The sequence below is a fragment of the Achromobacter dolens genome (genome assembly GCF_902859745.1).
GTDB classification, from domain to species: domain Bacteria; phylum Pseudomonadota; class Gammaproteobacteria; order Burkholderiales; family Burkholderiaceae_B; genus Achromobacter; species Achromobacter dolens.
This window is the reverse complement of sequence record NZ_CADIJW010000044.1, coordinates 1-49,142: the sequence shown is the minus strand read 5'-3', so window position 1 is coordinate 49,142 and position 49,142 is coordinate 1. Positions and strand designations below refer to the sequence as shown.

At 69.2% G+C, this 49,142-nt stretch carries 54 protein-coding genes; 28 read left to right on the top strand and 26 right to left on the bottom strand.

The window, feature by feature from the left end:
- Positions 1 to 122: 122 nt before the first annotated feature.
- From HV783_RS23255 to HV783_RS23220, 8 genes are all read right to left on the bottom strand, one after another.
- Positions 123 to 971: a mechanosensitive ion channel family protein gene (locus HV783_RS23255; RefSeq protein WP_054503106.1), complete on the bottom strand. Its 849-nt coding sequence runs from the start codon at positions 969 to 971 to the stop codon at positions 123 to 125.
- Between the two features lie 169 nt (positions 972 to 1,140).
- A complete protein-coding gene (locus tag HV783_RS23250) occupies positions 1,141 to 2,316 on the bottom strand; it encodes a DUF1513 domain-containing protein (RefSeq protein WP_175189942.1) in 1,176 nt (391 codons plus the stop codon).
- A gap of 10 nt (positions 2,317 to 2,326) precedes the next feature.
- The gene (locus HV783_RS23245) at positions 2,327 to 3,415 is read right to left on the bottom strand and encodes an imelysin family protein (RefSeq protein ID WP_175189941.1); all 1,089 of its coding nucleotides are present in this window, start codon (positions 3,413 to 3,415) and stop codon (positions 2,327 to 2,329) included.
- On the bottom strand, positions 3,415 to 4,926 hold the full coding sequence (locus HV783_RS23240; RefSeq protein WP_175189940.1) for a di-heme oxidoreductase family protein: 1,512 nt from the start codon (positions 4,924 to 4,926) through the stop codon (positions 3,415 to 3,417). Before HV783_RS23240 ends, HV783_RS23245 begins: the two co-directional genes overlap by 1 nt.
- Positions 4,923 to 6,221: an imelysin family protein gene (locus tag HV783_RS23235; RefSeq protein ID WP_116791918.1), complete on the bottom strand. Its 1,299-nt coding sequence runs from the start codon at positions 6,219 to 6,221 to the stop codon at positions 4,923 to 4,925. Before HV783_RS23235 ends, HV783_RS23240 begins: the two co-directional genes overlap by 4 nt.
- A gap of 278 nt (positions 6,222 to 6,499) precedes the next feature.
- A complete protein-coding gene (locus tag HV783_RS23230; RefSeq protein ID WP_175189939.1) occupies positions 6,500 to 7,819 on the bottom strand; it encodes an MFS transporter in 1,320 nt (439 codons plus the stop codon).
- 44 nt (positions 7,820 to 7,863) lie between these two features.
- Complete coding sequence (locus tag HV783_RS23225) at positions 7,864 to 8,532, bottom strand: DUF4286 family protein (protein WP_054503110.1); 669 nt, start codon at positions 8,530 to 8,532, stop codon at positions 7,864 to 7,866.
- Between the two features lie 121 nt (positions 8,533 to 8,653).
- The gene (locus HV783_RS23220; protein ID WP_049072905.1) at positions 8,654 to 9,565 is read right to left on the bottom strand and encodes a LysR family transcriptional regulator; all 912 of its coding nucleotides are present in this window, start codon (positions 9,563 to 9,565) and stop codon (positions 8,654 to 8,656) included.
- Between the two features lie 279 nt (positions 9,566 to 9,844).
- Here HV783_RS23220 and HV783_RS23215 point away from each other — a divergent pair, with 279 nt between their 5' ends.
- The 6 genes from HV783_RS23215 to HV783_RS23190 are packed head-to-tail and all read left to right on the top strand — an operon-like array spanning position 9,845 to position 14,902.
- Positions 9,845 to 10,852 carry an ABC transporter substrate-binding protein gene (locus tag HV783_RS23215; protein ID WP_175189938.1) on the top strand — a complete coding sequence of 336 codons (1,008 nt, stop codon included), beginning with the start codon at positions 9,845 to 9,847 and terminating at the stop codon, positions 10,850 to 10,852.
- Between the two features lie 3 nt (positions 10,853 to 10,855).
- On the top strand, positions 10,856 to 11,746 hold the full coding sequence (locus tag HV783_RS23210; RefSeq protein ID WP_235432759.1) for an ABC transporter permease: 891 nt from the start codon (positions 10,856 to 10,858) through the stop codon (positions 11,744 to 11,746).
- A 2-nt stretch (positions 11,747 to 11,748) separates the two neighbouring features.
- Positions 11,749 to 12,570, top strand: a complete 822-nt coding sequence (locus tag HV783_RS23205; RefSeq protein ID WP_054503111.1) for an ABC transporter ATP-binding protein — start codon at positions 11,749 to 11,751, stop codon at positions 12,568 to 12,570.
- Positions 12,571 to 12,604: 34 nt separating this feature from the next.
- Entirely contained in the window at positions 12,605 to 12,787 is a 183-nt protein-coding gene (locus HV783_RS23200; protein ID WP_049072902.1) for a DUF4089 domain-containing protein, read from the top strand.
- A complete protein-coding gene (locus HV783_RS23195) occupies positions 12,784 to 14,172 on the top strand; it encodes an AtzE family amidohydrolase (protein ID WP_175189937.1) in 1,389 nt (462 codons plus the stop codon). Before HV783_RS23200 ends, HV783_RS23195 begins: the two co-directional genes overlap by 4 nt.
- A gap of 22 nt (positions 14,173 to 14,194) precedes the next feature.
- Positions 14,195 to 14,902, top strand: a complete 708-nt coding sequence (locus tag HV783_RS23190) for a GntR family transcriptional regulator (RefSeq protein WP_116791920.1) — start codon at positions 14,195 to 14,197, stop codon at positions 14,900 to 14,902.
- Between the two features lie 38 nt (positions 14,903 to 14,940).
- Here the strand turns inward: HV783_RS23190 and HV783_RS23185 are convergent, their stop codons facing one another.
- Positions 14,941 to 15,486: an antibiotic biosynthesis monooxygenase gene (locus HV783_RS23185; RefSeq protein WP_175143264.1), complete on the bottom strand. Its 546-nt coding sequence runs from the start codon at positions 15,484 to 15,486 to the stop codon at positions 14,941 to 14,943.
- Positions 15,487 to 15,694: 208 nt separating this feature from the next.
- Here HV783_RS23185 and hpxZ point away from each other — a divergent pair, with 208 nt between their 5' ends.
- Both hpxZ and HV783_RS23175 read left to right on the top strand, forming a co-directional pair.
- Positions 15,695 to 16,072 carry an oxalurate catabolism protein HpxZ gene (hpxZ, locus tag HV783_RS23180; protein ID WP_054503302.1) on the top strand — a complete coding sequence of 126 codons (378 nt, stop codon included), beginning with the start codon at positions 15,695 to 15,697 and terminating at the stop codon, positions 16,070 to 16,072.
- Positions 16,073 to 16,151: 79 nt separating this feature from the next.
- The gene (locus tag HV783_RS23175; protein ID WP_049072898.1) at positions 16,152 to 16,706 is read left to right on the top strand and encodes an NADPH-dependent FMN reductase; all 555 of its coding nucleotides are present in this window, start codon (positions 16,152 to 16,154) and stop codon (positions 16,704 to 16,706) included.
- Positions 16,707 to 17,540: 834 nt separating this feature from the next.
- Here HV783_RS23175 and HV783_RS23170 read toward each other — a convergent pair.
- Positions 17,541 to 17,759: a dodecin gene (locus HV783_RS23170; protein WP_006386517.1), complete on the bottom strand. Its 219-nt coding sequence runs from the start codon at positions 17,757 to 17,759 to the stop codon at positions 17,541 to 17,543.
- A 188-nt stretch (positions 17,760 to 17,947) separates the two neighbouring features.
- On the opposite strand from HV783_RS23170, the gene HV783_RS23165 reads away from it, so the two are divergent.
- Positions 17,948 to 18,451 (top strand): DUF6496 domain-containing protein, encoded by a 504-nt coding sequence (locus HV783_RS23165; protein WP_049072897.1) that lies wholly within the window; start codon positions 17,948 to 17,950, stop codon positions 18,449 to 18,451.
- Positions 18,452 to 18,463: 12 nt separating this feature from the next.
- Here the strand turns inward: HV783_RS23165 and HV783_RS23160 are convergent, their stop codons facing one another.
- On the bottom strand, positions 18,464 to 19,375 hold the full coding sequence (locus HV783_RS23160; protein WP_144654696.1) for a LysR family transcriptional regulator: 912 nt from the start codon (positions 19,373 to 19,375) through the stop codon (positions 18,464 to 18,466).
- A 109-nt stretch (positions 19,376 to 19,484) separates the two neighbouring features.
- On the opposite strand from HV783_RS23160, the gene HV783_RS23155 reads away from it, so the two are divergent.
- From HV783_RS23155 to HV783_RS23145, 3 genes are all read left to right on the top strand, one after another.
- On the top strand, positions 19,485 to 20,279 hold the full coding sequence (locus HV783_RS23155; RefSeq protein WP_054486626.1) for an SDR family NAD(P)-dependent oxidoreductase: 795 nt from the start codon (positions 19,485 to 19,487) through the stop codon (positions 20,277 to 20,279).
- 27 nt (positions 20,280 to 20,306) lie between these two features.
- Complete coding sequence (locus HV783_RS23150) at positions 20,307 to 21,320, top strand: zinc-binding alcohol dehydrogenase family protein (protein WP_175189936.1); 1,014 nt, start codon at positions 20,307 to 20,309, stop codon at positions 21,318 to 21,320.
- A gap of 119 nt (positions 21,321 to 21,439) precedes the next feature.
- Entirely contained in the window at positions 21,440 to 21,739 is a 300-nt protein-coding gene (locus HV783_RS23145) for a hypothetical protein (protein ID WP_254604005.1), read from the top strand.
- 17 nt (positions 21,740 to 21,756) lie between these two features.
- Here HV783_RS23145 and HV783_RS23140 read toward each other — a convergent pair whose 3' ends face one another.
- The 4 genes from HV783_RS23140 to HV783_RS23125 form a co-directional block, all read right to left on the bottom strand.
- Positions 21,757 to 22,110 carry an antibiotic biosynthesis monooxygenase gene (locus HV783_RS23140; protein ID WP_054503118.1) on the bottom strand — a complete coding sequence of 118 codons (354 nt, stop codon included), beginning with the start codon at positions 22,108 to 22,110 and terminating at the stop codon, positions 21,757 to 21,759.
- Positions 22,111 to 22,244: 134 nt separating this feature from the next.
- Positions 22,245 to 22,601, bottom strand: a complete 357-nt coding sequence (locus HV783_RS23135; RefSeq protein WP_175166604.1) for a hypothetical protein — start codon at positions 22,599 to 22,601, stop codon at positions 22,245 to 22,247.
- A gap of 76 nt (positions 22,602 to 22,677) precedes the next feature.
- Complete coding sequence (locus HV783_RS23130) at positions 22,678 to 23,583, bottom strand: aldose epimerase family protein (protein WP_054503303.1); 906 nt, start codon at positions 23,581 to 23,583, stop codon at positions 22,678 to 22,680.
- A gap of 91 nt (positions 23,584 to 23,674) precedes the next feature.
- Complete coding sequence (locus tag HV783_RS23125) at positions 23,675 to 24,682, bottom strand: NAD-dependent epimerase/dehydratase family protein (protein WP_437341327.1); 1,008 nt, start codon at positions 24,680 to 24,682, stop codon at positions 23,675 to 23,677.
- 92 nt (positions 24,683 to 24,774) lie between these two features.
- Between HV783_RS23125 and HV783_RS23120 the strand changes: the two genes are divergently transcribed.
- The 6 genes from HV783_RS23120 to HV783_RS23095 all read left to right on the top strand — a co-directional run bounded on the left by HV783_RS23120 (position 24,775) and on the right by HV783_RS23095 (position 31,430).
- Complete coding sequence (locus HV783_RS23120) at positions 24,775 to 25,674, top strand: LysR family transcriptional regulator (RefSeq protein ID WP_064524201.1); 900 nt, start codon at positions 24,775 to 24,777, stop codon at positions 25,672 to 25,674.
- A gap of 113 nt (positions 25,675 to 25,787) precedes the next feature.
- The gene (locus HV783_RS23115; RefSeq protein WP_054503121.1) at positions 25,788 to 26,051 is read left to right on the top strand and encodes a hypothetical protein; all 264 of its coding nucleotides are present in this window, start codon (positions 25,788 to 25,790) and stop codon (positions 26,049 to 26,051) included.
- 299 nt (positions 26,052 to 26,350) lie between these two features.
- Positions 26,351 to 26,977, top strand: coding sequence for a pyridoxamine 5'-phosphate oxidase family protein (locus HV783_RS23110; RefSeq protein ID WP_116791927.1), 627 nt, complete (start codon positions 26,351 to 26,353; stop codon positions 26,975 to 26,977).
- A 163-nt stretch (positions 26,978 to 27,140) separates the two neighbouring features.
- The gene (mutS, locus tag HV783_RS23105; RefSeq protein WP_254604003.1) at positions 27,141 to 29,795 is read left to right on the top strand and encodes a DNA mismatch repair protein MutS; all 2,655 of its coding nucleotides are present in this window, start codon (positions 27,141 to 27,143) and stop codon (positions 29,793 to 29,795) included.
- Positions 29,792 to 30,985 (top strand): ribosomal protein uL16 3-hydroxylase, encoded by a 1,194-nt coding sequence (locus HV783_RS23100; RefSeq protein ID WP_175189934.1) that lies wholly within the window; start codon positions 29,792 to 29,794, stop codon positions 30,983 to 30,985. Before mutS ends, HV783_RS23100 begins: the two co-directional genes overlap by 4 nt.
- Before the next feature lie 217 nt (positions 30,986 to 31,202).
- Entirely contained in the window at positions 31,203 to 31,430 is a 228-nt protein-coding gene (locus HV783_RS23095; RefSeq protein ID WP_081273424.1) for an endopeptidase, read from the top strand.
- Positions 31,431 to 31,632: 202 nt separating this feature from the next.
- On the opposite strand, the gene bamC is transcribed toward HV783_RS23095, so the two are convergent.
- The 4 genes from bamC to HV783_RS23075 form a co-directional block, all read right to left on the bottom strand.
- Positions 31,633 to 32,757: an NlpB/DapX family lipoprotein gene (gene bamC / locus HV783_RS23090; RefSeq protein WP_054503125.1), complete on the bottom strand. Its 1,125-nt coding sequence runs from the start codon at positions 32,755 to 32,757 to the stop codon at positions 31,633 to 31,635.
- Positions 32,758 to 32,774: 17 nt separating this feature from the next.
- Positions 32,775 to 33,680 carry a 4-hydroxy-tetrahydrodipicolinate synthase gene (gene dapA / locus HV783_RS23085; protein WP_116792007.1) on the bottom strand — a complete coding sequence of 302 codons (906 nt, stop codon included), beginning with the start codon at positions 33,678 to 33,680 and terminating at the stop codon, positions 32,775 to 32,777.
- A gap of 87 nt (positions 33,681 to 33,767) precedes the next feature.
- The gene (locus tag HV783_RS23080; RefSeq protein WP_054503127.1) at positions 33,768 to 34,415 is read right to left on the bottom strand and encodes a site-2 protease family protein; all 648 of its coding nucleotides are present in this window, start codon (positions 34,413 to 34,415) and stop codon (positions 33,768 to 33,770) included.
- A 126-nt stretch (positions 34,416 to 34,541) separates the two neighbouring features.
- The gene (locus tag HV783_RS23075) at positions 34,542 to 35,168 is read right to left on the bottom strand and encodes an L-threonylcarbamoyladenylate synthase (protein ID WP_054503128.1); all 627 of its coding nucleotides are present in this window, start codon (positions 35,166 to 35,168) and stop codon (positions 34,542 to 34,544) included.
- Between the two features lie 85 nt (positions 35,169 to 35,253).
- On the opposite strand from HV783_RS23075, the gene ypfJ reads away from it, so the two are divergent.
- The 3 genes from ypfJ (at position 35,254) to HV783_RS23060 (ending at position 37,639) form a co-directional block, all read left to right on the top strand.
- On the top strand, positions 35,254 to 36,108 hold the full coding sequence (ypfJ, locus tag HV783_RS23070; protein WP_054486621.1) for a KPN_02809 family neutral zinc metallopeptidase: 855 nt from the start codon (positions 35,254 to 35,256) through the stop codon (positions 36,106 to 36,108).
- 230 nt (positions 36,109 to 36,338) lie between these two features.
- A complete protein-coding gene (locus HV783_RS23065) occupies positions 36,339 to 36,875 on the top strand; it encodes a hypothetical protein (RefSeq protein WP_064524197.1) in 537 nt (178 codons plus the stop codon).
- Entirely contained in the window at positions 36,872 to 37,639 is a 768-nt protein-coding gene (locus HV783_RS23060) for a hypothetical protein (RefSeq protein ID WP_054486619.1), read from the top strand. Before HV783_RS23065 ends, HV783_RS23060 begins: the two co-directional genes overlap by 4 nt.
- Positions 37,640 to 37,658: 19 nt before the next feature.
- On the opposite strand, the gene HV783_RS23055 is transcribed toward HV783_RS23060, so the two are convergent.
- The 3 genes from HV783_RS23055 to HV783_RS23045 all read right to left on the bottom strand — a co-directional run bounded on the left by HV783_RS23055 (position 37,659) and on the right by HV783_RS23045 (position 39,741).
- The gene (locus HV783_RS23055) at positions 37,659 to 37,931 is read right to left on the bottom strand and encodes a hypothetical protein (protein WP_081273436.1); all 273 of its coding nucleotides are present in this window, start codon (positions 37,929 to 37,931) and stop codon (positions 37,659 to 37,661) included.
- A gap of 226 nt (positions 37,932 to 38,157) precedes the next feature.
- Positions 38,158 to 38,808, bottom strand: a complete 651-nt coding sequence (locus HV783_RS23050) for a hypothetical protein (protein WP_054503132.1) — start codon at positions 38,806 to 38,808, stop codon at positions 38,158 to 38,160.
- Between the two features lie 189 nt (positions 38,809 to 38,997).
- On the bottom strand, positions 38,998 to 39,741 hold the full coding sequence (locus HV783_RS23045) for an ArsR/SmtB family transcription factor (protein ID WP_175189933.1): 744 nt from the start codon (positions 39,739 to 39,741) through the stop codon (positions 38,998 to 39,000).
- A gap of 90 nt (positions 39,742 to 39,831) precedes the next feature.
- Here HV783_RS23045 and HV783_RS23040 point away from each other — a divergent pair, with 90 nt between their 5' ends.
- Positions 39,832 to 41,190: an MFS transporter gene (locus HV783_RS23040; RefSeq protein ID WP_175189932.1), complete on the top strand. Its 1,359-nt coding sequence runs from the start codon at positions 39,832 to 39,834 to the stop codon at positions 41,188 to 41,190.
- Here the strand turns inward: HV783_RS23040 and HV783_RS23035 are convergent.
- The 3 genes from HV783_RS23035 to HV783_RS29375 form a co-directional block, all read right to left on the bottom strand.
- Positions 41,078 to 41,710 carry an FMN-binding negative transcriptional regulator gene (locus HV783_RS23035; protein WP_144654890.1) on the bottom strand — a complete coding sequence of 211 codons (633 nt, stop codon included), beginning with the start codon at positions 41,708 to 41,710 and terminating at the stop codon, positions 41,078 to 41,080. The two genes, HV783_RS23040 and HV783_RS23035, sit on opposite strands and share 113 nt — an antisense overlap.
- Positions 41,711 to 41,909: 199 nt before the next feature.
- The gene (locus HV783_RS23030) at positions 41,910 to 42,395 is read right to left on the bottom strand and encodes a GNAT family N-acetyltransferase (RefSeq protein WP_116792004.1); all 486 of its coding nucleotides are present in this window, start codon (positions 42,393 to 42,395) and stop codon (positions 41,910 to 41,912) included.
- Between the two features lie 29 nt (positions 42,396 to 42,424).
- A complete protein-coding gene (locus HV783_RS29375) occupies positions 42,425 to 42,619 on the bottom strand; it encodes a hypothetical protein (protein WP_054503136.1) in 195 nt (64 codons plus the stop codon).
- Between the two features lie 456 nt (positions 42,620 to 43,075).
- On the opposite strand from HV783_RS29375, the gene HV783_RS23025 reads away from it, so the two are divergent.
- From HV783_RS23025 to HV783_RS23000, 6 genes are all read left to right on the top strand, one after another.
- Positions 43,076 to 43,321, top strand: coding sequence for a hypothetical protein (locus HV783_RS23025; protein WP_139122249.1), 246 nt, complete (start codon positions 43,076 to 43,078; stop codon positions 43,319 to 43,321).
- A 131-nt stretch (positions 43,322 to 43,452) separates the two neighbouring features.
- Positions 43,453 to 45,066, top strand: coding sequence for a PQQ-binding-like beta-propeller repeat protein (locus HV783_RS23020; protein WP_175189931.1), 1,614 nt, complete (start codon positions 43,453 to 43,455; stop codon positions 45,064 to 45,066).
- A 54-nt stretch (positions 45,067 to 45,120) separates the two neighbouring features.
- The gene (locus HV783_RS23015; protein ID WP_054431565.1) at positions 45,121 to 45,492 is read left to right on the top strand and encodes a tRNA-binding protein; all 372 of its coding nucleotides are present in this window, start codon (positions 45,121 to 45,123) and stop codon (positions 45,490 to 45,492) included.
- Positions 45,493 to 45,760: 268 nt separating this feature from the next.
- On the top strand, positions 45,761 to 46,984 hold the full coding sequence (locus tag HV783_RS23010; RefSeq protein ID WP_175189930.1) for a DUF3440 domain-containing protein: 1,224 nt from the start codon (positions 45,761 to 45,763) through the stop codon (positions 46,982 to 46,984).
- Positions 46,981 to 47,529, top strand: a complete 549-nt coding sequence (locus HV783_RS23005; RefSeq protein WP_175189929.1) for an N-acetyltransferase — start codon at positions 46,981 to 46,983, stop codon at positions 47,527 to 47,529. The genes HV783_RS23010 and HV783_RS23005 overlap by 4 nt, the downstream gene beginning before the upstream one ends.
- Positions 47,414 to 48,049 (top strand): IbrB-like domain-containing protein, encoded by a 636-nt coding sequence (locus tag HV783_RS23000; RefSeq protein WP_054503139.1) that lies wholly within the window; start codon positions 47,414 to 47,416, stop codon positions 48,047 to 48,049. Before HV783_RS23005 ends, HV783_RS23000 begins: the two co-directional genes overlap by 116 nt.
- Here HV783_RS23000 and HV783_RS22995 read toward each other — a convergent pair.
- On the bottom strand, positions 47,985 to 49,142 hold a 1,158-nt coding region (locus HV783_RS22995; protein WP_175189928.1), incomplete at its 5' end, for a sensor histidine kinase. The two genes, HV783_RS23000 and HV783_RS22995, sit on opposite strands and share 65 nt — an antisense overlap.

Below are 49,142 nucleotides of genomic sequence, written 5' to 3'. Positions count from 1 at the left end.
GCCCACATCTGTCCCTACAATGCAAAACACCCGATGAAGTTCATCGGGTGCTCAGTCCGTAATCGCTACGGATACCGTCCCGTAGGTGTCAACCTAGGGCAGGACGGGTCACGGCCATACGCTCAGACAGCGGCGCCTGCCTTGGGCTCGCTGGCCTTGGGATTCTGGATCTCGCGCAGCGGGATCGGCGCCTGGAAGCCCGCGGCCTCCAGCGACAGGCGGATGTCCTGGTACAGGCCCCAGCGCAGGTCCCAGTACTTGGCCGCCTCGGCCCACACGCGCACGTTCACCACCACGCCGCTTTCCTTGTAGTCCACCACCTTCACCAGCGGCTGCGGATCCTTCAGCGCGTTGGGATTGGACGCGACGATGTCCTGCAGCTTGGCCAGCACCGCGTTCAGGTCATCGCCATAGCGCACCGGCACCGGGATATCCAGGCGGCGCGTCTTGTTGCGGCTGTAGTTGGTGATGGTGGCGTTCCACACCGTGCTGTTGGGCAGCGTCAGGTGGATGCCGTCGACCTGGACCAGCCGCGTCAGGAACAGGCCGACCTCTTCGACCGTGCCTTCCGCGCCCGTGCTCAGGCCGACGTATTCGCCGGCGCGCACCGGCCGCAGGATCAGCAGCATGATGCCGGCCGCGATGTTCTGCAGCGTGCCCTGCAGCGCCAGGCCCACGGCCAGGCCGGCGGCGCCCAGCACCGCGATCAGGCTGGCGGTCTGCACCCCGAAACGCGCCAGCACCGCGATCAACGTGAAGATGCGCACCGTCCAGACCACCGTGCTGTAGAACATCGGCACGATGGTCGGATCGATCTTGCTCGAACGCGTGGCGATGCGCCGCACCCAGCGGCCCAGCAAGGCCGAGACCCACCAGCCGATGACCAGGATCAGCAAGGCCACGAGCAGATTGATGCCCAGGTCCACCAGCCTGGGGGCCCAGGCATTGAATTCCTTCAACGCGTCTTCCATCGTTGTCGCTCCTTCTTGCAAAAAAAGACAGCCGAAAACTTTATCAGATGCGTCTTGCGGAAAGGGCCGCGACGGGGGGCCGGTATGTCAAGCTTTGTAAGGCATCCTGCGCGCCGTGGCAGGCCATCGCATGCGCCGCATCGCCCCGGGGGGCGCGGCGCGGGCCGCCTCAAGCGGCCGCGACCTTGCGGAAATGATTGTCCCAGGAGCGTTCGCGCGACGGCGCCAGCACCGGCCGCTCGCCGCCCGCCGCGTCGGTGCGCACCATGGCGCCCAGGCCGCTGCTGACCAGAAAGCCCGCGTCCGTCGCCGGCGCCACGCCGCAGCCATCGGCCAGGCGGGTCTCGCCCAGGCAGCGGCCGCTGGCCGCATCCCAGTACAGCACCCACCCGCCCACCGGGCTGGACGTGGCGATCACCGCGCCGGCCGCGTCCGCCGCCACCGAGCCGATGTAGTTGCGCATCGCGCGCAACGTATCCGCCGGCCCGCTGAACAGCACCGGCTGCGCGCCGCGCCGGTGGCGCCCCACCAGCGCCGGACGGTCGCCGGCCGGTCCCATGTATTGGCAGCCGAACCAGACGCTGCCATCGCCCGCCAGCGCGAGATGGCGAATCGACAGACGATGCAGGTCAGGCGCCAGTTCGACCCGCTCCAGCAGCGCGCCGCTGGCCGCGTCCAGGTAAGCCAGCGACGGCCGCATGGTGTCCAGGTTCAGTTCGAGCTTGCCGTAGTCCGGATGGGTCAGGATGCCGCCGTTGGCCACGCACAGCGTCTTGCCGTCGGGCATCAACAGCACTTCGTGCGGCCCGATGCCGCCGCTGTCGTATTCGCCGATGCGGCGGTAGCCGCCGCCCGGCGTGGCATTGTAGATGCCGAGCACGCCACGGCCGCCGTCGAAATCGTTCTCGGTCGCGGCCAACAGCCGGCCGCCGTCGAAATAGGCGCCGTGGCCGAAGAAATGGCGGTCTTCCGGCAAGGGCAGTTCGAGCGGCGGGCGGGCGCCGCGCAGGTCGAACGCCAGCGCGAAGAAGCCCGGCTGGCGGCCGAACACCACGGCGCGTTCGGCGGGCGCGTCGATCGCGAAACTGTGGCCGCGCGCGGGCATCGGCACCACGTGCCGGTCCTGTCCGGCGCCATCGAGCACCACCGTCTCGTCGCGACCGCCGCGCTGCCGCGCCGCCAGATAGCGCGTCTGGGCATCCTCGCCGGGGGCGGCCGGCGCTGGGCGCGGCCACCCGAGAGCCGCGCCCAGCGCGCCGCCCGCGCCCCAGGCCAGGAAATCGCGCCGCGCGGGGCGCGCCGGCGCGTTGCCGGCCCGCACATCGCGCGCAATGTCGGTCAGCATGCGGTCGCGCTCAGTCGCCATCGAGCGCATTGAAGCCGATGGTCACGCCCAGCGCCGGCGCCAGGTCCTGGTCGACGATGGCCTTGGCGTTCTTCAGGGTCAACGCCGCCAGGCCCAGCAGGCGGCGCCCTTCGGCATCCCCCAGCGCCCGCTCCAGCGGCGCCGGCACCTCGCGCAGCGCGCGCGCCGCGTTGCCCACTTCGGCCAGTACCGCGCCCGCCATCCAGTCCTCGCCCTCGGGCAAGGCATAGCCGCCCGCCTGATAGAACGCCGCCAGGCCCTCCAGGCCGGCGGCCAGCGTGCGCGTCGACAGCCCGCTGCGCCAGAACGCGGCGCGCCGGGGCCGGGCGCCGTCGGCCGAATCGCCCAGCACCGGCAGCAGCTTCACGTCGCGCGCGAACTGCAGGCCGGTGGACAGCGCCTTCATGGCTTCGGCCGCCACTTCCTGCGGATCGCGGTAGAGATCATTGCCCGCCCGCGGCTGCGCGAACTGGCGGCCGAAGTCGGCCTTGGCATCCCACGCCTGCGCCACGTCGCGCGAGATCGCGGCGACGTTGGCCGACACGGCCCGGGCGTAGCCACAAGCGTAGGCAAACGTGGGCGCGCCTTGCTGCGCCAGCAGCGCCGGCTCTCCATACAGCACGAATTCCAATGCCGGCAGCCCCTGCACCGCGACGCTGCGGCCGGCCAGCGCGCCCGGCTTGAGCAGGTCGGCATCCTGCGCGGCGATCACGGCCTGCACCTGGCGCGGCATCACGCCGCGCGTGTCGGGCCAGAACGCCAGGCGCTCGTAGCGGTTGGCCTGAACCAACGGCCCGAAGCGCAGCGGTTCGAGGCGCGCCCACGCCAGGGCCAGGTCGGCAAAAGCCGCTTCGACCCGCTTGGCGCCGGCCGCATCCGGCTTGCCGCACCACTGGCCCAGCGCGCCGTCCAGATCGGTCGCGGCGGCGACCATGCCGGCGGCGGCCGGCCGCGCATAGCCGTGCGCCAGGCGCTCGCCCAGGTCGGCGGGCAATTCGGCGCCGGCGGCCAACGGCCAGGCCAGCGCCAGTGCGGCGGCCAGGGCCGGCGCGCGCCAGCGTGCAACAAGGATAGCCATCACAGCGACTCCAGGAAACGGATCAGGTCGGCGCGTTCTTCGGGCGTCATCGCCACCACGCGGTCGCGCGCCGGCTGGCCCGCGCCGCCATGCCACAGCACCGCCTCCAGCAGCGTGCGGGCGCGGCCGTCGTGCAGCCAGGTGGCGGTGGGATTGACGGTCCTGGTCAGGCCGATGCCCCACAGCGGCGGGGTGCGCCATTCGCGGCCGTTGGCGGAACCATCGGACACGCCGTCGGCCAGGTCATCGCCCATGTCGTGCACCAGCATGTCGGTGTACGGCCAGATCAGTTGGAAGCGATGCTCGGCCTGCTTCGCGTTGCGGCTGGTGACGTACTTGGGCACGTGGCACGCCACGCAGTTGGCCTCGTAGAACAGTTTCTTGCCGGCCAGCACGCGGGCGTCGTCGGCATCGCGCCGCTGCGGCACCGCCAGGTTGGTGGAATAGGTGGTGACGAAGTCCATCAGCTTGGCCGGCACTTCCTCGGGACCGAAACGCGGCTGCGCGCCGTGCGGCATCTTCAGGCACTGGGGCTGCGCCGGCGTACAGTCGCCGTAGTGGTTGGGGAACAGCGGCGTCGACAGCCCCATGTCGTTGGAGAACGCGGCGGCGCTCTGCTGCTCCACCGTGGGCTGGCCGGCCTTCAGGTTGAAGCGGCCCAGCGCGCGCTGGCCGGTACGCGCGTCGATGACCCAGTTGGCCTTGCCGACGATGCCGTCGCGCTTGTCGGCGCCGATGTTGGCCAGGATGTCGGCCTCGTGGATCGATTCCAGCAGGCCCAGGCCGATCATCGGCGGCGCCAGCCGCGGCGAGATCTGCGTGTCCTTGCGCATCGGGCCGTAGCCCAGGTTGTCGATGCGGTAGGCCGGCTTCATCAGCGTGGCGGTCTCGCCGCCATTGAGCTTGACGGTGACTGGGGTGTACTCGATTTCCATGCGGCCTTCGGCCGGCAGGCCGGCCACCGCGAAGTTCTGCAATTGCACGCCATAGACGGGCTCGGGCAGCAGCGCGATCTCGCCCGGCGCCAGGCGCGGATGGCCGCGGTCCGGGCCTTCCGGCACCGCCAGGCGCAACAGCAATGCCACGGCGTCGGGACGCTCTAGCGGATCGAAGCCCGGCACCGAGCCGCGCCCGTCCTTGGTATGACAGGCCTGGCAGGACCGCGCGTTGAACAGCGGGCCGAGGCCGTCGGAGGCCTGCGTGGAGGCCGGCGCGGAGACCCAGTCCTTGCGGAACAGGCCGTTGCCGACCTGGAATTCCTGGCGCCGCTCGAAGCTCATGTTGGCCGACGGCTGCGAAAAAATGTCGGCGTTGATGAGCTTGTTGGTGGTGGTGGCGCCCGCCTGCATGGTCTCGAAGGTCTCGGCCTTGGAGAAATCGCGGGTCGGCGCGGTGATGGCGAGGACCCGCTTGAGGTCCTCGGCGCTCAGGTCGTCGCGCCCGGCGGGCGCGGTCGGAGCGGCGCCGGCATGGGCCGACGCCGCCAGTACGGCGGCGAATACGAGCTTCACTTGAATACGGCGTCGGGTTTGTCCAGGCTGTCGGAACCTTCGATGGCGACCTTGCCCAGGTCCAGCAGCGCGATCACGCGCTCCAGGCTGCGGGTCTGGTCGACCAGGCGGTCGATGGCGGCCTGCACCACGGCGTTGCCCTCCTTGTTGCCGTCGGCGATCATCTGGTCATAGGTCTCGACCGTCTCGGCGCGGGTCTTCATGGCCTGCATGGCGGCCACGGTGGCGTCCAGCTTGGCGCGCACTTCGGCGTCCAGCTTGGGATCGCGCGCCTTGACCAGTTCCGACAGGCTGGCGCCCGACACCTGCTTGCCATCGACGCGGGTGTACGCGCCCAGGTAGACGTTGCGGATGCCGATCTGGTTGTAGAAGTGCGAGTTGTGGGTGTTGTCCGAGAAGCAGTCATGCTCTTCCTCGGGATCGTGCAGCATCAGGCCGAGCTTCATGCGCTCGCCGGCAAGTTCGCCGTACGACAGGCTGCCCACGCCGGTCAGCATCGCCACCAGGCCGGCCTTGGGATCTTCTTCCACGGCCTTGCGCGCGGCGCCGTCCTTCTTCCAGTTGCCGACCATCTCTTCCAGATCGGTCACCAGCAGGTCGGTCACGGCCTTCAGGTAGGCGATGCGGCGTTCGCAGTTGCCGCCGGTGCACTGCTTGACGTCGTAGTCGGTGTGCGGACGGTTGCCCGCGTGGCGTTCCTGCGGCGTGCCCTTGCGGTCGGCCGGCGCCGGGCCGGTGCCGTTCAGGTCCTGGCCCCACAGCAGGAATTCGATGGCGTGGTAGCCGGTGGCCACGTTGGCCTCGTTGCCGTCGGCCTCGTGCAGCACCTCGGACAGCAGCTTGGGCGTGATCTCGCTGACATCGACGGTCTTGCCGCCCACCGAGATCTTGGAATTGGCGATGACGTTGACCGCGTAATAGGCGTTCTCGTCGTTCTCGGTGCCGTAGGAGGCGTCGACGTAGTCGATCAGGCCTTCATCCAGCGGCCAGGCGTTCACACGCCCTTCCCAGTCGTCGACGATCGGGTTGCCGAAGCGGAAGGCCTCGGTCTGCTGGTACGGCACGCGCGCGTCCAGCCAGGCCTGGCGGGCGGCCTTGAGCGTGTCCGCGCTGGGCTTGGCGACCAGGGCGTTGACGGCCTCGCGCAGCGCCTTGGCGGAAGTGAGCGCGTCTTCATAGCCGGCCAGCGCCAGGTCCGAGTAATTCGTCACCACGGCCTTGGGCTGCGTGGCGGCGTGCGCCGCCCCCCCGAATGCCGCGACGGCCAGCGCCGCCCCCAACAACAACTTGCGCATCACTTTCTCCCGTAACTCGGACCGGATTCGCCCCGCGGCGACCCGGTCCACACTTGAATTTTGTGGATGCGAGTGTAAACAATTTTCGTTTGTTATTCAGCGCAAAGTCAGATAGCTGACATTTCTCCGAACGAAAATGCATGAAAACGCGCCCCTTCCCGTCGTTTTCCGGCCTCGCGGCCGCAACGGCCGTCAGACAGCCGCGCGCGGAATGGACGCAAAAAAGCCCGGGCAAGCCCGGGCGCAGGCAGGAGAAGCCGGCCAGACCGGCCCCGCGCTCAGCGTTGCAGCGGCGCCTTGGCGGTCTCCCTGGCGGCCAGCACCGAGATGGCGGTCACGACCAGCGCGGCGGCCACGTACAGCGACACCGCCACGGTCGAGCTCCACGACTTGAACAGGCTGGCGATGATCAGCGGCGCGAAGCCCCCGCCGACGATGCCGGCCAGCGTGTAGGCCAGCGACGACCCGGCGTAGCGCACCCGCCCCGGGAACTGCTCGGTGATGAAGGCGGCCTGCGGGCCGTACATCATCGCGTGGATCAGCAGGCCGACCACCACGGCGGCGCAGATCGCGATGGGATGCGCGGTGTCCATCAGCGTGAAGAACACGAAGGCCCAGACCATGCCCAGCACCGCGCCGGCCACGTACACGGGACGGCGCCCGATCTTGTCCGACAGATGCCCGCACAGCGGCACGGCGATGGCATTGAGCGCCGCGCCCAGCATGGTGGCGCCCAGCGCCAGCGGCCGCGACAGGTGCAGCACGGTGGTCACGTAGGTCAGCGTGAACACCACCACCAGCGCGTACAGCACGTCCGAACCGATGCGCGAGCCGCCGGCCACCAGCAATTGGCGCCAGTGTTGCACCAGCACTTCCTTGATCGGGGTGTTGGCGGTTTCGCGCTTCTGTTCCATTTCCAGGAACACCGGCGTTTCCTCGACGCCGCGGCGCAGCCACAGGCCGAACAGCACCAGCGCCACGCTCGACATGAACGGCACGCGCCAGCCCCAGGCCTGGAATTCCTCGGGCGTGAGCCAGAGCGAGATCAGCGCGATGAAGCCGGTGCCGATCAGCGTGCCGCACGACGGCCCGACCTGCGTGAAGGACGCATTGCGGCCGCGCTGGTCGGGCTTGCCGTGTTCCATCGACAGCAGCACCGCGCCGGCCCACTCGCCGCCCAGCGCCACGCCCTGGATGAAGCGCAGCGCCACCAATGCCACCGGCGCCCACACGCCCCAACTGGCATAGGTGGGCAGCATGCCCATCAGGCCCGTCGACACGCCCATGATCACCAGCGTGGCGACCAGCACGAACTTGCGCCCCAGGCGGTCGCCCAGGTGGCCAAAGACGAAGCCGCCCAGCGGCCGCGAGACGTAGCCCACGGCATAGGTCGAGAACGCCAGGATGGTGCCCGTCAGCGGGTCGAACGACGGGAAGAAGATGGCGTTGAATACCAGCGCCGCCATCAGGTTGTAGATCGTGAAGTCGTACCACTCCAGCGTGGTGCCGACCGAGCTGGCCATCGCCAGTTTCTTCATCTTGTCCGGCGCCGCGCCGCCGTGGGCGGCCGCCGGAGCGCGCAAGGTGTTTTCAGCCATTGTGTTTCCCCATGTTCGTGATGTGTGTGGACGGCGGCGCCGTGTCAGCGCAGGTCGGCGGCCGCCAGCTTCCAGCCCAGTTCGAGTTGCCAGGCATCGCTGGCGCGGATGCCGAAGGCGCCGGCGGCCTGTTCGGCCAGGGCCTGCGCGGCGCCGGCCGAGCTGGCCTCGACCACGAACAGCGGATCCAGGCGGCGGTTCTCGGTGGATTCTCGCGGCAACGGGCCGCTCAAGGCCGCATCCGGCGCCAACAAATAGGACTGAACGAAACCATCGACCTGCGCCAGCGCCGCGCCCGCCTCAGCCGCCCGCGCCACCAGCGCCCCGGCATCGCCGCCGAACACCAGCGGCAGCACCGCGATGTGGCTGCCGCTGCCGAACCCGGTCACGGCCTGCACCGCGCAGACGCGTCGCATCGGGTCGCGCATGCGGTCCAGGTTGGCCACCGACCACGGCGTCTGGCGCTCGAAGGCGGCGCGGTAGTCGGCGGTGGTGAACGCGCCCAGCGATGCCGTGCGGTACAGCCCCAGGTACTTGCGGCCGCCGGACCGCGAGAAATAGCGTGCGCCCGACAGGAAGCCGGGGATGCGCACGCGCTCTTCGACGTGCTCGCGGTCGTACCAGCGGTTGAAATCGGTTTCGAAGGCGGGATCGACGTCGCAGGCGACGAACAGCATGCCGTGGGGCGTGGACGGAGTGGAGGCTTGGCTCATGGAAAGAAAAATCCCTTCGATAACGGAAGGGATTCATCTTCGGCCGGCGGGGCCAACTCCGACAAACGAGTAATTTTTCGCGCCGGCAACAGAATTACTGAAAGCCGACCTAGGGATAACGCTATTGCGCGGACCCGAATGTTGGCGGCGTGACCGACGCGGTGTACTGATCCGAGGCGCGGCAGGCCAGCTCGGCCACCAGCCGGATCGCATCCGAACCGGCGCCCTCCAGGTAGCTCACCACCAGCAGTTGCGGCGGCACCGGCACGTCGCAGCGGATCATCTGCACCTCGCCGCGCGCCACGTATTCGTAGATCGGCGGCAGCGGCACCAGGGCGCGGCCAAAGCCGCTGCGCACCAGCCGCGCCAGCGCCGAGATCGAGCTGACGCAATGCACCTTGCCCAAGGGCAGGCCGGCTTCGCGGAACAGCCCTTTCAGGGCCTCGTGCGGCTGCGAGCCGGGACTCATGGTCAGCACCGGCTCGCTCAGCAACTGCTGCACGGACAGCGATTCCTCGTCGCCGGCCGGCCCGACCCACCCCATCTCCATCGGCAGGCACGGCGTGCTGATGACGCCGGTATCGGTCAGCAGGTCGGTCTGGAAGGCGATGTCCAGCGTGCCTTCGCGCAGGCCGCGGTGCAGCGCGCGGGTGGTCTCCGAGGTCAACTGCACCTCGATGCCCGGATAGGTGGAACGCAGGTTGGTCAAAAAGCCGATCAGCCAGGTGTGCACCACCGTCTCGATGGCGCCGATGCGCACCAGGCCGAACACCTCGTCGCCGGTGCGGCCCAGCGACAGGATCTGCTGACGCAACTGCATCAGCCGCTCGCCATAGTCCAGCAGGCGCGTGCCCACCGCCGTCAGCCGCAGCTCCTTGGCGTCGCGCTCGAACAGGCGCGCGCCGATGTCCTCCTCGAGCGAGGCGATGCGGTTGGCCACCGCGGCCTGCGTGATGTGCAGGCGGTCGCTGGCCGCGCGAAAACTGCCCAGCCGGGCGGACCACAGGAATGCTTCGACAAAACGGGTATTCATATCCACGCCACGGCGCGCCCGATGACGCGCCCTTCCGATAACGGCGGGGCGGCAGCCCCGGCCTGTGCACATCCTAACGCCTGGCGGGCCGGCCGCGCCACGACGCCAGGCGCGCCCCCTGTCGGTGCCACATGCACCAGCTTGGTTCACGCGAGGCGCCAGGATCGCCCCATCATGGCGAAAAACCGGGTCCGCGAAGGTTGGCACGGGTCTTGCTTGAAGGACTGGTATGCAAGCTTGTCTACAAGCGCCCATTCTTTTCCCGACCAGGAGTCCCGCATGACCGACCGCCCCGCGCCCTTCGCTTTCAACGCCACCCGCCGCCGGCTGATGCAGGGCGCCGCGCTGGGCGCCGCCGCGCTGGCCGCGCCCGCCCTGGTGCGCGCGCAATCGGGCCCGGTCATCCGCATCGGCTACTGGCCGGTCGCGGCCGGCCTGCCGTTCTATGCCGCCATCGAAAAGGGTTACTTCAAGGAAGCCGGCCTGAATGTCGAGGCGCTCAAGTTCGCCGGCGCGCAGCAGGTCATGGAAGCCATGCTCGCGGGCCGCGCCGACGGCAGCGCCAACGGCACCGGCTCGGCCAACCTGGCCATCGGCGAGATCGCCTCGCCCGGCCTGTTCAAGATTTTCGCCTCCAATCCCAGCAACGCCAAGAACGTGCTGGACGAGTTCATCGTCTCGAAAGACAGTCCCATCCAATCCATCGCAGACCTCAAGGGGAAAAAGGTCGGTTCTGGACCCGGCATCCAGAATGCCACGCTGGCCAAAGCAGTGCTGGAGCGCGCCGGCGCAACCGGGGCGACCGTGGTCGAGCTGGCGATCAGCCAGCACGTCGCCGCGGTCGCCGCCGGCCAGTTGGACGCGTGCTACACGCTCGAGCCCACCGGCACGGTCGGGCGCCTGAACGGCACCACCCGCGTGCTCGAGGCGGGCGTGATCGCCAAATACGTGCTGGGCGATCCGATGGCGCCGTGGTTCGGCGGCTCGGCCTCGCTGACCACCGCGTTCCTGAAGAAGCATCCCGAGGAAAGCAAGAAATTCATCGCCGCCTACGCCCGCGGCATCGAGCTGATCCGCACCAAGCCCGACGAGGCGCGCCCCTTCATGAAGGGCTACACCGCCATCGAAGGCCCCATGACCGAAGCCGTGCCGCTGGCCGCCTATACGCTCTACAACGAGTTCACCCCCAGCGACATCCAGTACTTCCAGAAATTCTTCGACCTGTTCGCCGACAAGGGCATCTTCGCGCAGAAGGTGGACGTGGCCTCGATGCTGTACAAGGGCTGAGCCATGGACGCGATCAACGCCAACCGCGCCAGCGCGGCCCCGGCCGGCGGCGCCAGCCACGCGGCGGTCGCGTCGGCGGCCGCCCTGCCTGCCGCCGGGTCGCCGGGCAAAACCGCCCCCGCCTCGCGCCCGCCGCGCACCTGGACCGCCGCGCGCCTGCTGCCGCTGATCGGCCCGCTGGCGCTGTACGTGGTGTGGGACCTGGTGGTGCGCCTGCAACTGGTCAGCCCGGTGCTGCTGCCCACGCCCGGCGCCACGCTGGTGGCCCTGGCCAAGGGCATGGCCGGCGGCCCGCTGCTGGGCGACTTCCTGGCCTCGGTCAGCCGCACGCTGCAGGCCTTTGTCATCGCGGGCGTGATCGGCGTGCCGCTGGGCGTGCTGCTGGGCAGCAATGAAAAAGCCTACCGCAGCGTCGAATTCCTGGTGGACTTCTTCCGCTCGACGCCGTCGTCGGCGCTGATCCCGCTGTTCCTGATGATCTTCGGCGTGACCGACATGAACAAGATCGCCATCGCCGCCTTCGCCGCGGTGCTGGTGATCCTGTTCAACAGCGCCTACGGCGTCATCAATGCGCGCAAGCAGCGCGTGATGGCTGCGCGGGTGATGGGCGCCTCGCGCTGGCAGATCTTCAAGGACGTGCTGATCTGGGAAAGCCTGCAGCCCACCTTCGTCGGCCTGCGCAGCGGCGTGTCGATGGCGCTGGTCATCGTGATCGTGGCCGAGATGTTCATCGGCTCGGACAGCGGGCTCGGAAACCGCATCATCAACGCCCAGCAGGTGCTGAACGTGCGCGACATGTACGCCTCGATCCTGGCCGCCGGCGCGCTCGGCTACGTCCTCAACATCCTCTTCCTGGTGCTGGAAAAGCGCGTGGTCCACTGGAGCGGCCGATAATCATGTCCACCGTCATCAACCCCGTCATCGCCCCCTCCCCCACGCCCGCGCCGTTCCAGCCGGGTCCGGCCGGCACCCACATCACCATCCGCGGCCTGACCAAGTATTTCGCCGGCTGGCCGCTGTACGAGGACTTCAACCTCGACATCCCCAAGGGCAAGATCGTCTCGGTGTTCGGCCCCAACGGCTGCGGCAAATCGACCCTGATCAACATGATCGCGGGCCTGATCCCCATCGATGCCGGCGAGATCCTGTTCGACGGCAAGTCGCTGGCCCAGACCAAGATCGGCTACGTCTTCCAGAACTACCGCGAGGCCATGTTCCCGTGGCTGCGCACCATCGACAACATCGCCTACCCGCTGCGCCTCGAAGGCCGCAGCAAAGCCGAGGTGGACGCGCGCGTGGAAGAGCTGGTGGCCTCGTTCGACGTCAAGTTCGACCTCAAGCGCTATCCCTACGAGCTGTCGGGCGGGCAGCAGCAGACGGCCTCCATCATGCGCGCGCTGGCCCCCGGACCGGAAGTGCTGTTCCTGGACGAGCCGTTCTCGGCGCTGGATTTCGAGATGACGCTGTTCATCCGCGAAAAGCTGCAGGAGGTCTTCATGCAGACCGGCACCACCATGCTGCTGGTGTCGCACGACCTGGAGGAAGCCGTGTACCTGGCCGACCAGGTGCTGCTGCTGACCAAGCGCCCCACCCGCGTGGCCGAGATCCTGGACTACGGCGACGCCCGGCCGCGCACGGTCGAGACGCTGTCCGAGCCCAGCTTCATCGGCATGAAGAAACTGAGCCTGGAGATTTTCCAGCGCGAAGTCCGCAAATAGTTCGTCTTTTCCTTCCGATCCACCGGAGTCCGCCATGACCCAGGAAACCATCGACCAATATGTACGCAGCGCGCTGGCGCTGGCCGGCTATGCCCTGCGCGAACCGGCCGCGACCGAGGTGGCGCGGCAGTTCACGCGCATCCACGACATCGCTTCGAGCTTCATCGACGAGGCCCTGCCGGTGGAGCTGGAATCGGCCTCGGTGTTCCGCCCGTGAACGGCGCCGTCCTCGACCTGGCGCGGCAGATCCGCAATGGCGAGCGCAGCGCAGGCGCCGTGCTGGAAGCCACGCTGGCGCGCATCCGCGCCGCCGATGCGCGCTACAACTGCTTCACCGCCATCACCGAAACCCGTGCGCGCCAGGAAGCCGCCGCCATCGACGCGCGGCGGGCTCGCGGCGAATCCCTGCCGCCGCTGGCCGGCGTGCCGTACGCGGTCAAGAACCTGTTCGACACCGCCGAAGAGGTGACGCTGGCCGGCGGCCGCGTCAACGCCGCCAATCCGCCCGCGCCGCGCGACGCCACCCTGGTGGCGCGGCTGCGCGATGCCGGCGCCGTGCTGGTGGGCGCGCTCAACATGGACGAGCACGCCTACGGCTTCACCACCGAGAATTCACACTACGGCGCCAGCCGCAACCCGCACGATCCCGCCCGCATCGCCGGCGGTTCCTCGGGCGGCAGCGCGGCGGCGGTGGCCGGCGGCCTGGTGCCGCTGACGCTGGGCTCGGACACCAACGGCTCGATCCGCGTGCCAGCCTCGCTGTGCGGCGTGTTCGGCCTGAAGCCGACCTTCGGCCGCCTGCCGCGCACCGGCTCGTTCCCGTTCGTCGGCAGCCTCGACCACCTGGGCCCGTTCGCGGCCGATACGGCCAGCCTGGCCGCGGTCTACGATGCGCTGCAAGGCGCTGACGATGAAGATGCCGCCTGCGCCCAACGGCCCGTCGAGCCCGTGCTCGCGGATCTGGGCTCGGACCGCCCATTGCGCGTGGCCGTGCTGGGCGGCTACTTCGCGCACTGGGCCGGCGCCGAGGCGCGCCAGGCCGTGCAACTGGCCGCGCGCGCGCTGGCGGCCACGGAGGTCGTCGAACTGGCCAGCGCCGAACAGGCGCGCGCCGCCGCGTTCGTCATCACCGCGGCCGAGGGCGGCGCGCTGCATCGCCGCCGCCTGGTCACGCACTATGACTACTACGAACCCCATTCGCGTGATCGCCTGGTCGCCGGCAGCCTGGTCCCCGCCGCCTGGGTGCAGCAGGCCCAGCGGGTACGCCACCGCGTCTACCGCGAAGCCATGGCGCTGTTCGCGCACTACGACGTGCTGATCGCCCCGGCCACGCCGGTGCCCGCCACCGCCATCGGCACCGAGACCCTGGCCCTGGCCGGCCAGTCACTGCCCGCCCGCGCCAGCATGGGCCTGCTGACGCAGCCGATCTCCTGTCTTGGCCTGCCGGTGTGCGCCGCGCCAACCTGGCCGGGCATCGGCGCCGACGCGCACCTGCCGTTGGGCGTTCAATTGATCGCCGCGCCGTGGCGCGAGGCCGATTGCCTGCTGGCCGCGCGGCGGCTGGAGCAGGCGGGCGTTGCCGCCGTTCGTCCCCTCCCCTGACCCGCCACAACCGAGGCCGTCCATGGATTCCGCATTCGCCGTCATCGACACGCCCCGCAGCCTGGCCGATTCCGCCTACGGCACGCTAAAGCGCGACATCCTCGACTTCCGCCTGGCGCCCGGCGACCGCTTCACCGAAACCGAGATCGCCGAGCGCCTGCGCGTCAGCCGCACGCCGGTGCGCGAGGCGCTTTTCCGCCTGGAACGCGAGGGCTACCTGGAAGTGCGCCAGCGCAACGGCTGGCTGGTCAAGCCGCTGGACTTCGACACGCTCGATCATTTCTACGAGCTGCGCAGCGTGCTGGAGATCTCCGCCGTGCAGGCCCTGTGCGCGCCGGGCCAGGTGCCGGATCCGCTGCGCGCGCTGCAGCCGCTGGCGGACGTGTGGCTGGTGGACGGCGCCAACCAGTCGCACGATGGCGAGTGGCTGGCAGCGCTGGACGAGCGCTTTCACACTGACCTGGTGGCCGCCGCCGGCAACCCCGAGATCGCGCGCGTGCATCGCGCCGCCACCGAGCGCATCCGCATCGTGCGGCGGCTGGACTTCACCCAGCCCGAGCGCATTGCCCGCACCTACGCCGAACACGCCGCCATCCTGCAGGCGATCCTGCGGCGTGACGCCGAACAGGCCACCGCGCTGCTGCGCGCCCACATCGGCGACAGCCAGGCCGCCGTGCGCAAGATCACGCTGCACCGGCTGTACGCCAGCCGGCGCGCACAGGCGGCCTAGGCGGCATGGCCGGGCCACGCCACCCGCTGGCGACCGCGTCAGCGCGGCTGCAGCCAGCGGCCCAACCGCCGCGTGACGAACGGAATGCAGACAAACACCATCACCGGCGTCATGGTCACGCTGGTGATCAGCGCGCGCCAGAACACCGGCAAGGCGCTCAGGTGTTCGCTCACCAGCAGCGTGAACGCCAGCAGCACCGGGAAGTACGCCAGCCAGATGCTCACGGCCTGCTTCCAGCGCGGCGGCGCGCCCGCGGTGCCCTGCGGACCGAACCAACTGTCCATGCCGCTGACGCGGCGCGCGTGGCTGGCCCGCACCAGCGCGGCGCCGCGTTCGAGCCACATGCGGCGCGGCAACGATTGCTCCCAGCGATTGAGGCTGGCCTCGTCATTGAAGCGCAGCACGATCTGATACTGGTCGCCGCCCTCGGGCGGTTGCAGCACGCCCGAACCGAGAAAACCGGGAAAGCCGGCGGCGAGGATCTCGCCCTGGCGCATCCAGGACAGGAAATCGCTGTAGCGTTCGGGCGCAATGTGCCGGGTGACCAGCATGGTGACCGGGGCGGGAACGGCGGAACTGGACATGGTGAAACTCCTGGAGCGGCGTGCAGCGTGTTATGTGGTGTAAACCCTAGCAAGCCGCGTGCCAGCCTTGCACCGCAGCATCCCCCCGCGGACAGGGAGATCCGCCTATGCCACGGCGGAATTTGCGCACCGCAACACACCCCATATTGGTGATTACCCTGAATCAAGCACCATCGTGGTGCATTCAACACGGAGCATGCCCCGCAACATGGATATCAACCTGCCCGCCGTCGTCGCCGAGGTCACCGTGGCCTTCGCGCGCTATGAGGCCGCCCTGGTCAACAACCAGGTCGACGTGCTCGACGAACTGTTCTGGAACAGCCCCCATACGCTGCGCTACGGCGCTGGCGAGAACCTCTACGGCTACGACGCCATCCGCGCCTTCCGCGCCGGCCGTTCGCCGCAAGGCCTGGCGCGCCGCGTGCTGCGCACCGCCATCACCACCTATGGCCACGACTTCGCCACCACCAACATCGAATTCCAGCGCGACGGCAGCGACCGCATCGGCCGCCAGAGCCAGACCTGGATGCGCACGCCGCAAGGCTGGCGCGTGGTGTCGGCGCATGTCAGCCTGATGAGTCCATAACCTTATGGGCTCGCCGCCATTGAGCGGTCATGACGACAGGTCTACACTGGGCTTTCCCCCGACCCAGGAGCCCCGCCTCATGAGCACCTACAAGATCGCCGTCTTCGTCGGCAGCCTGCGCGCCGCATCGATCAACCTGCGCCTGGCGCGCGCGCTGGAAAAACTGGTTCCCGCGGACTTCAAGTTCGACTACGTCAGCCTGGGCGACGTGCCGCTGTACAACCAGGACAACGAGAACAACCTGCCCGCGCCCGCGGCCAAGCTCAAGCAGCAGATCCTCGATGCCCAGGGCATCCTGTTCGTCTCGCCCGAGCACAACCGCTCGGTGCCCGCCGCCATCAAGAACGCCATCGACTGGGGCACCCGTCCGTGGGGCCAGAATTCGTGGGCCGGCAAGGCCGTGGGCATCCTGGGCACCTCGCCCAGCGCCGCCGGCACCGCCCTCATGCAGCAGCACCTGCGCAACATACTGGCCGCCGAAGGCGCCAACGCCCTGACCACGCCGGAAGTCTTCCTGCAGTACACCGATGGCCTGGTCGACGACCAGTACAACATCACCAACGAAGGCACGCGCAAGTTCCTGCAAGGCTGGATCGACCGCTACGTCGACTGGGTCAAGAAGTTCAACGCCTGATTGCCGCCGCTGCCGGGCCAAGGGCGCCTGCCCGCCCGGCAACCGATCGCCCGTCTACCTCCGGGCGATCACGCCCCCCGCCAAGCCGGGGGGCTTTTTTTTGTGGATTAAGCGCCCGGCCGCCCGAAGGCCGGGCAGCCCCCTCGGAGGGCAGCAAGCGCACGCAGTGCGCGCCGCGTGGGGGCCAACAATATCCCCGCCAACTGTGGAGAAGCTTGAGGACAGGTGTGGGGCAGGTGCGAAAAAACCTGTCATGCCAGGCACTTGCGAGTGCCGATCAAAAAATGCGCAATCGACCGTTTGGCCGATTCCCAGGACACTTATCCACCGCCCTGCGGACGCATCCCGCGCCTGCCGCCAGCATCCGCGCCGCCATGTGCATTTGTCCCAGCATTCTGTGGACAAGCATGAGGACAGGATGAGGGCAGCTCGGCTTTTCCCTTGCACATCAAGCACCTGCAAGGGCTGATCAAGAAAGGCCCAGGGCGGCCCGAAAAGGCGTCGGGTTGTCCCCGGGAAATGTGGATAAGGCTGAGGACAGCCTGCGGGCAGCCGCAAAAATCCCTTTACCGCCAAGGCCTTGCGCCTGGCGGGCAATAAACGCTCAGGCGCCGTGCGCCGGCCGCGCCAGCTACGTGATGCGCCGCGCCCGCCCGCCCCGTCTCGCATTTGTCCCCACCGGATGTGGACAAACCTCTGAACAGTCTCATGACAAGCCGAAAAAAATCTTATCCGACAAGCACTTGCAAGGACCGCTCAAAAAAGGAGCAGCGCCGCGGACGCGTCGCGCCCGCCGCGTCAATGCCGGGCGCTCGCCATCGCGCCTCGGCGGCGCTAGACGTCGCCATCCTCCAGCCGCATGCCGATCTTCAGGCCGACCTGCCAGTGCGCCACCTTGCCGTCCTTGATGTGGCCGCGCACCTCGGTGACCTCGAACCAATCCAGGTGGCGTAGCGTTTCGGACGCGCGTTCGATGGCCTTGCTGATCGCATCGTCGGTGGACTTGGTGGACGAGCCCACCAGTTCGATCTGCTTGTAGACATGATTCGACATGGCTTGTCTCCTTTGAGGGGGAAGCGTTGCGAATCGTCGGCCGCGCGCGGGGTTCCGGCGCTTACGACCGGCAATCCATTCGAACACACAGGATACCGCGTGGGGCATAGAGTGGTGTTACGAGTCCCGTCGGCGCGGCCTCGCCCACGTCGCGGTCTCGCTTCTGAAACGCAAGCCAGGAGGTTGTCATGCCTGAACGGAAAACGCTGCAACGCGCCGCGCGCGACAAGAAGCAAGGCAAGTCCCCATCCACCCAAGCAGGCGAATTCGTGCGCGAGGAAATCGACCACGTGCGCGAAGGCAAGCACGGCGTGCGCTCGACCAAGCAGGCCATCGCCATCGGCCTGTCGAAGGCGCGCCGCGCCGGCGTCGACCTGCCCTCGCCCAAGAAGGCCGGCGCGGCCACCCGCCGCAAGGCCAAGCAGGACAGCGAGGCGGCGCACGACGGCCACGCGAAATCCGCCACGCGCGCCCGCGCCACCACCCGCGCCCTCAAGCGTGAAAGCGCCAAGCCGGCGTCCAAGTCCGCCCTGTCGCGCCATGCGTCCAAGACGGCCAGCCGGCGCACGGCGGCGGATCGTTCGGCCGCCGCGAAAAAGGCCGCCGCCACCAAGGGCGCGGCGGGACGCTCGGCCGCCGCCAAGAAAGCCGCGCGCACCCGCGCCGCCAACCGCGCCGCCGCCCATCACTGAGCGGCCCGGCGGTCACGGCGTGGCGCCGGCCTCGAACTCGCGCAGGCGCGCCTGCAGGAATTCACGCAGGCGCTTGACCGCGGGCGACAGCAGCATGCGGTGCACGCACAGCAGGTACAGCGGCGACGGTTCGCCGATGTAGTCGGGCAAGGCCTGCACCAGCCGCCCGGCGCGCAGATCGGCCAGCACGTCGTAGCGCGACTTGTAGGCCACGCCGTGGCCGGCCAGCGCCCAGCGCCGCACCAGGTCGCCGTCGTCGCCGACGCGGTCGCCCTTGACCGCCACGGTCACGGCGTCGCCCTCGTGCTCGAAGGCCCAGCGATCATGCAGGGACTCGCCCAGCACGAAGCACAGGCAGTTGTGGCGGCGCAGGTCGGCGGGAGTGCGCGGCATGCCGTGGCGCGCGAAATAGGCCGGCGCGGCGCACACGACGCGGCGGTTGTGCTCGCCCAGCGGCAGCGCCACCAGGCCCGAATCGCCGGGCGTGCCGTAGCGCAGCGCGATATCGACCGGCTGCCGGTACAGGTCGGCCAGGCGGTCGCTGATGCGCACCTGGAAGTTCACGCGCGGATGGCGCTGCTGGAATTCGTCCAGCCAGGGCAGCAGCACATGGCGGCCCAGGTCCGACGGAATCGACAGCGACAGCGTGCCGGAGATCGCCGTCTTGTCGCGCGCCAGCGCGCTCTGGCCGGCCTGCAGGCTCGACAAGGCGGCGCGCGCGTATTCCAGGTAGCGCTCGCCGTCGCCGGTCAGCCGCAGGCTGCGCGTCGAGCGCACGAACAGGCGGGTTTCGAGCGACAGTTCGAGCCGCTTGAGCGCGGCGCTGGCCACCGCCGGCGTCAGGTCCAGCTCGCGCGCGGCAGCCGAAAAACTGCCGTGATCCGCCGCCGCTACAAAGATGCGCAGGTCTTCAAATCGAACCATGAAGGGCTCATTTTCAAAAATTCATTGAAACTGAGTCCGATGCTAGCCGGTTTTTCCGCGTCCGCCACTGGGTAATGATGGCGCCACCCCCACGCTTTTGGAGTCCCCCATGAAAATCGAACTCGACGGCAAGAAGGCCCTGGTCACCGGCTCATCCGGCGGCATCGGCCTGGCCATCGCCCAGGGCCTGGCCGAGGCCGGCGCCCAGGTCGTGCTGCACGGCCGCAACGCCGACAAGCTCAAGCAGGCCGCCGACGCCGTCGCGCGCCAGCATCCGGGCGCCCAGGTCCACACCGTGCAGGCCGACCTGTCCACCGCCGACGGCGCCGCCTCGATCTGCGCCGCCCATCCCGATGTCGACATCCTGGTCAACAACGCCGGCTACTTCGCGCCCAAGTCCTTCACCGAGATCACCGACGACGACTGGCGCTACATGCTCGACACCAACGTCATGAGCGGCGTGCGCCTGTCGCGCTATTACCTGCCGCGCATGCTGGCCGCCGACTGGGGCCGCATCGTCTTCATCTCCAGCGAATCGGCGCTGCACATTCCCGCCGAGATGATCCACTACGGCGTCAGCAAGACCGCGCTGCTGGGCGTCTCGCGCGGCCTGGCGGAGCTGACCGCAGGCAGCGGCGTGACCGTCAACGCCGTGCTGCCCGGCCCGACGCGCTCCGAAGGCGTGGTCGACTTCTTCGCCGAAATGGCCAGGGAACAAGGCCTGCCGCAAGAACAGATGGAACGCGACTTCATCGCCCAGCATCGTCCCAGCTCGCTGCTGCGCCGGCTGGCGACGGTGGAGGAAGTGGCCAACATGGTCGTCTACACCTGCTCGCGCCAGTCCTCGGCCACCAACGGCGCCGCCTTGCGCGTCGACGGCGGCGTGGTCCGCACCATCGCCTGATCCCTTTTTCCCGTTACGAGATCCCCCATGAAAGCCATCGCCTACTTCCAGAACCTGCCCGCCACCGATCCGCAATCGCTGCAGGACATCACCGTGCCCGAGCCCGTGCCCGGCGACCACGACCTGCTGGTCGAAGTCAAAGCCATTTCCGTCAACCCGGTGGACGTGAAGATCCGCGCCAACCGCAAGCCCAAGGACGGCCAGCCAGAAATCATCGGCTGGGACGCCGCCGGCATCGTGCGCGCCGTGGGCGCCAAGACCAGCCTGTTCGCGCCCGGCGACCGCGTCTGGTACGCCGGCGCCCTGACCCGCCCCGGCGCCAACAGCGAACTGCACGTGGTCGACGAGCGCATCGTCGGCCGCATGCCGCAGAGCCTGGATTTCGCCCAGGCCGCCGCGCTGCCGCTGACCACCATCACCGCGTGGGAACTGCTCTTCGACCGCCTGCGCGTGCTCGATAACGCCGCGCCCAGCCAGGGCTCACTGCTGGTGGTCGGCGCGGCCGGCGGCGTCGGCTCGATCCTGGTGCAACTGGCGCGCCAGTTGACCGGCCTGACCATCATCGGCACCGCCTCGCGGCCCGAGACCCAGGCCTGGGTCACCGAGCTGGGCGCCCATCACGTCATCGACCACACCCGCCCGCTGGCCGAGGAGCTCAAGCGCATCGGCCATCCGCAGGTCAGCTTCATCGCCGGCCTGACCCAGACCGACCAGCATTTCCCGCAACTGGCCGAAGCCATCGCGCCGCAGGGCAGGATCGCGCTGATCGACGACCCGTCGGCCATCGACGTGCGCCTGCTCAAGGGCAAGTCGGCCTCGCTGCACTGGGAATTCATGTTCGCCCGGCCGCTGCACAACACGCCCGACCTGATCGCCCAGCACGAGCTGTTGAACCAGGCCGCGCGGCTGATCGACAACGGCACCCTGCGCACCACGCTGGGCGAGCACTACGGCCGCATCAACGCCGAAAACCTGCGCCGCGCCCACGCCTTCATCGAGAGCGGCAAGGCGCGCGGCAAGGTGGTGCTGGAAGGCTTCTGACCCGCCGCAGCCCGTTCCGACGAAAAAAACGGGACGGGCGTCTCGCATTACAGCGGAGAAAGCGGTAAAAACTCGACTGCGCGACGCGGGCTGCCAGCCCGCCGCCGCGCTTTCGGGAGTTGGCTCTGATTTCTCACCTGTTCGACCAAGCGCTGGAACCCATGCTCTGGGGCATGGTGGCGGTCGCCTTGCTGATGCTGCGGCTGGTGCCGCTGCAGGGCTGGAAGGCCGTCATCGTCGCCGGCGTCACCGCCGGGCTGGTGTTCGACACCATCCAGTTCCGCGTCGGTCCGCCGCGCCTGTGGGACGCGCTGGTGCTGGGCTCGATCCTGGCCGCGCTGCTGGTGGCCGCGGTGCAGGAACTGCTGGTGCTGGTGGCGCGGCGTCTGCGCGCGGCGCGCTCGCGGGCCCGCGCCTGACGCCTGCCCCGACCGGCTCAGGCCGCGCGCAGCCCGGGCAGCACCAGGTCGTCGACCTGATAGGTGTGAAATTCGCTGGTCGATACCGCATCGAGCTTGCGGAATTTCTCCACGAACACCGGATCGGAAAAGAACTCATCGACCTTTCCCGCCCCCGAGATCGCCTCGATGTTCACCACGGTCTTGCCGTCCGTGCTCTTGGCCAGGTTGCTCCAGAGAAAGCCAGGCTTGGTGCGCGCGACGTAATGCACCACGTCCTGGATAGCGCGGAAGGCGTCCTCCTGCCGGCCTGGATGGGCATGGATCACATTGACGATGAATACCGTGCCATCCGGCGCGGGCTTGAAGGCGGCTGAATCGGGAAAGGCCATGTCGGCTCCTGTGGTGAAAAACAGGCAACACTATGGCCCGGCCCGGTGCCGTGAAAAAGAGGCCGGCGGGCGCGAGAGTGCGGACATAGCCGTCCGCAATCGCGCCGCCTCCTTGCCCGGCCTGCCGGCCCGGATCAGGCGTTTCCGCCGCGCTTGGCGCGAGCGTGCGGGTCGCGGATTTCCTCTTCCAGTTGCGCGATCAGCCAGTCGAACCAGCCGTTCTCGGTGCGCGCGTAGACCACCGCCGCCGGAATCTTGCCTTCGCGCCAGCCCGGCTGGTGCGCGTCCATCCAGGCCGACAGGCTCTTGTGCGGCGCCAGCAGGCCCGACAGCCACGACCAGACGTAGTCGGGCACGGCGCGGCGAAAGCCCTTGGCGCTGGCATAGATGGTCGGCTCCAGCGGCAGGCTGCCCGAACGGGCCAGCCTGGCCTGCACCCGGCGCAGCGTCTCGGCCGCCGCCTGCAATTGTTCGGTGCTGAGCTTTTTCACGTAACGACTCCTGGATTGGGTTTTGCCGGATTATCGCCGGAGCGTCCGACCGTTGCCAGCGGCATGGCCGCCGGCCTCAACGCGCGCCGCGCGGCGGCCGCAGCGCCAGCAACAGCGTCGCGCTGAAGCGCTCTCCCGGCGCCAGCACCTGCAGGCCGGCGCGAGTCTCGCCCGCCGCCGCAAGGTTGAAGGCATCGGCCACGTTGGTCACCGGCTCCACGCACAGGAAATCAGCGCCCGGCGCGGTGTAGACCACCAGGTGCGCAAAGGCCGCATCGGCGTGCAACGCCAGTTCGTGCCCGTCCGGCCAGTGCAGCGTGGCGCGTCCACCCCATTGCGACAGATAGGTATCGCAACCCTCGGCCGACTGGCCCAGCTCGCGCACATGGACCGTCTGGCTGGCGCCGGGCAGGCCGTCGGCGTCGGCCGGCCAGATGCGCCGCGCATGCAACGCCACCCGCGGCGCGGTGAAATACGGATGGATGCCGCAGCCAAACGGCATCGGCGTCTCGCCCTGGTTGATCATCAGCAGCGTCAGCGACAGCCCGCGCGAATCCAGCCGGTAGCGCTGCACGCACTCATACGGCCACGGCCAGCCCAGCACGCCGGCCGGCTGTTGCAGCACCAGGTCGACCGCGTCATCGGCCAGGTGGCGCACCTGCCAGGGCTGGTACAGGCCGCCGCCATGGATCGCCTGCGGCCGACCGGGCAGCGATTCCAGCACATGCCGCGCGCCCGCGAAGGTGAACACCCCGTCGCGCACCCGGTTCGAGTAGGGCGTCAGCGGATACGACCCGGCGCGCGGCCATTGCGCCGGCGGCCAGCCGTTCTCGACCAGCGGCACGATCCAGTCATGCTCGCCCGTCGACAGGCGGGTCAGGCGCCCGCCCCCGCCCGGCGCGAACTCGGCGCGGTGGGAACCGTGGGCGATGGTCACGCGTTCGCTGGCATCCAGCGTGGCGGGAAAGGGTAAATCAGGCATCGGGCGCTCCCGCGGCGCTGCGAACGGCCGCGTGGCGCCATTGTGCATGGCGCGGTCCGGCGCCAGCAAGTCGCGCGCGCCGGAACCCGCATCAGGCGGCGGGCGTTGGCGGCGGCGTTTGCGGCAGGCATCCCAGCCCGCGCAGCGTCGCCGCCACCGCCTCGTCCAGCGGCGTATGCGGTTCGGCGCCCAGCACGCCGACCAGGCGCGTGTTGTCCATGCGCAGCGGCTGGCGCCACAGGTACCGCATCTCCATCATCTCGCGCAGCGTCTCCGAGAACGGCGCCGCCAGCCGCAGCAGCCACCATGGAAACGCGCCCACCCGCGGCTCGGCCCCGTGGCGGCGCGCCACCCGCACGATCGCCGCGGCCATCCGCGTGCCGTCCGCATCCCAATGCCCAGCCATGTGGAACGCCGCGAACGGCGCCAGCGCTTCGCGCCGCGCCAGCAGCTCGACCAGCGCCCGGCCCACGTCCGGCAGGTAGTTCCATTGATGCCCCACGCCCGGCGCGCCCGGCACGCTGACCCGCGTCAACGGCCGGCCCGGTTTGACCAGCGCCTGCGAGAACCAGTTGTTGCCGGCGCCAGGCCCGAAGAAATCGCCGGCCCGCAGCACCACGGCGCGCGCGCCATGCGCGCTGGCGACCTGCAGGCGGCGTTCGAGCTCCACCCGGATCGCGCCCTTGCGCGTCAACGGATGCTGCGGCGAGGTCTCGCGCAGCAGTACAGAGGCGTCCGGTCCGTAGTTGTAGATCGTGCCCGGCAGCACGATGGTCGCGCCCTGGGCGGTCGCCACCGCGATGGTGTTGTCGATCATCGGCAGCACCAACTCGCCCCAGCGGCGGTAGCCGGGCGGATTGACCGCATGCACGATCACCTCGCACCCCTGCGCCGCCCGCGCCACGTCCTGGCGGTTCATGGCGTCGCCGCGCAGCCACGTCATGCCATCGCGCTGCGCCGTTTCCGTCGCCAGCCCGCGCGCCAGGGCACGGATGCCCCAACCGGCGTCACGCAACTGGCGCGCCGCCTCCCCGCCCACCCCGCCGGTGGCGCCCAATACCAGCGCGGTGCCCGGCCGGCCCGATTCGATCGTCGTCATGGTCATCTCCCGTGAATCCATGGCGACCATTCTGGCGCTGGCGCTGCACAAAATAAATTGCCGAACCTAGCCTCGCAGCTATACATTTATGCATGACCAAACCGATCGGCTGGGAACTCTACCGCAGCTTTCTCGCCGTGCTCGCCGAGGGCTCGCTGTCAGGCGCCGCGCGCGCGCTCGGCATCACCCAGCCCACGGTGGGCCGCCACATCGCGGCGCTCGAGCGCGCGCTCGGGCAGGTTCTGTTCACCCGCTCGCAGACCGGCCTGCTGGCCACCGACGCCGCGCAGTCGCTGCGCGGCTATGCCGAGGCCATGCACAGCCACGCCGCCGCCCTGGAACGCGCGGCCGCCGCGCAAGGCCCCGGCGTCGCCGGCACCGTGCGGGTCTCGGCCAGCGAAGTCATCGGCATCGAAGTGCTGCCCCCGGCGCTCGCGCGCCTGCGCCAGGAACACCCGCGCCTGACCGTCGAACTGGCGCCCACCAACCGCGTGCAGAACCTGCTGCTGCGCGAAGCCGACATCGCCGTGCGCATGGCCCCGCCCAGGCAGGAACAACTGATCGCGCGCCCGGTCGGCCACGTCGAGATCGGTCTGTACGCCCGCAAGGATTATCTGCGCCGCTGCGGCACGCCCACCGCGCCGGCCGACCTGGCCGGCCACGCCCTGATCGGCTACGACACCGAGACGCCGTTCCTGCGCGGCGCCAGCAAGCGCTTTCCGATCCCCTGGGTCCGCGACCGCTTCGCCCTGCGCGCCGACAGCGACCTGGCGCAACTGGCGCTGATCCGGGCCGGCGCCGGCATCGGCGTGTGCCAGGTGGCGCTCGCGCGCCGCGACAAACAGTTGGTGCGCTTGCTGCCGGAGCAGGCCGCTTTCAAGCTGGAAACCTGGATCACCATGCACGAAGACCTGCGCGCCAGCCCCCGCTGCAAGGCGGTCTTCGACGCGCTGGTGGCATGTCTGCTGGCCCACACCGGCGCGGCCGGCTAGCGCCCCCCGCGCGGCATGCCGGCAGCGGTGCGACATACCCAGCGGGACTCGGTCCGACGTTCAGATATACTGTTCATCCATACAGTCATCCGACCGCAAGGGAACCCCGCCCCATGACCAGTCTGATCAACTCCCCGCCCAGCCGCAGCATCTGGCTCAGCGCCTTTCCGCGACTGTCCGGCGTCAAGAACGGCGACTACCTGCCGCTGGACCGCCTGTGCGAAGCCACCGGCCTCGAAGGCGGCCAGAAGCTGCGCGAGGTCCTGGCCGCCGCCGAACGCGACGGCCTGCTGCTGATCGACCGCGGCGCCACGCCCGCCAGCTACCGCGCCACCTACGCGCTCGAGCGCCAGGTCACGCTGTTCGCGGCCGACTAGGAGCCGTTCCATGGCAGCGCTTCGCCCCGGCGCCGCCCCCAAGCGAGTGCTAACCATCCCTTGCAATGCTGTTACATCTGGGGAAATAGAATTTTCCCCAATGCAACCTACGGAGAAAAACATGCAAGAAGACACCGCCAAGCCCGAACCCACCCGCCGCCGCTGGCCTTTCGGCTACGGCCAGGAAGGCTGAACGGCGCTTCGCCTTCCCCGGGGGACGTGTCCGCGGCGCGCCGCGCGCAGGTTGTCACAGGCAGCGGGAATCGCTAGTATCCGCGCAGACCCACCGAGCCTTCGCCATGCCCCTGGACACCACCCACCTCATCACCGACCCCGCCGCCCTGCAGGCCCTGTATGGCGAACCGGGCGAAGCCTCCCTGAAGAAGGAAGTGGACCACGTCCACCCGCACTATCGCGCCTTCATCGAGGCCGCGCCGTTCGCGGCGCTGGCCACCTCGGGCCCGGACGGTCTGGATGTGTCGCCGCGCGGCGATCCCGCCGGTTTCGTCGTGGTCGAAGATGAAAAAACCCTGCTGCTGCCGGACCGGCGCGGCAACAACCGCATCGACAGCCTGCGCAACATCCTGGCCGAGCCGCGCGTTGCGCTGCTGTTCCTGATTCCCGGCGTCAACGAAACGCTGCGCGTGAACGGCACCGCGCGCATCAGCGTCGACCCGGCGCTGCTGCAACGGTTCGAGATGGACGGCAAGCAGCCGCGCTCGGTCCTGATCGTCGACGTGCAGAAAGTGTTCTTCCAATGCTCGCGCGCCCTGCTGCGCTCGCGGCTGTGGGACCCCGCCACCCAGATCCCGCGCGCGGCGCTGCCCAGCGTCGGCCGCATGCTGTCCGACCTGACCGCTGGCACCTTCGATGGCGCGGCCTACGACCGCGACCTGCCGGCGCGCGTGGCCAGCACGTTGTACTGATACGCGCGGTTCCATGAGCCTCGTCGGCATTTTCGTGCTGGTCCACGGCATCGTCCTGCTGCCCTTCCTGGCCTGAAAGTTCCCGCGCCGGGCAACCCGGCCGGGCGACGCCGCGCCACCCTCCGCCTCCGCTCCCCCGCGCCGGCCCGATACAATCACGGGCATGAATTCCGCAACACAGACCACCGCCGCCGAGGCCCACGCGGGCCACACTCCCATGATGCAGCAATACCTCCGCCTGAAAGCGGAGGCCGGCCCCTTGCTGCTGTTCTATCGCATGGGCGACTTCTATGAAATGTTCTATGAAGACGCGGAACGCGGCGCGCGGCTGCTCAACCTGACGTTGACCAAGCGCGGCTCGTCCAACGGCACGCCCATCCCCATGGCCGGGTTGCCGGTGCACGCGATGGAACAGTACCTGGCGCGGCTGGTGGCGATGGGCGAGTCCGTCGCCATCTGCGAACAGATCGGCGATCCCGCGGCCTCCAAGGGCCCGGTCGAGCGCCGCATCGTGCGCATCGTCACCCCCGGCACGTTGACCGACGACGCGCTGCTGCCGGCCAAGGCCGACCGCGCGCTGGCCGCGGTGTTCGTCACCGGCAACGCCCGCGCGCCGCGCGCCGGGCTGGCCTGGCTGAACCTGGCCAGCGGCGACTTCCGCGTCACCGAATGCGCGCCGGCGCAGCTCGAATCCGAACTGCACCGCATCGCGCCGGCCGAAATCGTCTGCGCCGACAGCGCCGAATTCGACTTCCCGTTCGAAGGCGCGCGTTCGCGCGTGCCCGACTGGCACTTCGAAAGCGACGGCGCCCGCGCGCACCTGCTGGCGCACTTCAAAACCGACACGCTGGCGGGCTTCGACATCGAAGACATGCCGGCCGGCATCTGCGCCGCCGGCGCGCTGCTGCGCTACGCCGCCCGCACCCAGTCGCAGGCGCTGGCGCACGTGCAGAGCCTGTCGGCCGAGCGCCCCGGCCAGTTCGTGCTGCTCGATCCGGTCACGCGCCGCAACCTCGAACTGACGCAGACGCTGTCGGGAGAGGATTCGCCCACGCTGTTCTCGCTGCTGGACGGCTGCCGCACGCCCATGGGCAGCCGCCTGCTGCGCCGCTGGCTGCACCATCCGCTGCGCGACAACGCGCCGGCCCAGGCCCGCCAGCATGCCATCTCGACGCTGCTGGCCGGCCGCATGGACGTCGAACAGACCTTCGGTTCGGCCGGCCTGCTGGAGACGCTGCGCGGCGCGCTCAACGCCTTCCCCGACATCGAACGCATCGCCGCGCGGCTGGCGCTGCGCTCGGTGCGCCCGCGCGAACTGGCCAGCCTGCGCGACGCGCTGCAAGCCCTGCCGGCGCTGCGCGACCTGGTCGCGCCGATGGCCGCCTCGCCGCGCCTGAACGACCTGGTCTCGCATCTGTCGGTGGACCCGGCGCTGGCCGCCCTGCTGATGCGCGCCATCGCCCCCGAACCGGCCGTGGCGATCCGCGACGGCGGCGTGCTGGCCACGGGCTTCGACGCCGAACTCGACGAACTGCGCGCCCTGGCCGCCGACGGCGGCGACTTCCTGGTGCAACTGGAAGCGCGCGAACGCGAGCGCACCGGCATCAGCAACCTGCGCGTCGAATTCAACCGCGTGCACGGCTTCTACATCGAGGTCACCAAGGGCCAGACCGCCAAGGTGCCCGAAGACTACCGCCGCCGCCAGACGCTCAAGAACGCCGAACGCTACATCACCCCGGAACTCAAGACCTGGGAAGACAAGGTGCTGTCGGCGCAGGACCGCTCGCTGGCGCGCGAGAAATGGCTGTTCGAGCAACTGCTGGACGTGCTGGCCGAACACGTGCGCCCGCTGTCCGATTGCGCCGGCGCGCTGGCCGAACTCGACACGCTGGCGGCATTGGCCGAGCACGCGCGGCGCCACGACTGGATCGCCCCCGAACTGTCCGAGCAGGCCGACATCGACATCGACGCCGGCCGCCATCCGGTGGTCGAGCAGGCCATCGAGCGCTTCACGCCCAACGGTTGCCGCCTCGATCCGGCGCGCCGCATGCTGCTCATCACCGGCCCCAACATGGGCGGTAAATCGACCTACATGCGGCAGGTGGCGTTGATCGTGCTGCTGGCGCGCATCGGCAGCTTCGTGCCGGCGGCGCGCGCCCGCGTCGGCCGCATCGACCGCATCTTCACCCGCATCGGCGCCGCCGACGACCTGGCCGGCGGACGCTCGACCTTCATGATGGAGATGACCGAAGCCGCCGCCATTCTCGCGGCCAGCACGCCCAACAGCCTGGTGCTGATGGACGAGATCGGCCGCGGCACCTCCACCTACGACGGCCTGGCGCTGGCCTGGGCCATCGCCTGCCGCCTGCTGGCGCACAACCGCGCCCTGACGCTGTTCGCCACCCACTACTTCGAACTGACGCGCCTGCCGGCCGAACAACCGGCTTCCGCCAACGTGCATCTGGCCGCGGCCGAGTCGGCCGGCGGCATCGTGTTCCTGCACGAAGTGCGCGAAGGCCCGGCCAGCCGCAGCTACGGGATCCAGGTGGCGCAGCGCGCCGGCGTGCCCGCCGCCGTGATCCGCCAGGCCACCCGCGAACTCGAACGGCTCGAGGCGCAAGGCGCGCCCACGCCGCAGCTCGGCCTGTTCTCGGCCGCGGCCGACGCCGACGCGCAGGCCTATGCCGAAGCCGACCGCGCCGACGCCATCGAGGCGCTGGACACGCTGCGCGAGGAACTCGCCGGCATCGACCCCGACAGCCTGACCCCGCGCGAAGCGCTGGACGCCCTCTACCGCCTGAAGAAGCACCTGCAATGAACCTCGACCATCCCCTGCCGCTGCTGGGCAACCAGAGCCCCAACGACTTCATGCGCCGCTACTGGCAGAAGAAGCCGCTGCTGATCCGCCAGGCCCTCCCGGATTTCAAGCCGCCGGTCACCATCGCCGCGATCAAGAAGCTGGCGCGCCGCGACGACGTCGAATCGCGCCTGATCTGGCGCGAGAACGGCGAATGGCAGATGGAAAACGGCCCCTTCGCCCGCCTGCCCAAGGACAACGAAGGCGACTGGACCCTGCTGGTGCAAAGCGTCGACCTGCACAGCGACGCCGCGGCCGAGCTGATGCAGCAGTTCCGCTTCATCCCCGACGCGCGGCTCGATGACGTGATGATCAGCATCGCCAGCCACGGCGGCGGCGTCGGCCCGCACTTCGACAGCTACGACGTGTTCCTGCTGCAGGCGGCCGGCGAGCGCGAATGGCGCTACGGCCGCCAGAAGGACCTGTCGCTCGAACCCGGCCTGCCGCTCAAGATCCTCAGCCATTTCCAGCCCGAGGAACAGGCCGTGCTGGCGCCGGGCGACATGCTCTACCTGCCGCCGCAGGCCGCGCACGACGGCATCGCCGCCGGCGACGGCTGCATGACCATCTCCATCGGTTTCCGCGCCCCCACGCAGGCCACGCTGGCGCGCGGCCTGCTCGAGGCCGCCGCCGACCAGGTGATGGCGCGCGTCGGCCTGCTGGGCGGCTCCTACGGCGAGCCGGCGCTGCCCGGCCCCAAGCTGTCGGCTGTCTACCGTGATCCGGCCCAGGCCGCCGTGGCCACGCCGGCGCAGGTGCCGGATGCGCTGGTGCAGGCCACGCTCGACACCGTCAGCAAACTGCGTTTCGACGACGCGCTGGCGTCGCGCTTCCTGGGCTGCTGGCTGACCGAGCCCAGCAACCTCAGTGTGTTCGACGGCCCCGAGGGCCTGGACGTGGATCTGGAAGAAGACTGGCCCGCCAGCGGCAGGCTGGTGCTGGATCGCCGCAGCCGCATGCTCTATCGCGGCAAGCAGCTCTTCATCAACGGCGAAACCGCCATGACGCCGGCCGCGCCCGCGCTCTGCAAGCTGGCCGACGCGCGCAGCCTGGACTGCGCCGATCCGGCCTGCGCCCGCCTGTCCGACGAAGCCCGCTCATGCCTGGCGGACTGGCTGGATTCCGGCTGGATCCATTACGTCGCCTCGTAGTATCCGGAAACCTGCGCGTATCCGTCTTGCACAGAACGCAATGAGGTCTATGCGCAGGGTCACATAAAGCAAGACATCACACCGCGCGGAAAGGTTTGTTGCCGTTGGGATGCGACCTTTTTAACTTTCACACTCGCATCGCTTACGGCTTCCTGTAGCCTGGATCCTGGTTTCCCCTGACGGGGTTTCAAGAGTCGTCATCTACAGGAGTCTAAAAATGATGAGCAAAACCTTGATTATTGCCTCGGTGCTGGCGGTCTCGCTCAGCGCGTGCAACAAGAAGGAAGATGCCCCGGCGCCCGCGAACAACCCCACGCCGGGCGCCACCGCCCCGGCGCCTTCGAGCACGCCGCCGGCCACCTCGCCGGCCCCGGCCCCGACGCCTGGCACCACGCCTGGCGGCGGTTCGAACACCCCGGGCGGCTCGACCACCCCCGCGTCCTGATCAGCGAACAACCCCCGCGCTGATCACGGCAAGCAGAAACCCCGGCCCCGCGCCGGGGTTTTTGTTTGCGCGCCGCCGGGCGCCGTTCCCGCGCGTGCCGCCGCCGCGGCATACGCCGACCCCGCGCGCAAAGAAAAAGGCCCGCGAAGGGCCTTTTCCGGAGCCGTGCGGGCGCCGTGGCGCCCGCCGGAATACGCGGCAATTACATCTTGTCCTTCAGCACGCTCAGCAGGCGCTGGGCGGTGGCGCTGTTGTCGCGTTCGCCCTTGGCGTCCAGCACCGTGACGGTGGTCTGTTCGCCGCTGCCGACCAGGTGGATGCGGTACTGCGGCGCCTCGGCCTTCTTGTCGCCCGAGAACATGCGGCTGAAGAAGCCCGGCTGGTCGATCTTCTCGCCCGTGTCGGTGTCGACGTAGCGCACGAAGTAGTCGCCGGCCGAACGATCGCGATCGTCCACCGAGAAGCCGCCGCCGTCCAGCGCAACGCCGACACGGCGCCAGGCGCGGTCGAACGATTCGCTGACGATCAGGGCCGCGCCCTGCGCGCGGACGTCCTGCTGCACCGTCGGCTTCTGCGGCGCGGCTTCCGCCTGCTGCACCAGCTTGCGGGCGTTGTCGACGTCGGTGCCCAGGTAGACCATCATGCGCGCCAGCATGGCGGCGTTCAGGCCCGGGTCTTCCTTGCCGTTCTGCCACTGCACTTGCGAGCCGTCGCTGCCGACGCGCTTTTCCAGCATCTGGCGATGGCTGACGTAGATTTCGGTGTGGCCGTTGACGCGTTCGACGCGGGTGCGGAATTTCTCGCGCTCGCCGCTGTCCCAGGCCGATTCCAGCACCGCGCCCAGGGCCTGGCGCAGCCAGCTTTCCGGGATCTTGGCGCGGTTTTCCGCCCAATCGGTCTCGATCAGGCCGGCGGCCGGATTGTTGCTGGCGACGGTGAAGCCGTTTTCGGTCCAGAAGTCGACCAGGCGCGGGAACACGTCCTCGGGCGCGCGGTCGACCACCAGCCAGCGCAGGTCGCCGTCGCGCTCGACGCGCATGTCCTGGCGGCCGGGCAGCACGTTGCTGGCCTTGGGCGCGCTGGCCTGGGCCTGGCCCTGCTGCTGGAATTGCGAATAGGTGGTCGAGCCCGACGCCGGCGCGCGGTAGCGCGGATCGCTGGCGGCCTGGGTCAGGTCGGGCGGGATGCTCAGCGGCTCGCCACGTTGCGTGACGGCGCTTTTGTAATTGACGGATTCTTCATTGCCCAGGAATTGGTTGACCTCGCTGCAGCCGGCCAACAACACCAGAGACATCAATGCCGACAAACCGGCATGACGCTTGTTCATACGTATCCTCACGATATTTAGAGCAGGCCCGTTTCCTGGAGCGCGCGACGCACCGTTTCGTGGTGCGACGCGCCCAGTTCCACCAGCGGCAACCGGTAGCCCAGCGCGGTGCGGCCCATTTCGGCCAGCGCCCACTTGACGGGAATAGGATTGGCTTCAACGAACAAAGCCTTGTTCAGACGGGCCAGGCGCGCATTAAGTTCACGCACCTTCGGCACGTTGCCCGCCAGGGCGGCGGCACACAAGTCACGCATGAGCTTGGGCGCGACGTTGGCGGTGACGGAGATGTTGCCGCGCGCGCCCAGCAGGATCAGGGCGGCCGCGGTGGGGTCATCGCCGCTGAACACCTGGAAGCTGGCCGGCGCCTCGCGCAGCAGCAGGCCGCCGCGCCCGATGTCGCCGGTGGCGTCCTTGATGCCGATGATGCCCGGCACCTGCGCCAGGCGCAGCACCGTTTCGTTGCTCATGTCGGCCACGGTGCGGCCCGGCACGTTGTACAGGATGGTCGGCAGGTCGACGGCTTCCGCGATGGCGCGGAAGTGGCGGTACAGGCCTTCCTGCGACGGCTTGTTGTAGTACGGCACCACCGACAGGCCGGCCTGCGCGCCCACCGCCTTGGCGTGGCGCGTGAGATGTATGGCTTCGTCGGTGGAGTTGGCGCCCACGCCCGCGATGACCGGGATGCGGCCGGCGGCATGCTCGACCGCCACGCGGATCAGTTCCGCATGCTCTTCCATGGAGACCGTCGGCGACTCCCCGGTGGTGCCCACCACCACCAGCGCATCGGTTCCTTCCTGGATGTGCCAGTCGATCAACGACCGGTAGGCGGCGTAGTCTAGGCTGCCATCGGGCTGCATCGGGGTGACGAGGGCCACCATGCTGCCCTGGAAATTAACGCCTGCGGCGGTTGCAGGGGATGCCATAAATGAGGGGCTCCAGAGCCCCGTGGCGGGATGCCCCAGGGCCAGAATCAGTGAAACCGCTGAGTTTAACGGATATTGGCCAAAATCCTAGAGGAACCACTGAACGATCGTCGTTCCCAAAGCCAATACCGGACGCATCAATATCCAGAGCACATCGGTCACCAGCAGCACCACGACGATCACCAGCCCATACGGCTCGATTTTCGAGTATTGCCAGGCCAGCCGGTTGGGCAGCAGGCTGAAAAGGATGCGTCCCCCATCCAGCGGCGGAATCGGCAGCAGGTTCAGGGCCATCAGCACCAGGTTGACCTGCACGCCGGCCATCGCCATCTCGAACCAGAAGCTTTCCTGCATGCCGGTTTCGAGGAACAGGCGCAGCGAAAACACCCACAGGATCGCCATCAGCAGATTGGCGGCGGGACCGGCCAGCGCCACCCACAGCATGTCCTTTTTGGGACGGCGCAGGCGGCCGAAATCCACCGGCACCGGCTTGGCCCAGCCGAACAGCATGCCCGGGCTGCCCAGCAGCTTGGAAGTCAGCAGGATCACCGCCGGCACCAGCAGCGTGCCGATCGGGTCGATGTGGCGCGCCGGGTTCAGGCTGATGCGGCCCGCCTGGTAGGCGGTCGGATCGCCGAACATGCGCGCGACGTAGCCGTGCGCCGCCTCGTGCAGGGTGATGGCGAAGATAACCGGTATCGCGTAGACCGCGATCGTCTGGATGATGTCATTCATGGCGAAGCGGATTGTAGAGGAGCGGCGTGACGAACAGTGCGGCGACATGCACAGCGGCGCCCGCCCTGCCGCGCGCCGGCGACGACCGGCGGCGCGCGCCGCCGCGCGAACGGATGGTCAGCCGTTTCAGGCCAGGCCCAGCGTGGCCGGATCGCCGCGCCCCACCCGCACCACGACGGGGTCGTCGCCGGTCAGGTCGATCACGGTGGTCGGCGAATGCGGGCAAGCGCCCGCGTCGATGATGGCCGCCAGCTCGTGGTCGTAACGCTCGCGGATGGCCTCGGCGTCATTCAGCGCGTCGGACTCGCCCTTCGGGATCAGCGTGGTGGACAACAGCGGCGCGCCCATCTGTTCGAGCAGGCCCAGCATCACGGCATGGTCCGGCACGCGGATGCCGATGGTCTTGCGCGACGGGTGCGAGACGCGCCGCGGCACTTCCTTGGTGGCTTCCAGGATGAAGGTCCAGGGCCCCGGCGTGGCGGCCTTGAGCAGGCGGTACTGGCGGTTGTCCACGCGCGCGAAGTGGCCGATCTCGGCCAGGTCGCGGCACAGCAGCGTGAGATGATGGCGATCGTCCAGGCCGCGCAGGCGGCGCAGGCCGTCGGCGGCGTTCTTGTCGTCCAGGCGCGCGACCACCGCGTAGCTGGAATCGGTGGGCACCGCCACCAGCCCCCCGTCGTTCAGCCATTGGGCGGCCTGCTTGAGCAGGCGCGGTTGGGGATTCGCGGGGTGGATATCTAAATGAAGGGCCATGGGATTATCCTAACACTCTTGAAGGCCGCATCGCCAACCGCGGCCGACGCAACACATGGCGGCCGCGGCCGCCCGGAGACACAGTATGCGCCTGGATGATTCCCGCGAAAGCGACAACGTGGAAGACCGCCGCGCCAGCGGTCCGCGCATCGGCGGCCGAGGCACCATCGGCATCGGCACTATCGTGCTGGCCCTGGTCGCCATGTATTTCGGCGTCGATCCCAGCGTGGTGCTGCAGATGGCCGAGGGACCGGCCACGCAGCAACAGCAGGCCCCCGCCAGCCGCCCGCCCGCCAACGACCCGCAGGCACGCTTCGTGTCCAAGGTGCTGGGCGAGACCGAGGACACCTGGAGCGCCATCTTCCAGAAAGACCTGAACCGCCAGTACGTGCCGCCCAAGCTGGTGCTGTTCCGCGGCGCCACGCCCACGGCCTGTGGCACCGGCCAGGCGGCGATGGGACCGTTCTACTGCCCCGGCGACAGCAAGGTCTACATCGACCTGGCGTTCTTCGACGAGCTGCAGAACCGCTTCAAGGCGCCCGGCGATTTCGCCCAGGCCTACGTCATCGCGCACGAGGTCGGCCATCACGTGCAGCACCTGCTGGGCATCTCCGACCAGGTCGACAACCTGCGCCGGCGCAACCCGTCGCAGGCCAACGCGCTGTCGGTGCGCATGGAACTGCAGGCCGACTGCTTCGCCGGCCTGTGGGCGCAGCGCGCCAACGCCGCCCGCAACATCCTCGAAAGCGGCGACGTCGAGGAAGCGCTGGCCGCCGCCACCGCCATCGGCGACGACCGGCTGCAGAAGCAGAGCCAGGGCTACGTGGTGCCCGACGCCTTCACCCATGGCTCGTCGGCGCAGCGCGTGCGCTGGTTCAAGCGCGGCCTGGACAGCGGCGATCTCAAGCAATGCGATACGTTCGCCGCCAGCTCGCTGTAGGGCGCTGGCCGCGATGCGGCGGACGCTGGATATCCATACAGCCAAAAGCCGACACGGTCTTCATCTTGTAAGATTACGCCCCCGCGCACTCCCGCTGCGCGGGCCAGAGCTCCCCAGCGAGGGGGCTTTTCCCGTTGGCCGGCCCGACGGGAAAAGCGTGCTCACGCCCCTCGCGCCCAGCCGCGGCGACGAGGGCGGCACGGCGCATTTCCAGTTACTAGATCCGTTCCATGGCCAACAAGTTCGAACCGTTAATCACCGTTGATGAGGTGCAAGAGATCCTTGCGGAGCCCAAGGAAACGGTCAAGCAGATCACCTGGACCCCGAAACCGGCCGCCGCCAGCATCCAATGGATGGAGTTCGCCAGCCCCTGCCGAGTCAAGGGCGAGGCGCGCGACGACGTGATCTTCCGCGCCATCTACCGCGGCGCCCGCACCGTGGTGCACGGCCAGGCCACCATCTTCCTGGCGGAGGCCTTCTGCGCCAGCCTGTTCGTCGGCCCGCACCGCGTGTTCGGCGTGGATACCGACGACTCGTTCCACACCAGCCTGGTGGGCGAAGGCCGGCCGCAGTACCGCAAGCCGCTGGCGGACCGCAGCCATGAACACATCTGGGTGGACGAAGGCGAAGGCTATGCCGAGCCCGTCGTGCCCGCCCTGCACACGATCGCCGAGCTGATGCAGTATTTCCTGCCGAGGGCCAACCTCACCCTGACCGGCGGTTTCGCGCATCCCCTCAAGGGCCGTCAAATCGAACTGATCCTATGAGCAATTTCCTGGAAGCCTCCGGCTGGACCGTCCTGCCGGCGGGCGAACACGCCATCCGCGCCATCTCGCCGATGACGCTGGGCCTGGACGGCCAGCACGCCGCGTTCTTCATTGCATACCCGGACGACGCCACGTTCTATCTCACCGACGCCTGTGAGACGTCGATGCATGCCTCCAGCTACGGCATCGAGCTGGCGCCCAAGCGCATCGACATCCTCAACGAGACGCCTGGCGTGAGCCTGGCGCACTTCGACAAGTCGGGCGCCATCGTCGCCACGGGCCCCAACGAGCAGTTGCAGGAAGCCCTGTGGGACGCGGTCAAGCTGGCCATGGCGCTGTCGTTCCAGTGCGCCAAATGGATGCCGCGCTTCAGCCAGTTGCGTTTTCGCGCCCAGGTGGGCCGGGCGCTGGCGGCCGGCGTCGGCCCCAACCGCATGGTCAAGGGCGCGCGCGCCAAGGGCAGCAGCGGCCACACCGCCGACTTCGCCTTCGCGGTGCGCGCGGCCGGCAGCACCGCGCTGACCTATATCGAGCCGATCGCGCTCAAGGCGGGCAAGAAAATGGACTGGACGCAGGTCTACCAGACCCACGGCAAGATGTCGGACGTGAAAATGGCCGATGCGCGCAACTCGCGCATGGTGATCCTGGAAGACGGCGCATCGGCCGAGGAACTCAAGAAGGCCGTGGCCATTCTGGAACAATCGGCCAGCGTGCTGACGCTGGCCAAGACGCGCGACTGGAAGGCCGTGTTCGCGGCCGAATGAATCCTGGCGCCGCCAGGCGTCAGGACGGCACGTGGGTCAGGCCGTCGACGATTTCGCGCCCGTGCAGGATGGCGGCATGCACCGCCTCGCGCGGGCTGTAGACGAAGCCGCCTTCGGCAAAGCGCGGCACGGGGTATTCGTCGCCGCCTTCCTGCACGGCGCCCGCCTGGACCACCATGATCGAGGCGATGAAAACGGGGCCGCTGGGCAGCGTCTGAACTTCTTCGCCCGCGCCCCGGGACACCTTGGCCGTCAGCCGGTATCCCTTGTAGATCAAGTTGTTCTGATGCACTTCGGATGCCCTCTTTCTGCGATCCAGCATACCCCGGCTGTTCATGACAGTTCGGATAAGTTTTGTAACTCCGGCATCCGATAGAAACATTGTTGCAATGCGCGAATTGCGTCCCCGTTTCCGTCGGACGCGCCGCGCCGGTCGGACAATCAGGCGGTACGCGGGTGACAGCCAGATGACCCGCTCGTCGGGCCGTCACCACGCTGATCCGTCCCGGGGATTTCCCCTATGACTGTTGCGAAAGCGCACTTTCAGGCGCGTGCATGCCGGTCGCCCGCAGGTAGTCGGATCGGGTCCAGCCCCGTCCCAGCAGGAACATCCGGGTATGCAGGTCGCCCAGCACCGTCGGCGTCACCGAGGCGCCCAGGTAGGTCAGGCGCTTGCGCCGCAGGTCGACGTAGCCCAGCTCGTAGTCGCGGGCCAGCGCCAGCCACAGGCGGTGGGCGCCGGTCGACTGGCGCGCGCCGCTCATGATGCACAGGCCGGCATCCAGCCCCCAGCGATAGACCGCCGTGGCCAGCCCCATGCCCTGGTAGGGCGCGGCGTATTTCGAGTGCGGCGCGCGCACGTAGGGATCGGCGCGCCGCCCCACCTCGATCAGCCGGTTGAACACCGTGTAGCCCGCCAGCCGCCCGCGCCGCGCGTCCACCACATACACGTAATACTCGCCATCGGCTTCGCGGTAGCGAAGCACCATGCCAGGGATGTCGGTTTGAACCTCCGGCAATCCATACAAGCGGTCCGAGGGACGATTCATGCGGTCGTGGATGGCATCGAGCTCCGTCTCCACTTCATGCGGAGCATGGTTGACGTCGATGCGCAGTTCCGTCGCGATTGGCAGAATGCGGCGGAAAGCGTGCAGGGCCAGCGTAGGCAAGGCCACCTCCTGTACAGGGCAAATGCCCGATGAAAAAAGCGGTGGGTGCGCCGCCCCGGCCTGCCGGCCAAGGGGCGACGCGCGATGTCGATGGGGGTGTGCGAAAACCGCCGCGGCCTCTCGCCCGCGGCAAGGCGATGTCATGACGGGCCAGGGCCTGTCCGCGCTACAAGGCGCCTCGCACCGGCCCTAGGCCGCGGCGTGGCCGCCGGCGTGGCGCCAGTCCGCGCTATCGCCGGACGCCTCGTCGGGCATGCCGAAAAACGCGGGAAACTGGCGCGCGCCCTTGCGCGTGACCGACAGCGCGCGCGAATCCAGGTCCTTGTCGATCCAGCCGCGCGCGAGCAATGCGTCCAGCAGCGCGGCGCCGAGCGCGCCGCCCAGGTGCGAGCGGCGCTCGCTCCAGTCCAGGCAGGGGCAGGCGAAGCGGCGGCGGCGCTGGCGCGCCTGCGCCGCGTCCACGCCGACCTGCGCCAGCGAGGCCTCGCCCAGCGGCGTGAGCGCGTAATCGCGGCCATCGGCCGCCAGCCACTGGCGCGCCAGCATCGCGTCATGGATGCGCACGGCCAGCGTGCCGGCCATATGGTCGTAGCAGGTGCGCGCCTCGCGCAACGCCGAGGGCGTGTTGGGCTTGAACGGCGCGCGCTCGGCGCCCGCCACCACCAGCAGCGCCTCCAGCGCGCGCGCCACTTCGGCATTGGCCAGCCGGTAATAACGATGCTTGCCCTGCGCCGCCTGCTCCACCAGCCCCTGCTCGCGCAGGCGCTGGAAATGGCTGCTGGCGGTGGAGGCGCCGATCTCGGCGGCCGCCGCCAGCTCGGTGGCGGTGCGGGCCCGGCCATCGAGCAGCACGCACAGCATGCGCGCCCGCGCCGGATCGGCGATCGCGCCTGCGACGGCCGACAGGTTGATATCGGCGAACTCGGATTCCATGATTCGGTCCTGGCCAAAGTGTTGTCTACAGGGCCAAGCATACTGCGAGTCATCCCAACAAGACAGCCGGCGCCCTCGCCGCCACCCGCCATGCGCACCCCACAGCCTTTGTTTTTCGGTCGGAAAGTCCTTTATGCCACCTTCGTGCTGGCCGTCTTCGGCTGGGGCGTCGGCTTCTACGGCCCGCCGGTGTTCCTGCACGCGGTGGTACAGCGCACCGGCTGGAGCGTGGCGCTGGTGTCGGCCGCCGTCACGCTGCACTTCCTGTGCGGCACGCTGGTCGTGGCCAACCTGCCGCGCCTGTACCGGCGCTGGGGCGTGCCCGCCGTGACCCTGGCGGGGGCCATCGCGCTGGCGCTGGGCGTGTCGGGCTGGGCCCGCGCGACCGCACCGTGGCAGTTGTACGCGGCCGCGCTGTTCTCCGGCATGGGCTGGGTCACGCTCGGCGCGGCGGCGGTCAACGCGCTGATCTCGCCATGGTTCGTCAAGCGCCGGCCGGCCGCGCTGGGCATGGCCTACAACGGCGCCAGCGTCGGCGGCGTGGTGTTCTCGCCGCTGTGGGTGTTCCTGATCGCGGGCCATGGCTTCGCGCAGGCGGCCTGGTGGGTCGGCCTGGCGATGGTGCTGGTGATCGCGGTGCTGGCGCGCAAGGTGTTCGCCGTCACGCCGCAACAACTCGGCCAGCATCCCGACGGCGTGCCGCCGGACGCGCCGGCGCAGGCTGCCGCCGCCGCGGTGGCGCGCGTGCCGCGGCTATGGCGCGACCGCGCCTTCCTGTCGCTGGGCGCGGGCATGGCGCTGGGCCTGTTCGCGCAGATCGGCCTGATCGCGCACCTGCTGTCGTTGCTGGCGCCGCTGCTGGGTGCGCAGACCGCCGGCATCGCGATGGGACTGGCCACCGCCAGCGCCATCGCCGGCCGCAGCCTGGTGGGCTGGCTGATGCCAGACTCGGCCGACCGCCGCCTGGTCGCCTGCCTGTCCTATGGCGCGCAGATCGCCGGCTCGCTGGTGCTGATGCTGGCGATGGAGCATACCTGGGCGGTGTGGGCGGGCGTGCTGCTGTTCGGAGCCGGCATCGGCAATGCCACCTCGCTGCCGCCGCTGATCGCGCAGACCGAATTCGCGCGCGAGGACGCTGCGCGCGTGGTGCCGCTGATCGTGGCCATGTCGCAGGGCGCCTATGCCTTCGCGCCCGCCGTGTTCGGCCTGCTGCGCACGCTGGCCGGCCAGGGGCCGCACCCGCTGTTCTGGTTCCTGGCGGCGGCGGCGGCGCTGCAGGCCGCGGCCATCGCCTGCCTGGTATGGGGCCGCGGCGCCGCGATTCAACGCCCGCCAGTCACGCCAGCCCGCCGCGGCGGGCCACCAGACCCGCCATCACCGCATCGCCCTGCTCATTGGCCAGGCCCGCCGCCACGCCCTGACGATCGGCCACGGTGCGGTTCTGGCTGACTTTCCATTTGCCTTCGATGCGCGTGATCGCGATTTCGACGCCGACGATGGCGCGCATCTGCGCCGCGATGAAATCCTCTGGCGCGTCCTCGACGCGCCACGGCTGCGCCCGCGCCTTTTCCTGCGCATCGGTCAGGGCGCCGATCTGCGCGCGCACCCAGGCCGGATCGTCATGGATGCGCGCCTGGCCCCAAACATGCACGGCGACGAAGTTCCAGGTCGGCACGACTTTGTGCGTCTCCGCCTTGGTGGCGTACCAGGACGGCGTGATGTAGGCCTGCGCGCCATGGAACACCACCAGGCATTCGCCGCCGGCGGCCAGTTCCTGCCATTGCGGATTGGCGCGCGCCATGTGCAGCCGCAGCACCCCTTGCGGCCCTTCCGGATAGAGCAGACAGGGAATGTGATTGGCCATCAGCCCGCCCTTCCCGCTGGTCATCAGCACCCCCAGGGGGTGCGCGCGGATGAAATCGTGCTGGACCTCGATGGAATCTTCACGGAAGGCGGACGGCAGGTACATGGCGGAATGGGCAGTGGAAAGGAAAAACACACCATAGCGCCGCGCTGGCTCCATTGCGAGAGCCATATAACCCTTAATTCATGGAGCCACAATGCGCGTGGCTCCCCGGCAACAGCGCCGCCGGCAGCGGATCACATCAACGGATCACATCAACGGATCACATCAACGGCTTCCCGCGCCGCCGCGCCCGCCCACGGGATCACGCCAGCGCTTTGACCAGCAGCACCGTGGTGAAGCCGCTGTCCCACTCCTCGTCGGGATAAGTGTCGACCTCGGCATAGCCATGCTTGGCGTAGAACGCGCGGCTCTGCATATTGAAAGTGTCGGTCTCCAGCCGCGCGTCGCCGAAGCCGGCGGCGCGCATGCCGTCCTCGGCCAGCGCCAGCAGCGCCGCGCCGACGCCGCGCCGCTGCAGCGCCGGATGCACGTGCAGGGCCCAGATGAAGTTCTTTTCCCAATCCACCATGCCCGCCACGCGGCCGTCGGCCTCGCAAACGTGGAACCGCGCGCCGCGCTCGGCGACGTATCGCGGGATCTTGCCGCTGTCCAGGAAGTACTGGTATTTCTGCGGCGTCATCTGCGGCCGCCAGGTGCCCGCGTAGGTTTGCGTCAATATGTCCTCGAGCGCCGCCACATCGTCGGGGCGCGCTTGCCGGATTGTCAGGAGAGTCTGGGATTGCGTCATGCGCGGCAGTGTAGCAACCCGCGCGCACGCTATCGTCGGACGCGTTCGTAGGCCTGGTTCATGCGCTCGCGCGCGGCGGTTTCATGGGCGTAGGCGCGGTCGTAGGTGGCCAGGCAGGCCGGCGTCGGATCGGGCCATTTGATCGCGGCGACGGCCGCGGTCAATTCGTCGCGCGCGCGCTGCCATTCCTTGACGGCGGCGTACCATTCCTTGGTCGTGTCCATAGTTCCCTCCCTATGTGCACGGCCCCATCGTAGTCCCGCCCGGGGCGGCGGCGACTACTGCTTTCAGCGACGCAAATGGATGAGTACGAGTCGGCGCCGGATGGCGACTTCCCGCCGCGTGCGGCGCGCTCCCGGCCCGCCGCGCCAGCGCGCCGCGCCGCGCAGCGCGGCCAAGGTAAAATGTTCGGATGCAATCGGGACAGGCATCGCGGCAGGCGCCGCGGCGGTCCCTTGCAAGGATGCCGCCGACGCGGCCTCCCGCCAGCGCCGCCATGACGCCGCGGCCCGCACGGGCCATTCACGCAATGCGCTCATGCGGTGAAATCCAGACACCAAGCCTCCAGAAATGAACGCTGCGACGCCGCGGCGGTCGTACGGTAGCCGGCCCGCCGCGCCACCGCCCGCCGCACCGCCGCCCGCGTCGCCGCCCCAACCGCTTCCTCATATCACGATGTGATGAATATTGACGTCAACCCTCACTTACTCACGGCCACGGCAAATGCTACTGTTCCGCCTGTGCAAGGAGTACAAGCAATGGATCAGAAAACGAAACCCTGGGCCTTTCCCAAACCCCATCCGGAAAACACCCCGCGGGGCGAACGAAACAAACAGGAGTTCGACACGCCGCCGGTGAGCGAAACGCCCGCGGCCAAGCCGCGCGGCAAGAAAAGCGCCACCACGGCCGCCGCCGCCAAATCATGACGCGTCATTGACGGCCGTCCGCCCATGCGCCCGCCCGCCGCCGCGCCGCGCCCCGCCGCCTTCACGCGCCCGATCCGTGGCCCGCGAAGCCTGAAGCCGCCTCGCGCGCAAGCGCGGCGGCTGCGAGAATCGTGAACGCATTCATGAATCCGGCGCTGCAAGGCGCCGGCCGGATCACCGGCGTGTTCTTCCACCCGGCCGGCGACATCGTCGCCGTGGCCTCGGCCTTTCCCCTGCTGATCAACCCGCCCGCGCGCGCCGCCTATGGCGGCGCCACGCTGCGCTATCGCGTCGGCCTCTATCGCCGCGGCGACCCCGCGCCGTTCGCGGCCTGCGACGCGTCGCGCCTGCCCGTCAACGACATCGCCTTCCATCCGGACCAACCCGTCATCGCCATCGGTGCGGGCAGCTACGACGGCGGCTATATGTTCGAAGGCGAGCTGATCGCCTGGAACTGGGACAGCGGCGCCTGCCATCGCCCCTTCCTCAACGTGCCGGAAGTGGTGCGGTGCCGCTACCTGGAGGACGGCCGCATCCAGGCCTGGGTCCGCCCCTGGGACGAAGCGTGGGACGAACAGGACGACGATGCGCCCGCGGCGTTCGAAACGCTGCTGCGCGTCGAGACCGCCGCAGGCGTGGCCACGCCTGAACTCGACCCCGCCACCGCCACCCTCGACCGCGCCACGCCGCCTGATGCCGACGACGCCGCCCGGCGCCTGGCCGACTGGCTGGGCCTGCCCGACCTGGGCCTGCGCGGCGCCATCTGGGATCTCGCCTGGCTCGACGCCGACACGCTCGCCGCGGTCCACGACAACTGCCTGCTCGACCGCTACCGCGTGGACGGCGCGCTGCTCGCGCGCCACGACGGCGGCGGCCGCGGCGCCGAGATCCTGCCCACCACGCCGCTCGTCGTGCACGCGATCGCCCCGCCCGATCCCGCCGCCCGCTTCCGCCGCGACTCGCGGTTGTACGCGCTGCGCGACGGCGAGCTGACGACGGTGCGCGACGAAGATGGCCAGTACACCTTCTGCGCCAGCGCCGACGGCCGCCTGCTGGGCCGCCGCGACCGCGTCGATGCGCGCCGCCGCGCCGCGGGCGACGTCCTGCTCGATGCCACCCTGACCGAAGCACGGCGCCTCGATCTCGGCCACTACGACTGCTTCAACCACTACATCGGCATCAACGGCGCGCCCGATCTGTTCGCGCTGCAGGGCACGCCGCCCGATTCGCACGAAGGCAAGCACCTGTGCCGGGTCCACGCCGATGGCCGCATCGAGCGCCTCTGGCCATTGCTCAAGCCGGATGGCACGTCCGCCAGCCACGCCATGGAATGCCGCGGCGCCTACATCGACGACGCGCTCGGCGCGGGCGTGGTGATCGCCGGCAAACACTACTCGCCCACGGTCGGCAACAAATATCGCGGCTTCATCTACCGCAAATCGCTGGCGCGTGGCCAGGAACGCTGGCGCCATGCCACCCCGGCCTCGGCCAGCGCCATCGTGGTGGCCGACGGCCTGGTGCTGGCGGCCTTCCTCGACGGCACCCTGATGCTGATCGACGCCGCAAGCGGCGACCTGCTGCTGGCCTCCCGGGTCCGCATCGGCGGCATCGCCACCGTGCTCTATGCGCTTGCCGCGCACGGCGGCAGGCTGGCCGTCGGCACCCTCGACGGCCGCATTGCGCTGGTCGACCTGGCCACCCTGCGCACCCTGCGCGCGACCCGCGGCGGCATCGATCTGGCATGATGGGGCCATCGCGGGCGCCGCCGCCCGCTTCCCCTGAACCGATCATCCACGCCCATGCACTACACCCAGGACCCCGCCACCCCGCCCGCCCCCACCGTCAGCTTCGACGACTTCATGAAGGTCGACATCCGCGTCGGCACCATCATCGCCGCCGATCCCTTCCCCGAGGCGCGCAAGCCGGCGTATAAGCTGACCATCGATTTCGGCGCCGGGGTCGGCGTCAAGAAAAGCTCGGCGCAGATCACCGGCCGCTACACGCTGGAGCAACTGCCGGGCAAGCGCGTGCTCGGCATCGTCAATTTCCCGCCGCGCCAGGTTGGCCCGGTGCGCTCCGAGGTGCTGGTGCTGGGCCTGGCCGATGCCGCCGACCAGACCGTACTGGTGACGCCCGAGCTGGACGTGCCCAACGGCGCCCGGCTGACCTGAACCTGGAAATTCCGTCCGCAAGCGCCTGCTTCAACACGCTGGGCGCTTCGGGCCGCGGGTAAGACGAATGCCCGCCACGCACAGGGCGGGCGCGCCGATCTCCAGAAAATAGCGGACGGAATGACCCCGTTCACGCCTTGGGATCGGGCTATCCTCACACGCTTGTTGCGACGCATACGCATGACCCGCCCCTGTCCGGCCGGTTCCGCGCGCCGCGACGCCCGCCCGCGCGACGGGCCGGGCACGACGCGAACAGGATGCACGACCCATGGCCTTGAAACACTACCGCGACCTCGACGTCCACGAAGCCGCGAAGGCCCGCATCCGGCTGGTGTTCCAGCACTTCGAGCAGGTCTGCGTCGCCTTCTCCGGCGGCAAGGACAGCTCCGTCACCCTGCACCTGGCGCTCGAGGTCGCGCGCGAAATGGGCCGCGGCCCGGTGCACGCGGTCTTCATCGACCTCGAAGGGCAATACCAGGCCACCATCGCCCACGTCGCGCACATGTTCGACCGCGCCGACGTCCAACCCTGGTGGATCTGCCTGCCCATCAACCTGCGCAACGCGTCGAGCCTGCGCGAACCCTACTGGTGCACCTGGGAGCCCGGCCGCGAGGCCGACTGGATCCGGCCGCTGCCGCGGCATCCGTCCGTCATCAGCGATCCCGGCTATTTTCCGTTTTACCGCCACCGCATGGAATTCGAGGAATTCGTGCCCGAATTCAACCAATGGCTGGCGCGCGACAAGGCCACCGCGTTCCTGGTCGGCATCCGCTCCGACGAGTCGCTCAACCGCTATCTCGCCATCAAGCGCCGCACCAAGAAATGCGCCTGGACGCCGCCCGGCGCGCACAAGCCGCTGCCCTGGAGCACGCGCGACAAGCAGCGCGACAACGCCGTCACCTTCTTCCCGATCTACGACTGGAAGTTCGAAGACCTGTGGCGCTACACCGGCGAAAACGGCCACGCCTACAACCGCCTCTATGACCAGATGCTGCGCGCCGGCGTGCCGTATTCGCAGATGCGCATCTGCCAACCTTACGGCGACGACCAGCGCAAGGGGCTGGACCTGTTCCACAAGCTCGAGCCCGAGACCTGGTTTCGCGCCGTCAAGCGCGTGCAGGGCGCCAACTACGCGGCGCGCTATTGCCGCCAACGCTTCCTCGGCTATCGCGGCGGGCTGGGCCTGCCGCCCACTTTCGATACCTGGCGCCAGTACAGCCAGTTCCTGCTCGACAGCATGCCGGTCGCGCTGCGCCAGGTGTACGCCCGGCGCATCGACGTCTTCATCGCCTGGTGGGAACAACGCGGCCATCCGCTGGCGATGTGGCCCGACGCCGGCATCCCCGACCTCGAAAATCGCAAGGCGCAGCCCTCCTGGCGCCGCATCGGTCTGTCGCTGCTCAAGCAGGACATGGCGCGATCGCTGTCGTTCGGCCCGGCGCGCTGCGACATCGACAGCCTGCTTCCCGTGCCTGCGCGCGCCGCACCATGACGCATCCCCTGAAGCACTACGATTTCCTGCTGCTGCGCTCGTACGACGACGAACGCGCCTTCTTCGCGCAGATGGGCCGCTTCTTCGCCAGCGCCACCGTGCGCCGCGACTGCGGCGGTTATCCCTTGAACGACAGTCCGCGGCACCGCTGGTTCATCGTCAGGCGGAAAAGCCACGCCCGCGTGCTCGGCTTCGTCAGCATCGAACTACTGAGCGACACGGTGCGCATCCGCGACGGCTACATCCGCCCCGAAGCGCGCCAGTTGGGCCTGTTCCGGGCGCTGCGCCAGCGCGTGCTCGACTACATCGACGACCTGGACCAGCCCTGCACCCTGCGCGTGCCATGGCTCAGCGCCGAGCTGCTGCAACCCTACGGCTTCCAGCCCCACACCAGCCGGGGCAACTGGATCACCTTGAAAAGGAATGCCCATGCCACTTCTCGACAGCCTGGAGAGCCGGGCCAGGATGCTGTTCAACGAACTGGACAGCCTGCCGATCCGCCAGCGGATCGAAGCCATCAACCGGATCCGCCTGTGCCTGCATGAGCACAGTCCCTTCGCCGCCGAGCCGGTCGATTGCGTGCAATGGGTCCCCGGCGAGCGGATCGAGGCCAACGACTACAACCCCAACAGCGTCGCGCCGCCCGAAATGCGGTTGCTGGAGCTGTCGATCGCCGCCGACGGCTACACCCAGCCCATCGTCGCGCACCAGGCAGGGCCCGCCCGCTACGTCGTGGTGGACGGCTTTCACCGCCAGCGCGTGGGCAAGAAGAAGGGCCCCATCCGCCAGCGCCTGCAGGGCTACCTGCCTATCGTGGTCATCCGCCACGGCCGCGCCGGCGCCGCCGACCGCATCGCCGCCACCATCCGCCACAACCGCGCGCGCGGCGTGCACGGCGTGATGCCCATGACCGATATCGTCGTGCGCCTGCTCAAGGCCGGCTGGAGCGACGCCGACATTGCCCGTCAGCTCGGCATGGACGAAGATGAGGTCCTGCGCTTCAAGCAGGTGTCGGGCCTGCCGGAACTGTTTCTCGATCACCGCTATTCGCGCTCCTGGGACTGAGCCCGGCCGCGAGGGCCAGCGGCACGCTCAGGCGGCAGCGCAGGCCCGCGCCCGGCGTCGACTCCAACGCCAGCGCGCCGCCGTGGCGCCGCGCGATGGCGGCCACGATCGACAGTCCCAGGCCCGCGCCCTCGCCCTGGCGCCCGCCGCGCCAGAACGGCTCGACCGCCCGCGCGCATTGCGCCGGGGTGAGCCCCGGCCCGCGGTCGCGCACCGTCACCACCAGATCGGACGCCGCGATCGAGACGTGGACCTGGACATCGGCGTGCGCCGGTGAGTACTTGAGCGCGTTGTCCACCAGGTTGCGCACCGCGCAATCGAGCAGCGCATCCGGCAACGCCGCCCAGGGCCGGCTGGCGGGCAGATGCCAGCGCACCCGCGCCGGCTTGCGGCTGGCCACCCGCGCCAGCACCGCCAGCGCATCGCAGGCCGCGTCGGCATCATCGCCGTCGGCGCGCGCCAGCATCAGCAATTGCTCGATCAGGCGTTCGAGGCGCGCGGTGCCCTGCAGCGCATGCGCGACCGCCTGGCGGCTGGCCGCATCGCCAGCCATCGCCGGCAGGCGTTCCAGCACCTGCAGGTGCGCCTTGATGGCCGTGACCGGCGAGCGCATCTCGTGCGCCGCGTGGTCCGAGAAATGCCGTTCGCGCAGCAGCATGTCCTCCATGCGCTGCGACAGGTGTGTCAGCGTCTGCGTGAAAGGCATGAGTTCGCGCGGCACCTTGTCGCCGGGCAGGTCGTGCGCCGGCCACGGCGCTTCGCACGCCAGCCGGCGGCGCAGCCCTTCGACCAGCGCCAGGCCGCGGCCGACGCCGAACCACAGCAGCGCAAAACCCACCAGCAGGCCGGCCACGCCGGGCAGCAGCGCGGTCCAGGCCATCTCGCGGCGCAGCTCGGCCCGGATGTCCGTGCGGCAGGCCGTGGCGACGCGCATGCCCTCGGCCTCGACGGCGTAGGTGCGCCAGGTGGCGCCCGCCCGGCTGAACGAGCCGAACCCCAGCGGCGCCGCCTGCAGCGCCAGCGAGGCGCGCGCCCGCGCCACCGTGAACGCCGGGGTCGCGCCAGCGCCGAAGGCGCCGACCTCGCACGCGAT

What these genes read in the sequence shown, in the direction of transcription:
- HV783_RS23075 (WP_054503128.1), bottom strand. Translation starts at nt 35,168, where the DNA reads ATGGCCCTTCATTTAGATATCCACCCCGCGAATCCCCAACCGCGCCTG.
- HV783_RS23110 (WP_116791927.1), top strand. Translation starts at nt 26,351, where the DNA reads ATGCCCCTGGACACCACCCACCTCATCACCGACCCCGCCGCCCTGCAG.
- HV783_RS23200 (WP_049072902.1), top strand. Translation starts at nt 12,605, where the DNA reads ATGACCCAGGAAACCATCGACCAATATGTACGCAGCGCGCTGGCGCTG.
- hpxZ (WP_054503302.1), top strand. Translation starts at nt 15,695, where the DNA reads ATGGATATCAACCTGCCCGCCGTCGTCGCCGAGGTCACCGTGGCCTTC.
- HV783_RS23080 (WP_054503127.1), bottom strand. Translation starts at nt 34,415, where the DNA reads ATGAATGACATCATCCAGACGATCGCGGTCTACGCGATACCGGTTATC.
- HV783_RS23130 (WP_054503303.1), bottom strand. Translation starts at nt 23,583, where the DNA reads ATGCCTGATTTACCCTTTCCCGCCACGCTGGATGCCAGCGAACGCGTG.
- HV783_RS23100 (WP_175189934.1), top strand. Translation starts at nt 29,792, where the DNA reads ATGAACCTCGACCATCCCCTGCCGCTGCTGGGCAACCAGAGCCCCAAC.
- HV783_RS23175 (WP_049072898.1), top strand. Translation starts at nt 16,152, where the DNA reads ATGAGCACCTACAAGATCGCCGTCTTCGTCGGCAGCCTGCGCGCCGCA.
- HV783_RS23115 (WP_054503121.1), top strand. Translation starts at nt 25,788, where the DNA reads ATGACCAGTCTGATCAACTCCCCGCCCAGCCGCAGCATCTGGCTCAGC.
- HV783_RS23140 (WP_054503118.1), bottom strand. Translation starts at nt 22,110, where the DNA reads ATGGCCTTTCCCGATTCAGCCGCCTTCAAGCCCGCGCCGGATGGCACG.
- HV783_RS23125 (WP_437341327.1), bottom strand. Translation starts at nt 24,682, where the DNA reads ATGACGACGATCGAATCGGGCCGGCCGGGCACCGCGCTGGTATTGGGC.
- dapA (WP_116792007.1), bottom strand. Translation starts at nt 33,680, where the DNA reads ATGGCATCCCCTGCAACCGCCGCAGGCGTTAATTTCCAGGGCAGCATG.
- HV783_RS23170 (WP_006386517.1), bottom strand. Translation starts at nt 17,759, where the DNA reads ATGTCGAATCATGTCTACAAGCAGATCGAACTGGTGGGCTCGTCCACC.
- HV783_RS23065 (WP_064524197.1), top strand. Translation starts at nt 36,339, where the DNA reads ATGGCCAACAAGTTCGAACCGTTAATCACCGTTGATGAGGTGCAAGAG.
- HV783_RS23005 (WP_175189929.1), top strand. Translation starts at nt 46,981, where the DNA reads ATGACGCATCCCCTGAAGCACTACGATTTCCTGCTGCTGCGCTCGTAC.
- HV783_RS23160 (WP_144654696.1), bottom strand. Translation starts at nt 19,375, where the DNA reads ATGGTTCGATTTGAAGACCTGCGCATCTTTGTAGCGGCGGCGGATCAC.
- HV783_RS23245 (WP_175189941.1), bottom strand. Translation starts at nt 3,415, where the DNA reads ATGGCTATCCTTGTTGCACGCTGGCGCGCGCCGGCCCTGGCCGCCGCA.
- HV783_RS23210 (WP_235432759.1), top strand. Translation starts at nt 10,856, where the DNA reads ATGGACGCGATCAACGCCAACCGCGCCAGCGCGGCCCCGGCCGGCGGC.
- HV783_RS23025 (WP_139122249.1), top strand. Translation starts at nt 43,076, where the DNA reads ATGAATATTGACGTCAACCCTCACTTACTCACGGCCACGGCAAATGCT.
- HV783_RS23155 (WP_054486626.1), top strand. Translation starts at nt 19,485, where the DNA reads ATGAAAATCGAACTCGACGGCAAGAAGGCCCTGGTCACCGGCTCATCC.
- HV783_RS23215 (WP_175189938.1), top strand. Translation starts at nt 9,845, where the DNA reads ATGACCGACCGCCCCGCGCCCTTCGCTTTCAACGCCACCCGCCGCCGG.
- ypfJ (WP_054486621.1), top strand. Translation starts at nt 35,254, where the DNA reads ATGCGCCTGGATGATTCCCGCGAAAGCGACAACGTGGAAGACCGCCGC.
- HV783_RS23255 (WP_054503106.1), bottom strand. Translation starts at nt 971, where the DNA reads ATGGAAGACGCGTTGAAGGAATTCAATGCCTGGGCCCCCAGGCTGGTG.
- bamC (WP_054503125.1), bottom strand. Translation starts at nt 32,757, where the DNA reads ATGAACAAGCGTCATGCCGGTTTGTCGGCATTGATGTCTCTGGTGTTG.
- mutS (WP_254604003.1), top strand. Translation starts at nt 27,141, where the DNA reads ATGAATTCCGCAACACAGACCACCGCCGCCGAGGCCCACGCGGGCCAC.
- HV783_RS23235 (WP_116791918.1), bottom strand. Translation starts at nt 6,221, where the DNA reads ATGCGCAAGTTGTTGTTGGGGGCGGCGCTGGCCGTCGCGGCATTCGGG.
- HV783_RS23035 (WP_144654890.1), bottom strand. Translation starts at nt 41,710, where the DNA reads ATGTACCTGCCGTCCGCCTTCCGTGAAGATTCCATCGAGGTCCAGCAC.
- HV783_RS23220 (WP_049072905.1), bottom strand. Translation starts at nt 9,565, where the DNA reads ATGAATACCCGTTTTGTCGAAGCATTCCTGTGGTCCGCCCGGCTGGGC.
- HV783_RS23190 (WP_116791920.1), top strand. Translation starts at nt 14,195, where the DNA reads ATGGATTCCGCATTCGCCGTCATCGACACGCCCCGCAGCCTGGCCGAT.
- HV783_RS23225 (WP_054503110.1), bottom strand. Translation starts at nt 8,532, where the DNA reads ATGAGCCAAGCCTCCACTCCGTCCACGCCCCACGGCATGCTGTTCGTC.
- HV783_RS23185 (WP_175143264.1), bottom strand. Translation starts at nt 15,486, where the DNA reads ATGTCCAGTTCCGCCGTTCCCGCCCCGGTCACCATGCTGGTCACCCGG.
- HV783_RS23230 (WP_175189939.1), bottom strand. Translation starts at nt 7,819, where the DNA reads ATGGCTGAAAACACCTTGCGCGCTCCGGCGGCCGCCCACGGCGGCGCG.
- HV783_RS23040 (WP_175189932.1), top strand. Translation starts at nt 39,832, where the DNA reads ATGCGCACCCCACAGCCTTTGTTTTTCGGTCGGAAAGTCCTTTATGCC.
- HV783_RS23015 (WP_054431565.1), top strand. Translation starts at nt 45,121, where the DNA reads ATGCACTACACCCAGGACCCCGCCACCCCGCCCGCCCCCACCGTCAGC.
- HV783_RS23120 (WP_064524201.1), top strand. Translation starts at nt 24,775, where the DNA reads ATGACCAAACCGATCGGCTGGGAACTCTACCGCAGCTTTCTCGCCGTG.
- HV783_RS23205 (WP_054503111.1), top strand. Translation starts at nt 11,749, where the DNA reads ATGTCCACCGTCATCAACCCCGTCATCGCCCCCTCCCCCACGCCCGCG.
- HV783_RS23000 (WP_054503139.1), top strand. Translation starts at nt 47,414, where the DNA reads ATGCCACTTCTCGACAGCCTGGAGAGCCGGGCCAGGATGCTGTTCAAC.
- HV783_RS23045 (WP_175189933.1), bottom strand. Translation starts at nt 39,741, where the DNA reads ATGGAATCCGAGTTCGCCGATATCAACCTGTCGGCCGTCGCAGGCGCG.
- HV783_RS23095 (WP_081273424.1), top strand. Translation starts at nt 31,203, where the DNA reads ATGATGAGCAAAACCTTGATTATTGCCTCGGTGCTGGCGGTCTCGCTC.
- HV783_RS29375 (WP_054503136.1), bottom strand. Translation starts at nt 42,619, where the DNA reads ATGGACACGACCAAGGAATGGTACGCCGCCGTCAAGGAATGGCAGCGC.
- HV783_RS23010 (WP_175189930.1), top strand. Translation starts at nt 45,761, where the DNA reads ATGGCCTTGAAACACTACCGCGACCTCGACGTCCACGAAGCCGCGAAG.
- HV783_RS23030 (WP_116792004.1), bottom strand. Translation starts at nt 42,395, where the DNA reads ATGACGCAATCCCAGACTCTCCTGACAATCCGGCAAGCGCGCCCCGAC.
- HV783_RS23165 (WP_049072897.1), top strand. Translation starts at nt 17,948, where the DNA reads ATGCCTGAACGGAAAACGCTGCAACGCGCCGCGCGCGACAAGAAGCAA.
- HV783_RS23060 (WP_054486619.1), top strand. Translation starts at nt 36,872, where the DNA reads ATGAGCAATTTCCTGGAAGCCTCCGGCTGGACCGTCCTGCCGGCGGGC.
- HV783_RS23150 (WP_175189936.1), top strand. Translation starts at nt 20,307, where the DNA reads ATGAAAGCCATCGCCTACTTCCAGAACCTGCCCGCCACCGATCCGCAA.
- HV783_RS23250 (WP_175189942.1), bottom strand. Translation starts at nt 2,316, where the DNA reads ATGCTGACCGACATTGCGCGCGATGTGCGGGCCGGCAACGCGCCGGCG.